This is a genomic window from Shewanella sp. WXL01 (assembly GCF_012263345.1).
GTDB lineage: Bacteria > Pseudomonadota > Gammaproteobacteria > Enterobacterales > Shewanellaceae > Shewanella > Shewanella maritima.
In genome coordinates, this window is record NZ_JAAIKQ010000006.1 from 1 (window position 1) to 57,671 (window position 57,671).

General features: G+C 44.5%; 49 protein-coding genes (1 of these 49 running past the window's edge). 14 read left to right on the forward strand and 35 right to left on the reverse strand.

The window, feature by feature from the left end; all coding sequences use genetic code 11:
* Positions 1 to 170: 170 nt before the first annotated feature.
* From G3R49_RS13925 to G3R49_RS13945, 5 genes are all read right to left on the reverse strand, one after another.
* Entirely contained in the window at positions 171 to 533 is a 363-nt protein-coding gene (locus G3R49_RS13925; RefSeq protein WP_130602225.1) for a hypothetical protein, read from the reverse strand.
* Between the two features lie 126 nt (positions 534 to 659).
* Entirely contained in the window at positions 660 to 1,007 is a 348-nt protein-coding gene (locus G3R49_RS13930; RefSeq protein WP_245335376.1) for a hypothetical protein, read from the reverse strand.
* Positions 1,008 to 1,115: 108 nt separating this feature from the next.
* Positions 1,116 to 1,550, reverse strand: a complete 435-nt coding sequence (locus G3R49_RS13935; RefSeq protein WP_167870097.1) for a hypothetical protein — start codon at positions 1,548 to 1,550, stop codon at positions 1,116 to 1,118.
* Positions 1,551 to 1,691: 141 nt separating this feature from the next.
* Positions 1,692 to 1,886 carry a hypothetical protein gene (locus G3R49_RS13940; RefSeq protein WP_167870098.1) on the reverse strand — a complete coding sequence of 65 codons (195 nt, stop codon included), beginning with the start codon at positions 1,884 to 1,886 and terminating at the stop codon, positions 1,692 to 1,694.
* Between the two features lie 126 nt (positions 1,887 to 2,012).
* Positions 2,013 to 2,381, reverse strand: a complete 369-nt coding sequence (locus G3R49_RS13945; protein WP_167870099.1) for a hypothetical protein — start codon at positions 2,379 to 2,381, stop codon at positions 2,013 to 2,015.
* A gap of 369 nt (positions 2,382 to 2,750) precedes the next feature.
* Between G3R49_RS13945 and G3R49_RS13950 the strand changes: the two genes are divergently transcribed.
* Positions 2,751 to 3,764, forward strand: a complete 1,014-nt coding sequence (locus tag G3R49_RS13950) for an integron integrase (protein WP_167870100.1) — start codon at positions 2,751 to 2,753, stop codon at positions 3,762 to 3,764.
* Here G3R49_RS13950 and G3R49_RS13955 read toward each other — a convergent pair.
* The 10 genes from G3R49_RS13955 to metA all read right to left on the reverse strand — a co-directional run bounded on the left by G3R49_RS13955 (position 3,730) and on the right by metA (position 14,260).
* Positions 3,730 to 4,638 carry a M14 family metallocarboxypeptidase gene (locus tag G3R49_RS13955; protein ID WP_167870101.1) on the reverse strand — a complete coding sequence of 303 codons (909 nt, stop codon included), beginning with the start codon at positions 4,636 to 4,638 and terminating at the stop codon, positions 3,730 to 3,732. The genes G3R49_RS13950 and G3R49_RS13955 overlap by 35 nt on opposite strands.
* Positions 4,639 to 4,676: 38 nt before the next feature.
* Positions 4,677 to 4,904: a hypothetical protein gene (locus tag G3R49_RS13960; protein WP_165399044.1), complete on the reverse strand. Its 228-nt coding sequence runs from the start codon at positions 4,902 to 4,904 to the stop codon at positions 4,677 to 4,679.
* 158 nt (positions 4,905 to 5,062) lie between these two features.
* Complete coding sequence (locus G3R49_RS13965; protein ID WP_130602215.1) at positions 5,063 to 5,821, reverse strand: SDR family oxidoreductase; 759 nt, start codon at positions 5,819 to 5,821, stop codon at positions 5,063 to 5,065.
* 18 nt (positions 5,822 to 5,839) lie between these two features.
* Positions 5,840 to 6,796, reverse strand: a complete 957-nt coding sequence (gene mmsB / locus G3R49_RS13970) for a 3-hydroxyisobutyrate dehydrogenase (RefSeq protein WP_280954616.1) — start codon at positions 6,794 to 6,796, stop codon at positions 5,840 to 5,842.
* Positions 6,797 to 6,901: 105 nt separating this feature from the next.
* Entirely contained in the window at positions 6,902 to 8,017 is a 1,116-nt protein-coding gene (locus G3R49_RS13975) for an enoyl-CoA hydratase/isomerase family protein (protein WP_130602211.1), read from the reverse strand.
* The gene (locus G3R49_RS13980) at positions 8,017 to 8,808 is read right to left on the reverse strand and encodes an enoyl-CoA hydratase (protein WP_130602209.1); all 792 of its coding nucleotides are present in this window, start codon (positions 8,806 to 8,808) and stop codon (positions 8,017 to 8,019) included. The genes G3R49_RS13975 and G3R49_RS13980 overlap by 1 nt, the downstream gene beginning before the upstream one ends.
* A 30-nt stretch (positions 8,809 to 8,838) precedes the next feature.
* On the reverse strand, positions 8,839 to 9,996 hold the full coding sequence (locus tag G3R49_RS13985) for an acyl-CoA dehydrogenase family protein (RefSeq protein WP_167870103.1): 1,158 nt from the start codon (positions 9,994 to 9,996) through the stop codon (positions 8,839 to 8,841).
* A gap of 212 nt (positions 9,997 to 10,208) precedes the next feature.
* Positions 10,209 to 11,702 carry a CoA-acylating methylmalonate-semialdehyde dehydrogenase gene (locus tag G3R49_RS13990; protein ID WP_130602205.1) on the reverse strand — a complete coding sequence of 498 codons (1,494 nt, stop codon included), beginning with the start codon at positions 11,700 to 11,702 and terminating at the stop codon, positions 10,209 to 10,211.
* Positions 11,703 to 11,821: 119 nt separating this feature from the next.
* Positions 11,822 to 13,015, reverse strand: coding sequence for an acetyl-CoA C-acyltransferase (locus G3R49_RS13995; protein WP_167870104.1), 1,194 nt, complete (start codon positions 13,013 to 13,015; stop codon positions 11,822 to 11,824).
* Positions 13,016 to 13,315: 300 nt separating this feature from the next.
* The gene (gene metA / locus G3R49_RS14000) at positions 13,316 to 14,260 is read right to left on the reverse strand and encodes a homoserine O-succinyltransferase (protein ID WP_167870105.1); all 945 of its coding nucleotides are present in this window, start codon (positions 14,258 to 14,260) and stop codon (positions 13,316 to 13,318) included.
* Positions 14,261 to 14,717: 457 nt separating this feature from the next.
* Here metA and G3R49_RS14005 point away from each other — a divergent pair, with 457 nt between their 5' ends.
* A complete protein-coding gene (locus G3R49_RS14005) occupies positions 14,718 to 15,458 on the forward strand; it encodes an SDR family oxidoreductase (RefSeq protein WP_167870106.1) in 741 nt (246 codons plus the stop codon).
* Positions 15,459 to 15,597: 139 nt separating this feature from the next.
* Here the strand turns inward: G3R49_RS14005 and G3R49_RS14010 are convergent, their stop codons facing one another.
* The gene (locus G3R49_RS14010; protein ID WP_130602197.1) at positions 15,598 to 18,765 is read right to left on the reverse strand and encodes a TonB-dependent receptor; all 3,168 of its coding nucleotides are present in this window, start codon (positions 18,763 to 18,765) and stop codon (positions 15,598 to 15,600) included.
* A gap of 403 nt (positions 18,766 to 19,168) precedes the next feature.
* On the opposite strand from G3R49_RS14010, the gene G3R49_RS14015 reads away from it, so the two are divergent.
* Positions 19,169 to 19,963 carry a S1/P1 nuclease gene (locus tag G3R49_RS14015; protein ID WP_167870107.1) on the forward strand — a complete coding sequence of 265 codons (795 nt, stop codon included), beginning with the start codon at positions 19,169 to 19,171 and terminating at the stop codon, positions 19,961 to 19,963.
* A 415-nt stretch (positions 19,964 to 20,378) separates the two neighbouring features.
* Here G3R49_RS14015 and ompW read toward each other — a convergent pair whose 3' ends face one another.
* From ompW to phhA, 7 genes are all read right to left on the reverse strand, one after another.
* Entirely contained in the window at positions 20,379 to 21,056 is a 678-nt protein-coding gene (gene ompW, locus G3R49_RS14020; RefSeq protein ID WP_130602193.1) for an outer membrane protein OmpW, read from the reverse strand.
* A 416-nt stretch (positions 21,057 to 21,472) separates the two neighbouring features.
* Positions 21,473 to 22,144 carry a nucleotidyltransferase family protein gene (locus tag G3R49_RS14025; RefSeq protein WP_167870108.1) on the reverse strand — a complete coding sequence of 224 codons (672 nt, stop codon included), beginning with the start codon at positions 22,142 to 22,144 and terminating at the stop codon, positions 21,473 to 21,475.
* Positions 22,145 to 22,160: 16 nt separating this feature from the next.
* Entirely contained in the window at positions 22,161 to 22,811 is a 651-nt protein-coding gene (gene maiA, locus G3R49_RS14030; RefSeq protein ID WP_167870109.1) for a maleylacetoacetate isomerase, read from the reverse strand.
* Positions 22,812 to 22,878: 67 nt separating this feature from the next.
* Entirely contained in the window at positions 22,879 to 23,865 is a 987-nt protein-coding gene (locus tag G3R49_RS14035; protein WP_130602189.1) for a fumarylacetoacetate hydrolase family protein, read from the reverse strand.
* 321 nt (positions 23,866 to 24,186) lie between these two features.
* Positions 24,187 to 25,725 (reverse strand): transcriptional regulator TyrR, encoded by a 1,539-nt coding sequence (gene tyrR / locus G3R49_RS14040; RefSeq protein ID WP_130602187.1) that lies wholly within the window; start codon positions 25,723 to 25,725, stop codon positions 24,187 to 24,189.
* Between the two features lie 163 nt (positions 25,726 to 25,888).
* Positions 25,889 to 26,227 carry a 4a-hydroxytetrahydrobiopterin dehydratase gene (locus G3R49_RS14045; protein ID WP_130602185.1) on the reverse strand — a complete coding sequence of 113 codons (339 nt, stop codon included), beginning with the start codon at positions 26,225 to 26,227 and terminating at the stop codon, positions 25,889 to 25,891.
* A gap of 102 nt (positions 26,228 to 26,329) precedes the next feature.
* The gene (gene phhA, locus G3R49_RS14050; RefSeq protein ID WP_167870110.1) at positions 26,330 to 27,136 is read right to left on the reverse strand and encodes a phenylalanine 4-monooxygenase; all 807 of its coding nucleotides are present in this window, start codon (positions 27,134 to 27,136) and stop codon (positions 26,330 to 26,332) included.
* 312 nt (positions 27,137 to 27,448) lie between these two features.
* On the opposite strand from phhA, the gene napF reads away from it, so the two are divergent.
* On the forward strand, positions 27,449 to 27,949 hold the full coding sequence (gene napF / locus G3R49_RS14055) for a ferredoxin-type protein NapF (protein ID WP_130602181.1): 501 nt from the start codon (positions 27,449 to 27,451) through the stop codon (positions 27,947 to 27,949).
* A 156-nt stretch (positions 27,950 to 28,105) separates the two neighbouring features.
* Positions 28,106 to 28,498: a polymer-forming cytoskeletal protein gene (locus G3R49_RS14060; protein ID WP_130602179.1), complete on the forward strand. Its 393-nt coding sequence runs from the start codon at positions 28,106 to 28,108 to the stop codon at positions 28,496 to 28,498.
* 12 nt (positions 28,499 to 28,510) lie between these two features.
* Here G3R49_RS14060 and G3R49_RS14065 read toward each other — a convergent pair whose 3' ends face one another.
* The 8 genes from G3R49_RS14065 to fucP form a co-directional block, all read right to left on the reverse strand.
* On the reverse strand, positions 28,511 to 28,933 hold the full coding sequence (locus G3R49_RS14065) for a GFA family protein (protein WP_167870111.1): 423 nt from the start codon (positions 28,931 to 28,933) through the stop codon (positions 28,511 to 28,513).
* 29 nt (positions 28,934 to 28,962) lie between these two features.
* Positions 28,963 to 29,640 (reverse strand): DUF2982 domain-containing protein, encoded by a 678-nt coding sequence (locus G3R49_RS14070; RefSeq protein ID WP_130603587.1) that lies wholly within the window; start codon positions 29,638 to 29,640, stop codon positions 28,963 to 28,965.
* Between the two features lie 114 nt (positions 29,641 to 29,754).
* The gene (locus G3R49_RS14075) at positions 29,755 to 30,597 is read right to left on the reverse strand and encodes an ElyC/SanA/YdcF family protein (protein WP_130602175.1); all 843 of its coding nucleotides are present in this window, start codon (positions 30,595 to 30,597) and stop codon (positions 29,755 to 29,757) included.
* 338 nt (positions 30,598 to 30,935) lie between these two features.
* Entirely contained in the window at positions 30,936 to 33,734 is a 2,799-nt protein-coding gene (locus G3R49_RS14080) for a TonB-dependent siderophore receptor (protein WP_167870112.1), read from the reverse strand.
* Between the two features lie 376 nt (positions 33,735 to 34,110).
* Positions 34,111 to 35,013, reverse strand: coding sequence for a fructokinase (gene mak, locus G3R49_RS14085; RefSeq protein ID WP_167870113.1), 903 nt, complete (start codon positions 35,011 to 35,013; stop codon positions 34,111 to 34,113).
* 69 nt (positions 35,014 to 35,082) lie between these two features.
* Entirely contained in the window at positions 35,083 to 35,931 is an 849-nt protein-coding gene (gene cysQ / locus G3R49_RS14090) for a 3'(2'),5'-bisphosphate nucleotidase CysQ (protein WP_167870114.1), read from the reverse strand.
* Positions 35,932 to 36,460: 529 nt separating this feature from the next.
* Positions 36,461 to 39,106 (reverse strand): exo 1,3/1,4-beta-D-glucan glucohydrolase, encoded by a 2,646-nt coding sequence (locus G3R49_RS14095; protein ID WP_167870115.1) that lies wholly within the window; start codon positions 39,104 to 39,106, stop codon positions 36,461 to 36,463.
* Between the two features lie 80 nt (positions 39,107 to 39,186).
* Complete coding sequence (fucP, locus tag G3R49_RS14100) at positions 39,187 to 40,491, reverse strand: L-fucose:H+ symporter permease (protein ID WP_167870116.1); 1,305 nt, start codon at positions 40,489 to 40,491, stop codon at positions 39,187 to 39,189.
* A gap of 265 nt (positions 40,492 to 40,756) precedes the next feature.
* On the opposite strand from fucP, the gene G3R49_RS14105 reads away from it, so the two are divergent.
* The 9 genes from G3R49_RS14105 (at position 40,757) to G3R49_RS14145 (ending at position 54,680) form a co-directional block, all read left to right on the forward strand.
* On the forward strand, positions 40,757 to 42,085 hold the full coding sequence (locus G3R49_RS14105) for a GH1 family beta-glucosidase (RefSeq protein WP_210147231.1): 1,329 nt from the start codon (positions 40,757 to 40,759) through the stop codon (positions 42,083 to 42,085).
* Positions 42,086 to 42,159: 74 nt separating this feature from the next.
* A complete protein-coding gene (locus tag G3R49_RS14110; RefSeq protein WP_167870118.1) occupies positions 42,160 to 43,509 on the forward strand; it encodes a glycoside-pentoside-hexuronide (GPH):cation symporter in 1,350 nt (449 codons plus the stop codon).
* Positions 43,510 to 43,628: 119 nt separating this feature from the next.
* Positions 43,629 to 44,627, forward strand: a complete 999-nt coding sequence (locus G3R49_RS14115) for a LacI family DNA-binding transcriptional regulator (protein ID WP_167870119.1) — start codon at positions 43,629 to 43,631, stop codon at positions 44,625 to 44,627.
* A 675-nt stretch (positions 44,628 to 45,302) separates the two neighbouring features.
* Entirely contained in the window at positions 45,303 to 48,311 is a 3,009-nt protein-coding gene (locus G3R49_RS14120) for a TonB-dependent receptor (RefSeq protein ID WP_130602157.1), read from the forward strand.
* A gap of 354 nt (positions 48,312 to 48,665) precedes the next feature.
* A complete protein-coding gene (locus G3R49_RS14125; protein WP_167870120.1) occupies positions 48,666 to 50,252 on the forward strand; it encodes a tryptophan halogenase family protein in 1,587 nt (528 codons plus the stop codon).
* Positions 50,253 to 50,566: 314 nt separating this feature from the next.
* Positions 50,567 to 51,298: a SapC family protein gene (locus G3R49_RS14130; protein WP_167870121.1), complete on the forward strand. Its 732-nt coding sequence runs from the start codon at positions 50,567 to 50,569 to the stop codon at positions 51,296 to 51,298.
* 13 nt (positions 51,299 to 51,311) lie between these two features.
* Positions 51,312 to 52,355 (forward strand): cupin-like domain-containing protein, encoded by a 1,044-nt coding sequence (locus G3R49_RS14135; RefSeq protein WP_167870122.1) that lies wholly within the window; start codon positions 51,312 to 51,314, stop codon positions 52,353 to 52,355.
* A gap of 51 nt (positions 52,356 to 52,406) precedes the next feature.
* Entirely contained in the window at positions 52,407 to 53,897 is a 1,491-nt protein-coding gene (locus G3R49_RS14140) for a tryptophan halogenase family protein (protein ID WP_167870123.1), read from the forward strand.
* Between the two features lie 51 nt (positions 53,898 to 53,948).
* Complete coding sequence (locus G3R49_RS14145; protein ID WP_210147229.1) at positions 53,949 to 54,680, forward strand: DUF6445 family protein; 732 nt, start codon at positions 53,949 to 53,951, stop codon at positions 54,678 to 54,680.
* Here the strand turns inward: G3R49_RS14145 and G3R49_RS14150 are convergent.
* The 4 genes from G3R49_RS14150 to G3R49_RS14165 all read right to left on the reverse strand — a co-directional run.
* On the reverse strand, positions 54,666 to 55,514 hold the full coding sequence (locus G3R49_RS14150; RefSeq protein WP_167870124.1) for a CPBP family intramembrane glutamic endopeptidase: 849 nt from the start codon (positions 55,512 to 55,514) through the stop codon (positions 54,666 to 54,668). The genes G3R49_RS14145 and G3R49_RS14150 overlap by 15 nt on opposite strands.
* A 131-nt stretch (positions 55,515 to 55,645) precedes the next feature.
* Positions 55,646 to 56,662, reverse strand: a complete 1,017-nt coding sequence (locus G3R49_RS14155; protein WP_167870125.1) for a LytTR family DNA-binding domain-containing protein — start codon at positions 56,660 to 56,662, stop codon at positions 55,646 to 55,648.
* A 136-nt stretch (positions 56,663 to 56,798) separates the two neighbouring features.
* Entirely contained in the window at positions 56,799 to 57,362 is a 564-nt protein-coding gene (locus tag G3R49_RS14160) for a hypothetical protein (RefSeq protein WP_167870126.1), read from the reverse strand.
* A 55-nt stretch (positions 57,363 to 57,417) separates the two neighbouring features.
* Positions 57,418 to 57,671: the final stretch of a tRNA-uridine aminocarboxypropyltransferase gene (locus tag G3R49_RS14165; protein ID WP_167870127.1), read on the reverse strand. The gene runs 304 nt beyond the window's last position; only the last 254 of its 558 coding nucleotides appear in the window; its start codon lies off the right edge, out of view — the gene reads right to left on this strand; its stop codon occupies positions 57,418 to 57,420.

A 57,671-nucleotide genomic window follows, 5' to 3' on the forward strand; every position in this document is an offset into this window, starting at 1 on the left:
TTACTTTTACAGCACCGTACTGATCTAGGCCGATTTCAATGTGAGGCAATATTTTCTTCATAGCATATAACGCCCGCATAATGGGCGGATTAAGCTTGGCTAGATATAGCGAGGAACGAGCGCCAGCCAAGCTTTATGCGTCCATTCATTAATGCGCTTGTTATAAATACTTACTCAAATAGTGCGAAAACTCTTTTATTTGAATGAGATAAGCATGCGTACTTCAATTCTAATAAATGACCCGCTAAATCCATAGAGTTAACATTAGTATTAACCCATGAGTGTTCATCCGACCAATGAACTGCTGCATTTTTCAATTGCTCATCATCAATCGTAACTAGTTGTTCAGAAAAACTCGTAGGCAATAACCATAGATTATCGTTTAGAGTGGATGCAGAACAGTCAAAGCAACCAAGTAAATCACCAATTTGATCTTTGGTAAAACACCCGCCACCTAGAATTGAGCCTTCAGGGACTTCTTCGAAACTATTTAAATCACAATCTTCTTTTTCTGCGAAAAATGTAACGTCCATACTCAATCCTTTAGGTATTTATAACGCCCTGTTAAGGGGCTGATTAATGTTTGGCTAAAATGTGTAGCGAAGCGAAACCGAGCCAAACTTTAGCAGTCCCGCTTGAACAGCTTGTTAGCATGCAGATTAATCTGAGCTAAGTTTTGGTAAACCTAATTTTTTAATGAGATTAGTAAAACTAGCCTCAGTAAATGGACCATAAATGAACTCATTAGGTTCGGCAAACTGATGGTCTTTATTTTTATCTATGTAGTAAAAAGCGCAAGTTGAATAAGGGCAAGCATAAATAGAGATATAGTTGCTGTTAGAGCTTATTTTCATTGGCTCGCTAATACGCCTAATATAAGCTCCTTCGCCAACGCTATAGCCTAAGGCTTTTTCACCATCAATATAATAAACAGCATAAGGTTCTTCTTCCCAGCTTGGAGAGCAAGCCGATAGAAAAAATAACATTAAAATTAGAATTACTCTCAATTTTTGACCTGCATGCTAACGCCCGCCTAACAGGCGCAAAAGGCCTGGCTAAAATTAGGAACGAAGTGACGCAAGCCAAGCTTTTTGCGTCCTTTGTTGAGGCGTTTGTTAGGCATTTTTTGCACCCAAAAACTCCGCGACTAAATCCCAACGCTCTTCATAACTTGCAAGGTCTGGAATTGTTTTTAAATTTACTTTACCCCAATCAGCACTTCTTGGGGCATTTTGAATTACGCTAACAGGAAAAACATAATATTTAGGTGGTAATATTTCTTTTTTACCGCACTTAGAACCACGGTTTAGCAGAACTACAACAACAAAGTCACAATCAAAATTTTTAATAGGAAAACCATTGGCTCCAGTGCGCCAACGACTTTTAACCTGCACCATTGCTGATTTATTAGATTCTGGATTTGTTGCGACTAAATCATAACCTGGCATATTCGTGTATGTTTTATATGTCGCAATTTTATGTAAAAGCAACTGACCTAAAACTAAGAATTCAGCTCCCTCTGCTTCTAAACGAGTGTCTAATCTTGGCATGATTCTCCTAAATGCCTAACGCCCTGTTAAGGGGCTGATAATGTTTGGCTAAAATGTGTAGCGAAGCGAAACCGAGCCAAACTTTAGCAGTCCCGCTTGAACAGCTTGTTATGTGTACATCTATTAAATTACATATCCAAGCTATTTTTTAAAACCATTAGCTTTTAAAAATTTACTTTGTTGTTTATTTAAACGGGCTTCATTTTTAAGTGCGTTTTTTTGAGCTATTAGGTCAATATTATGATCAAATACATATTGAGAGAATTCAGCGCTTCCATAGTCATAGCCAGATTCTTTAACAACTTGTTTAATTGTCATGTGAATACTGTTAGACATAAGATTTCTTGAACTCCTACTTTGTACACATAACGCCCCAATAAGGGGCTGGTAAATGCTTGGCTAAACTTGTGTAGCGGAGCGGAACCGAGCCAAGCTTTAACAGTCCCGCACTTAATTGGCTTGTTATGTTTTTTTTACTCTCATGAAGAATAAAAAGAACAGGATTTGAACTAACATTATTGCACAATAAAAAGCTGCTATGTTTGCACTACCTAAGCCTGTAATAATTAAGAATATCAATAACAACACTGCAAAATAAACAACTTTATTGCCATTAAAAAATGACTCACTAAATTTAAAAGTTGGATAACCAATTAGCCACCAACCAGCTAGTGACGCAAGAGCGTAGAAGTATATAAAGAATGGGTTGACGATAAGCTGCAAAGTAAAGTTTGAAGAGTCTTCGAGTGCAGATACGACAAGGTAAAATGCTAATAAGCATATGTATGGGTAAAAAACTGCACGTAAAATAGCACTTCGATGATTAGGCATTTACATCCAGTCTCCAATGAAAACATAACAGCGTATTAGCGGGAATTCCGATTTAATCCATTAACATTTCGCCGAAACTCAAACTGTTATACGCTTTTTAATTAATAATTCCAGTAACTTACCAGTATCACTAACCAACAGCAATAGCCGCTAGCCCAAGAGAAACCGAGAATTTACTTAACCGAGAATTATCTGGTCTCGTTATGTATTTAACTAAAAGCATTCAAACCAAGTAAAATCAACATCTTAACTGCACCCCATTCTGTAAACCGAGAATTTTGTTGGTTACATAACGAGAAGCGATTCTTGAAAATATTGGATTTTAAATTATAACTGTATAAATATACAGCTGCAGTTGGAGAGTAAAAAATGCCATCCCCATTTTTAGAATCAGTTAGAACCGAGTTGCGCACTCGGCGCTACAGCATCAAAACAGAAAAAGTTTATCTCCATTGGATAAAGCAATTCATCATTTTCAATGATAAACGCCACCCACAGGAAATGGGCAACCCAGAAATTGAGCGATTTTTGAATCATTTAGCAGTAAATCGTCAGGTGAGTGCCGCCACACAAAATCAGGCTTTATGTGCGGTGATCTTTCTATATCGCTATATCATCCAGCGCGATATTTCCAACTTACGCTACTCGTTTACCAGCAGAGAAGTGCAAATACCTACTGTATTATCTCATTCTGAAGCAATAACCATTCTGGGAAATATGTCGGGGAAATACTGGCTTATCGCTTCATTACTTTATGGCTGTGGCATGAGAATTAATGAAGCGCTCAGACTAAGAATAAAAGACATTAACTTTGCTGATAGCACCGTATTTATTTTTCGCGGTAAGGGCCGAAAAGACAGGTATACGCTGCTCCCACAATCTCTACACGACGCGCTAGCCTCGCAATTTGATAGTGTTAAACTGCAGCATCAAAAAGATTTACAAGCGGGATATGGTTTAGCATCTTTGCCGCCTTCATTATTGAAAAAGTATGGCAACGCTGCAAAGGATTTTTCATGGCAATATGTCTTTCCATCTACAACTCGCTGCAATCACCCTTACGACGGTTATATTTGCCGTCACCATATTCATGAAACCGCTTTTCGCAAACAATTAAGAAAAGCAGTTTTAGCTTCAAATATCCCTAAGAGAGTAAAAGCGCATACCTTTAGACATAGCTTTGCTACTGAGCTACTAAAAAATGGTGCAGATATACGCACAGTGCAAGAGCTGCTTGGTCACACTGATGTAAAAACAACTGAACTATACACGCATGTTATAGGCTCACGATTTGGTTATACCGCGAGCCCGTTGGACAAAATTACTCTAACTGCGAATGACTCCCAAACTACAAGCCAAGTAAATAATCTAAACCGCCAATAATCGCGGCGACTTGCGCATCAATACATTGCTGCGGTGTTGCTTTAGGGCTATCTGGATATACTTCAGTAGTGGTGTTGAATTGATTGTTGGTCATGCCAGCACATAGCCCAAGTTTTTTAGTTGGGTAGTTAATAACCCCAAATTGCTCAATATCGACACCAATTAATTGCCCGTCATCATCAGGTGCAACGTGAGTGACTTTTGCAACCGAGTCATTAATTGCCTTTTGAAACGCGGGGTTAGGGTTATCGGTATCGCCTACCAAGTAGAATCCATCTGGAATGACGCCTTTAACATAATCTTTGCCGTCTCTCGCGGCTAATGCAGGGCGAAACTCTAGCTCGTCTGTATCAGTAGTTTCATGCAAGTCAAAGTGCACAAAAACCGTGTTATTGACTTGCTTTTGTAGTAGCGCCATTAAGGCTGCTGACTCTTCTGCCGGGCTGATCTCATAAAATGAGCGATTTGGATCTACCGCATTAGGGTTCCAGCGGTTAATGGTTTCATAACCCCAAGGGCTAACACATGGGGCGATGATAAAGTTAAAGTCGCTGTGGTAGCGGTTAGCTTCATTAAGCAAAAATGCGATAGCCCCTTGCACACCGCTAGTTTCGTAGCCATGCACACCACCAGTAACTAAGACTGTTTTCTTCGCGTCATCCCAATTGGCAGACTTAAAAGCAACAAGTGGGAATCGCTCAACATTGTATGACAGCGCGCCATATTGAACGCGTTCAAACTCATCGCTTACTGCCTCTAGCTTGGTAAGCACTTCTTGCTGATAACTACGCTTGACTGAAGTTTGCGCTAACCACTGGGCTTTGTGCTCGTCTGTCCATGGCTGACCTTGAACACCAATTGGGTAAAATGACATATCTGTACCTTTATAGTTTGAATTCTGGGTGGGTGAAACTACTTCTTACGGAACTTGGCCGCAAACCAGTCTATCACCGCGATTTGTTGAACGCGTGTTAGGCCGAAATACACACATATCCAGGGTGAGATGAGTAAAAACCAGGGAATGGCACTGGTGGGCTTGCCTGAAAATAACAGATACAAAAAGCCACCATAGATAACCAGCACGCCAGCAATACCAACGAGTAGCATGAGCTTTTTGTAAATGGCTTCGAGTTTCGACATCTTAAATTCACCGCAATATTATTGTTTTTATAAACGTGTATAAGTAGAGGCCACACAGTATACAGTGATCGGTGTTAATTAATGTAGTGCTCTAATCTAGCTGCCACACAAAAAAGCCGAGCTACACAAGCTCGGCTTTTAATATGTTGCAAGGCAACTTACATTCGAATACCGCCGTCGATTTCAAACACGCGGCCGTTAACGTAATCGTTCTCAATGATAAAGCGAACCGTTGATGCAATTTCTTGTGCTTCACCAAGGCGCCCTACTGGCACCATTTTTTCTAAGCGTTCCAGCATTTCAGGCTTCATTGCTGCCGTCATTTCGGTTGCTATAACACCCGGCGCGACCGCTGCTGAGCGAATATTGTAACGCGCAAGTTCTTTTGCCCAACCCACTGACATAGCAGCAACACCAGCTTTAGAAGCTGAGTAGTTAGACTGCCCCATGTTACCAGCTTTAGCTAGGCTCGAAATGTTAATGATAACGCCAGCGTTACCGCCCTCAATCATAGCGGCAGCGGCTTCGCGGCCACATAAGAAAGTACCAGTTAGGTTGACATTGATAACCGACTGAAACTGGTCAAAAGACATGCGGTTAGTCACTTGGCCGTCTTTCGCTTTAACCATCAGGCCATCACGTAAAATGCCCGCGTTGTTAATCAATACATCAACACGTCCCATATCTTCACGGATGTACTGAAAACCTGCCATTACGTCTTCTTCATCGGTAATGTCTAGAGCATAGCCTTGCACTTCGGTCTTAGCACCTAAGTTTGCACAGGCGTGCTCAAGCTTTTCTTGGTCAACATCAATTAGTGCTAGCTTAGCGCCTTGCTCAGCTAAATCATGAGCCATTGCCAACCCTAGACCACCAGCACCACCGGTAATGACGACAACTTTATCTTTCAACTCCATTATGGGTTCCTTTACTCGTTATTTTGATTTTTGATTGGCAAACTGCTCAAAAATACTTGAAAAATCTAACTTACCATTGCCTTGGCGGGCATGGTTTACATATAAACTGCGGGCTAAAGCGCCCATTGGCGTGCTTGAATTTGAGGCTAATGCTGCTTGTTGCGACAAACCTAAATCTTTCACCATTAAGTCGACCATAAAGCCGCCTTGATAGCTATTTGATGATGGCACTGACTCCATCACATCTGGACACGGGTTATATTTCTCTAACGTCCAGTTGCCGCCGCTGCTCACCTTCATAATGTCAGACAGCACTTTCGGGTCTAACCCGTTGTCGATGCCAAGTTGCAGCGACTCACTGGTACCCACCATCAGCACAGAAAGCAGCATGTTATTACAAATCTTAGCAATTTGTCCCGCGCCAACTGCGCCAGCATGGAAAATACTTGCGCCCATCACAGTTAGCACAGTTTGCGCCTTGTTATAGGCGGCATCGCTGCCACCACAAATAAAGGTTAAGGTGCCAGCAGCTGCGCCTGCGGTGCCGCCTGATACTGGCGCATCCATAAATGCAATGCCTTTCTCTTCTGCAGCTTTCCCCACTAACTGAGCTGTGCCTGCATCTATGGTTGAGCAATCAATTAATACCGCATCTTTACTCACTACATCGAGTAAACCTTGCTGTTCACCGCTGCCTAAATATAAGCCTTGAACATGTTTACTAGCTGGCAGCATAGTAATCACATAGTCAGCGCCAGCTGCCGCGCCGCAAGCAGTTTTGGCACTCAGCGCACCTTGGCTTGTTAATGCCTCAACAGCTTGTGGTACTAGGTCAAATACCGTGACCGTCATACCAGCTTTAACTAGGTTGGCTGCCATTGGGCCGCCCATATTGCCTAATCCAATAAATGCTACTGTTGCCATATCCAATTCCTTTGTTGTGGTGTTACTTGCTGTTTTTGTACTCTCCCCCAATAACTTAACCAGCTATTCTGATGGAGATAGGTAAGCAGCGAGTCTTGTTGATCTTCTTATATTTTTATTATTGCTTTAATACTATTCCGCGTTCCATACCGCTTATTACAGCGCGTTTAACGGATGCTCGCTATCACTCCACGGCGAGGTTAATAGCTGAGTTACCGCCTCAGGCGTAACATCAGCGGCGTGAGCAAACTTCCACTGTGGGTTACGGTCTTTATCAATCAGTAGTGCGCGCACACCTTCACAAAAATCGCCGTGCATACAGCAATTTACGCTGATACCAAGCTCCCACTTAAAGCATTCTGCTAGGGTTTTGTTGGTGCCTAAATTTGCCTGAGCAAAGATTAAGAACCAGCTTAGCGGGCTACCTGCCATGGCCGTTTTTTGTGCGCGGCTTAGCCATTCAAGCTCTGTCTCTAGGCTAGATAGCTGATGATGCACATCTTCGATTTCGCCATCCATTAACATGTCGATTTGGCTTTGGTACAGCTCAAGATTAGAGTTGCCCATTTGCGCCTGAGTTTTGTCTTGCCAACTATCAAGCAGTTGCGTCAATAACTCATGGTTTTGATTAGTGTCGCTAGTCCAGTTCACATCGGCTAGCGCATCAAATAGTGGCTCTTTGTCGCTGCTACCAACAAAGTGGTTACCTAGCCCAACAAAAGCAGCATCAGCGGCATTCATATTGTAAGCAGTTAACCCCAAAAACAGCCCAAGCTTGCCCGGCATACGGTTTAAGAAATAGCTGCCGCCAACATCTGGATACAAGCCGATAGTGACTTCTGGCATGGCAATACGGCTGCGCTCCGTCAGCACTCGGTGACTGCCACCAGCCATCAGGCCAAGGCCGCCGCCCATCACAATGCCATCGCCCCACACCATCACAGGCTTACCAAACTGATGCAGTAGGTAGTCAAGCTGATATTCCTCGGTGAAGAACTCACTGGCTTGAGTGGTCATTTCACCAGGGTTTGCCACCGATGCTTGATAAATAGCACGCACATCACCGCCAGCACAAAACGCTTTGTCGCCACTACCATCGAGCACAACAAACGCAATTGAGTCATCAGTTTGCCAGGCTTGAAGCTGGGTTGTCATCGCACGCACCATATCAAGGTTTAGCGCGTTGAGGGCTTTTTCAATATTGAGGGTAACAACACCAATAGACTGCCCTGATAAGGTGCCTAAGGTTTGAAAAATCACATCTTGAGTCATTATGCATTCTTCCAATCTGGTTTGCGTTTCTCTAAAAAGGCATTAACACCTTCAGCTTGATCTTCGGTATCAAACAGACCAACAAATAGCTCACGCTCTAGCGGTAAGGCTTGTGTGCGTGGCATAGTGCGGCCAGCCTGAATTAGCGTTTTACATACTGTCACGCTTGATGGCGATTGACGAGCAACTTTAGCAGCTAATTTTGTTGAAGCTTCAAGTGCTTGGCCTTGCTCTACCACCTCTTCTACTAGACCAATTTTTTCAGCTTTAGCAGCATCAAGGCGCTCACCACATAAAATCATCCGTTTTGCCCAACCTTCGCCAACAAGCGCTGTTAGGTTTTGGGTACCACCAGCACAAGGCAATAGGCCAACGGTTGCTTCAGGCAGTGCCATCTGGGCTTGTTGCTCTGCAATACGGATATCACAGGCGAGCGCGACTTCTAAACCGCCGCCCATAGCGTAGCCATTGATGGCTGCAATCGATACTCCGCGAAATGCACTTAAGGTTTCAAATGCTTCACCAAAGTGTTTTGCCATGGTCGCCGCATTACCCTTATCGCCATCTGCAAACAGGTTTAAATCAGCGCCAGCTGAGAAAAACTTTTCACCAAAGCCAGTGATAACTAATGCATAAATGTTTTTATCTTGGTTTAGCTCAAGCACCATAGATTTAAGCAGTTGCAGGCTATCTGCAGTCCAGGTATTCGCTGGCGGGTTGTTAAGCGTAAAAATGGCTGTGTTGCCTTCTACCTGCTTGATGATTGCCGTTGAGTTGTTTTGCTGTGTCATAAAACGTCCTTTAAAACTGTTGCCTGCCAATTACAGAATTGGGTGTGCGTTTTCATCTAAAATGCGACGGGCAATAATCAGACGCATGATCTCATTTGTCCCCTCAAGAATTTGATGTACACGCACATCACGGAAGTGACGTTCAAGCGGGTATTCGCGAATGTAACCATAGCCGCCATGCAGCTGCAGCGCGTTATCACACACCTGGAAGCCAATGTCGGTAGCAAAACGTTTTGCCATAGCGCAGTATGCGGTTGCTTCAGGATCTTTAGTATCTAATTTAAACGCTGCTAAACGCACCATTTGACGAGCAGCAACTAGCTCAGTTGCCATATCAGCAAGCTTGAACTGCAGCGCCTGGAACGCCGCAATTGGCTTACCAAATTGCTTACGCTCGTTCATGTATTGCGTTGCGCGCTCAAGGGCAGCTTGGGCAGTACCAACTGAGCAAGTGGCGATGTTAATACGCCCGCCGTCTAAACCTTTCATTGCAAAGGTAAAGCCCTGGCCTTCTTCACCCAGTAAGTTGGCAACTGGTACGCGCACATTTTCAAACGTAATTAAGCGTGTTGGCTGTGCATTCCAGCCCATTTTATCTTCGGCTTTACCATAGATTATGCCGTCAAGGTTTGCTGGTATGGCAATGGCTGAAATACCTTTAGGGCCAGGCTCACCCGTGCGGCACATCACCACTAATAGCTCAGTGTCGCCCGCGCCTGAAATAAACATTTTAGAGCCGTTAATTACATACTCATCACCTTCGCGCACAGCTTTGGTTTGCAGCGACGCAGCATCACTACCAGCCCCAGGCTCCGTTAAACAGTAAGACGCAAGTTGCTGACCGGTTGTAAGTGGCTCAGACCATTGCTGGCGCAGTGTTTCGCTGCCCCAGGTCGTCACCATCCAGGTCGCCATATTGTGAATGGTTAACATGGCTGTAGTTGCGGTGCAGCCTTGTGATAACTCTTCAAAGATAATTGATGAATCAAGACGTGATAAACCCATGCCGCCTTCAGATTCAGGCGAATATAGTGAGCAAAAGCCAAGCTCACCCGCTTTTTGGATTACGTCTTTTGGAAAGTGGTGCTCTTCATCCCATTTAGCTGCGTATGGCGCGAGCTCTTCTTGGGCAAATTGACGGGCAAGATCGGCAAATTGGCGTTGGTCTTCGTTTAAATTAAAATCCATGGAAATTTCCTCATAAGGTGATGACTCTGCGGTCATTTCTCTGAGTCAGCAGCGAAGCCATATATTGATAGCAAGCGCTTGTTGTTATTAATCTATTGTTGTTATTAGTTTTTAGCGCGAGTTGTCGCGTTGCTGCTCAGTTTTCAAACAGGTAATTAAAAAGCCTTGCTTATCCCTCTTTTGGTAATCGAGGTACAAGCAAGGCTTGATGACTATTTCAGGTTAATACTCATGTTCGGACCGCTTACGCTGCCTTCATCAAACCAGCGTGAAGTGATGGTTTTAGTCTCGGTGTAGAAGCGTACCGCTTGTTTACCATAAGCGTGTTGGTCACCATAGAAACTGCCCTTCCAACCTGTGAATGAGAAAAACGGTAGTGGTACAGGAATTGGCACGTTAATACCTACCTGACCTACTTCAATTTCATGTTGGTATTTACGCGCTGCGCCGCCAGATGCAGTAAAGATAGAAGTACCGTTACCATAAGGGCTGTTGTTTACAAGGGTAATCGCTTCATCTAATGAGTCAGCTTCCATACAACAAAGCACAGGGCCGAAGATTTCTTCTTTGTAGATGCTCATCTCTGTAGTCACGTTAGTGAACATGGTTGGGCCAACCCAGTTACCAGATTCATAACCTTCAACAGTAAAGTCACTGCCATCAAGCACACAGTCTGCGCCTTCTTGTTTACCTTGCTCAATAAGGCTGAGTACGCGCTGCTTTGCTGCAGGGCTGATAACAGGGCCATAAGCGGCATCTTTGTCATCCCAAAGGCCAGGGCGAACTTTAGCCAGCGCTTCTTTAATCTCTGGGATCCACTCTTTCGCTTCACCAACAAACACCGCAACTGAAATCGCCATGCAGCGCTGACCAGCAGCACCGACCGATGCGCCGACCATGTTGTTGATCACTTGCTGCTTGTTAGCATCAGGCATGATCACACAGTGGTTTTTAGCACCGGCAAAAGCTTGTACACGTTTAAGGTTGTCAGTACCGGTTTTGTAGATGTATTGACCCACACCCACAGAGCCGACAAATGAAATCGCCTTAATCGCTTCATCGCTAAGCAGTTTATCAACCGCAGTTTTATCACCATGAATAAGCTGCAACACGCCTTTTGGCGCGCCCGCTTCTTCAAACAGCTCAACCAGACGTTGCGGCGTCATTGGGTCTTGCTCTGATGGTTTAAGGATGAAAGTGTTACCACAAGCAATAGCTAACGGAAACATCCATAACGGGATCATCGCTGGGAAGTTAAATGGTGTGATACCAGCACAAACACCTAAAGGCTGAGTGTAAGAGTAAGTGTCAATGTTACGCGCCACGTTCTCAACGGTTTCGCCCATAAGCAGCGATGCAACATTACAAGCGTGTTCAGCGACTTCAATACCGCGCCATACGTCGCCCTTGGCATCTTCAAAGGTTTTACCGGTTTCTTTGGCAAGAATTGTAGCAATTTCATCGTGGTTTTCTTTAAGTAGGTGCTGGTAACGCAGCATAACGCGGGCACGCTCAGAAACCGGCACTTCCTTCCAAGTCTTAAAGGCTTCTTTAGCACTGGCGATAGCTTGGTCTACTTCAGCTTCGGTTGCCGCATTTACCTTGGCAATCACGCTGTTGTTAGCAGGGTTAGTGACTTCAATAACCTTGCTACCTGTACCTGTGGTGAACTCACCTGCAATATAGTGTTTTACTTGTGTGGTCATGTTATTCCCTTCCATCCGTGAGGATTGCTTTGCTAGGCCATTTTTAAGATTGTTATTCGCGCTAGCAATGCCGTCTTGTTGAGTTTTATACTTCGAAATCTGTTGTCGAATAGGCTTAACTATTCGACCTCGATTGCCATTGCCGTTGCTTCACCACCGCCAATACATAAAGTGGCCACACCGCGTTTTAGACCGCGTGCTTTAAGTGCGTGAATTAGCGTAACCAGCACACGAGCACCAGAGCAACCAATTGGGTGGCCTAATGCACATGCGCCGCCATTAACGTTAACCTTGCCTGCATCTAAGCCAAGTTCAGAAATGGCTAGCATGGTGACCATGGCAAACGCTTCGTTGATTTCAAATAAATCAACGTCATCTTTAGTCCAGTTAGTTAAACCAAATAGCTTGTTTACCGCTCCCACTGGCGCTGTGGTGAACATGGCAGGCTCTTGTGAGTGTGTTGTGTGGCCTTTAATGGTCGCGAGCACATCTAAACCTAAGTTGGCAGCAGTTTCGCGCTTCATTAGCATTAGCGCTGCGGCACCATCTGAAATTGAGCTTGAGTTTGCAGCGGTAATGGTGCCGTCTTTAGCAAATGCAGGGCGCAGCGTTGGAATTTTTTCTGGGCGCGCATTGCCTGGCTGCTCATCGGTGGTAACTGTGACGTCGCCGCGACGAGTGCTAAATGTAACAGGGGTAATCTCGGCATCAAATGCACCAGAGTTAATCGCAGCGTTAGCTTTTTCAAGTGAGCTTAGGGCGAACTCGTCCATCGCTTCGCGAGTTAGGTTAAAGTCATCTGCCGTTTTTTGAGCAAAGGTGCCCATTGCGCCGCCAGTGTAGGCATCTTCTAAACCGTCAAGGAACATGTGGTCCATTACCTTGCCATGGCCCATACGCATACCGCCGCGGGCTTTATCAAGTAAGTAAGGCGCTTGGCTCATGCTTTCCATACCACCTGCAACCACCACATCGTTACTACCAGCTTTAATTGAATCGTGCGCTAGCATGACAGTTTTCATGCCTGAGCCGCATACCTTGTTTACCGTTGTCGCGCCTGCTGTAAGTGGTAAGCCTGCACCTAGTGCAGCTTGACGCGCCGGCGCTTGACCAAGACCAGCTGGCAATACACAACCCATTAATACTTCATCTACCGCGTCAGACGATACACCCGACTGCGCCAGTAAGCCTTTAATGGCTGTCGCCGCCAGCGTTGGTGAAGTGACTTGTGATAGTTCACCTTGAAAACCGCCCATTGGTGTGCGGGTTGCCGCCACAATTACAATATCTTGGCCTGACTGTTGTGCGCTCATAACGTCTCCGAAATCTATTTCTTGGATACTTTTTCAAAAATCTACCATCACTTTGACGTTTACGCGAACGTAAAGCAATAGCCAATTTTGTGATCAAGGTGGAAATTTATTCGGGGATTGTCAGTCAAAATTTACACTTTGTTTGACCAGGGTCCCAGATAACAAGCAGGGATGCACAAGCAGGGAATGGCCGAAGGTTAGTTGGGATGACACCTCTAATATGACGAAAACTAAAACAGCCCTTAACCACAATGGCTAAGGGCTGCTATTAAATGTCTCGATTGAAGCCAAAACTTCAGATTAAACCTCAGACTCCCACGGAGTGATGCCGCTCATGTCGGTCAAATCATACGGGGTTAACTGGTAAACATAGTAATTAAGCCAGTTACTAATGAGCAAGCTGCCGTGGCTATGCCAGCGGGCGACCGGCTTTTGTTGTGGGTCGTTATCTCTAAAATAATTGCGTGGAATTTCTGGGTCTAAGCCCTGGTCAATGTCACGCAAATATTCATCTTTTAAAGTATTACGATGATATTCAGGGTGACCGATGACAAACAGGTTACGGTTAGTTTTACTTAATACTAAATACGCCCCAGCTTCATCAGAATGCGCCAACACTTCAAGATCTGGATGTTGTTGTAACTCGTTGATATCCATCTCAGAAAAGCGTGAATGAGGCGCGTAGAACTCTTCATCAAACCCGCGTAACAATGGGTGCGGCGTATCGGTGCGTTGGTGACAATATACGCCAGAGCGCTTGGTGCTTAACAGCTTGCGCTGCAAGTTATAAAGGTGGAACAAGCCTGCATGCGCGGCCCAGCATAAGAATAGCACTGAGGTAACATGCTGCTGCGACCAATCGATGATTTCGCGAATATGGTCCCAATAGGTAACGTCTTCAAAATCAATCTGCCCAAGTGGCGCGCCAGTGATAATCAGACCATCGTAGTTTTTGTGTTTTACGTCATTAAAGTCACGATAAAAAGCATTCATATGGTCGATTGAAGTGTGCTTAGATTCTTTATCGTGAATACGCAGTAAATCGACATCCACTTGCAAAGGCGTATTACCTAGCAATCTAAGGAGCTGGGTTTCGGTTTCAATCTTGTTGGGCATCAGGTTTAAGATAAGCACACGCATGGGACGGATGTCTTGATTGGCGGCGCGGCTTTCTGACATCACGAAGATGTTTTCTGATTCTAAAATTCCTGCTGCTGGCAGGTTATCTGGAATTCTTACTGGCATATACAAGCCCTAGTTTGTAGTGACTATCTTTGGTCATTATTTGAGATTGTTACTTTTAGCTGCTCATTGTGATTACTGTTATTAGTTGCAACGTTTAATTCAGCCTTTGTTCTTAGCCAAAGCCTTAACCCACTTATAAGGGAATACGTTAAATTGAAGATGCACTAGTGAATGCAGATCACAATTTGATAAATAAATAAAAACCAAGTACTTAAGTGGTGAGTTACCGAATAACACCACATAAAAATTTTTGCTTTATTAGCAAATACAATTAAAACAGCAACTAACAATCAGTTACTTAACAAACACCTGCTAAATTGAGCGTCAATCTCATCATACACAAGGACATCTAGAAGTCTATACATCCAACATTGAATTTTTTCGAACTTGTTATCAATATCGGTAATTTCTATTATAAGTGACCAAATCAAGTCAGCCATTGAAGATAAACGCCCTTATGACTCAAGCTACCGCCATGATAATTGGCGCCAGTTCGCAACTTAGCCAAACCCTTGCAAAACAATTCTCTGAGCAAAATGTTGAGTTAGTTCTGTTTGTGCAAAACCCTGAATCAATTAAGCCATTAACTGAAAGCTTAACTACACCAGTGACGGTTTACCCATTGGCAATCGAGCAGCCAAAACAATTGATTGAGCAAATTGAATCGGCTTGGCAAACCCACAATGGCGCGCATTTAGTTATCATCAATACTGGCCTCAATGGCTACGACCCAGCCCTGCCTTGGCAACTTGATGAAGACATTATTGATGTTAACGTGAAGGGCTTTGCAGCAGTGGCAAACAGCGTATTTAAACTCTTGTGTGAGCAAGGTTATGGACAACTTGCTGCAATCAACTCAATTGCAGGTTTGCGTGGAGGCCCTAATGTGGCTTATCACGCATCTAAAGCGTTTGCCCAAAGCTACCTTGAAGGTTTAAGCATGCATGCCCAGCGCTTAAAACTACCGGTGACAATTTCAGATATTCAGTTAGGACTACTTGATAAAGCGGCTATGCAAGGCAACAAATTCTGGTTACCACCGATTGATAAGGTCGCCGGTCAAATCATCACAGGTTTAAAGAAGGGTAAGCGCAAGTTTTACGTGACCAAACGCTGGCGTTTGGTTGCTTGGTTAACCGTTGGATTGCCAGAGTTTATCTACAATACTCGTCACTGGAAACCAAAGAAGAAGCGTTAGCTTTTGGTGATTTAGCTTAGTTATTTGAGTTGATAGCTTGCTGTGTAATTAAGCAGCGAAATCCAATACTTTTCAAAGCATAAAAAAAACCGCACTAAGTAGTGCGGTTTTGTTTTGCAATTTAGCTTATTAAGTCAAATTAGAACTTGTACTTAACACCAACTTTTAACTGCCATACTGATTTTTGAATGTCGTATGTGTTGTAGTTATCAGTTTCTAAGCCATCTTGACCGTAAGGTACTGAGTAAGTGTATACACCAGTATCTGGGTTATAGTTATGGTCAACTAACTTCTTACTACCGTAAGACTGATAAGTCACACGACCCCAGTCGTCATTAAGCAGGTTAAGTACGTTCTTAACGTCAAAGTAGAAGATACCCTTATGCTCTTTAGTAAAGCCCGGTAGCTCTTGACTAAAGCGGAAGTCTAACGTGTGGATCCAAGGCTGGTTATCCGTACCTTTAGGTGCAATACCACCTGCGTACTGACTTAAACCAACTTCATCAAGTACCTTCTTGAACTCTTCGTAAGTTAGACCACCTGAATATTCAACGTTGGCATCATCCGCGCCTGTTGGAATGTATGGCAGGTAGTATGAAGAGTTACCAAATGTGCTTTGGTCACCAAAGCCGTAGTCTCTATATGAGCCAAGTACCCAAGTTAATGGACGACCTTCACGTGCTTCGTAGAACATATTGAAGTTAGATGCATAACCTTCAACAAACTCTGTCTCGTAACCTAAAGTCAACGTGAAACGGTGTGGCGTTTCGTATTGACCAGTGCCCATAGTCGTGCCATTTCGGTCATACTGAACAGGCGTGTATTGGTAGTTAGAGGTTGCTGTAGACGAAGAACCTTGGTTACCTTCTTCAACCGAGTTGTAGGTGTAGGTTGCACGCATGCTCATCCCCATATCCCACTCTTTAGCAAGTGTTAGGGCGAGTGTTGTGCTCTTACCATCTTCTTCAGCATTGGTTAGCATTAGGTCATAGCGCTCAGTATTACCACCTGCACCATCGTTAGCTAATGGGTCCCAAGTCTCGTAGATAACACGACCAGTGTCGTCTGTCTTTACGTAACGACGTGCTAAGTCTTTCCATGCAACATCGTTTTCACGTTGGATGTATAGGAACTCACCACCAACAAACCAGTCTTCACCTAATGCACCAAAGTCCCAAGTAGAGTCAAAACCGATACTTGCGCGCCAGTCTGAAGGTAGCTCAAAGTTAGGATCCAATGAGTTAGTATTACCGTCACCACCTACTAAGCCGTCTTGTGCTTCGCTTGGTACGTTACCAAAATCAGGTGTTCCCCAAGAATCTTGCCAACCGCCGTTGTAACTTAGCAGACGAGTACCGTCGTTTGAGTAGCTGTTTGACATCCAAACTGTTGGGCTGCCGCCACTGTAGCGACCTACACCACCGTGCAGTTTCACATCATCAGTTAACTGATAAGTTACACCTACACGTGGTAACCAAATATCTTTACCGTCAAATGTGCCGTTGTTAGCAAAACCATAGCGGTCATAGAAATTTTGGTTGAATGTTGGTGCATCAGGCATGCTAATGGTTTCGTAACGCATACCATAGTTAAGTTGCAGGTCATCGGTGATGTACCAGTTATCTTCAACAAACAGCGCTAGGGTGTTCATGCTAAATGAAGCCGCAACGTCTTGTGTGTTACCAGATAGTGCATTCGAGTAATAGAAAGAACCAGGCTCACCGTTTTCGAACTCTTCAATAGAGTCAAACGCCCAAGTGCCCATTACGTTTTGCGCGAACAGGTTAAATACTTCAACGTTGTTGTATTGCGCACCAAAGCCGATTTCATGATCGCCTAGGTAGTAATCACCAACAAAACGTAACTCTAGGTTTTGGTTATTTAACTGGTTAGCTTGGCGAGATTTATCTGTACCGAATACGATATCACCGCTATCAGTTCTTACTGACACTTCACCAATACCTAGGTCTTGAATGGTATTTGAATTAGTAGTGGTGTCTTTGTAAGCAACTTTAATTTCAGTAGTAAAGCTGTCAGTCCAGTCACTGTACAGTGTACCGGCATAGGCTTCTAGAATTTCTTCTTTATTGTACCAAGTACTTGCAAGCGTAAGTTCGTAAGGGTCTTCCGCAATATTGTTGGTTAGGTTACCAACGGTTTTTTGGTAGGTGAATGCTGCACGGTGACCATCAGTAATGTTCCAGTCAATCTTAGCTAGGACTTTCTCATCTTCTTCTTGAGGAGACAGGTCATAGTCACCAATAGTGTCTAGCCCATATACGTTGCTCGCGATGTCGCGAACTTTTTGCAAGTCTTCAGAAGTTACGTTTGACTCGTTACCAAAACCTGAGCCTTTAGGGCCGAATAATGCAGATTTAGGTGCGTCAAATTTCTCGTAAGAGCCGAAGAAGAATAACGTGTCTTCAATTAATGGGAAGCCAATGGTGCCACCAAAAGTCGTTTCTTCGAAATCGTTCTCTAGTTTTTCGCCTGATTTAGGATCTTTACCATCGCCAGCCATGCTGTCGTTAGTTGTTTCCCAAAATACGGTACCAGATAGTTCGTTAGTACCAGACTTGGTTACAGCGTTGATCTGTGCACCGGTAAAACCACCAATACGCGCTGAATATGGCGTTACGTTTAACGCAACACTTTCAACTGCATCAATTGAAATAGGTGAACGCTGAGTTGGGTAACCGTTCGAGTTAAGGCCGAAATCATCGTTTTGCGAAATACCATCAACAACGAAAGTGTTATAGCGAGGGTTTAGACCAGCAACACTTAATGACACGCCGTCCGTACCAAGTACGGCAAGCGGGTTTTGACGTACTACATCTTTAAGGTCACGGCTGATACCTGGAGAGTTTTCAATATCTTTAGAGCCAAAATCACTATTTGAACTACCACTGCGGTATAGTGCAGCATTACCAACTACGTTGATACGCTCAATATCTGCAGCTTCTGTAGTATTTAGTGAACGGTTGAAACTAAGTGTTTCACCCACGTTTAAGAATAAGCCTTGCTCAACTTCATCAGCAAATTTGTCAGAATCGACCTTGATAATGTAAGGACCGCCTACACGTAAACCACGTACGTGAAACTGGCCATTTTCGCCTACTTCAACTTCAGTTACCTTACCCGTAGGCTCGTGCATGATGGTAATTTTTGCATCAGTAACAGCATTACCTTGAGGACCGGTGATTTGACCGCGAATAGAAGACGCAGTATCGGCTGCCATGGCTGGTAGAGCAACACCCATGGCAAAGCAAGTCGCAAGTGCTATGCGACTTAGTTTTTTGTTCAACATTTTAGACCCCTGAATTTTACAAATTCAATATTATTTTTAATTGGAAATTGCTTAAGCTTGGCTCAATTTATAAGTAGTAATGGGCTCAAGTCCCTAATTAATAAGCTCAAACTCGAAAGCGAGTGTATACTGACTTTGTTGCACAAATATTTCAACTACTCACAAGAAATAAACACAAGCTCAACAATGTATCTTTCAATCAAGATAAGTGTGATCTAACGCTTATTTTTCAATCACTAACTGGTTATACCAGATGGATCACCTCCAAAACCCGTTGTTTTCGTAACGAAAAAGTTACAGCTTGGATAACAAAAAATTATTGAAATTCAATTCGTCAAACTGCAATCTTACGCCCGTAAAATAAAAACTAAAAAATAACCAATTATTTTAAATAGGATGAATAATGAAACTGCACAAGTTGTTGGCTGCGACTAGCTTTGGGTTAACGCTAGTTTTGCCAATGCATGATGCTATGGCTTGGGGTCAATTAGGTCATAGAGTCATTGGTGAGATAGCCCAGCAGAATCTCACCGACGAAGTAAATGAGAAGATCACTGACCTACTCGATGGTGCAAGTCTGGCTGAAGTCTCAACTTGGGGTGATGAAATTCGCTCCAGTGGCAGCTGGGATCACGCTGCGCCTTGGCACTATGTGTCGATAGATGATCATGAAACCTGGAAAACCGTTAAGCGCAATCCCCATGGCGATGTTATCGCAGCAATGGAACTGTTTGAAAAAGCGCTACGTAACCCTAACTCAACCATTGAGCAAAAGTGGCAAGCGTTAGCGTTTTACGTACATTTTGTCGGCGATATACACCAACCTTTACACGTTGGTTATGCTGACGACTGGGGCGGAAATAAAATCAAACTAAAATGGTTTGGCGAGAACACTAACCTACATAGTGTTTGGGACACTGAGCTAGTTGAACAACAAGGCTTAAGCTTTACTGAAATGACGCGCTTTATCGGCCGTATATCAGAAAAAGAACGTAACCAATGGCAAGGTAAAAACTATTACGAATGGGCGGATGAATCTAAAGCGCTGCGTAAAGCAACGTACACGCTTGAAAAAAACCGCGATGGCGAAGATGATTTACGCTACCAGTATGTTTATGACCACACACCCACTGTGAAACTGCGTTTACGCCAAGCTGGCGTGAGGCTAGCTGAAAAGCTCAATGATATCTTTAAGTAATCGTTACTAGAGCCTGCTGATCTTTCAAGATTATTTTTGCAGCTGCTTGTTGGAAATTTATACAAGGCAACGACTTTGATATGTGGTTGTTCCACATGATAAGTCGTTAACGCAGTAGAAATGACAACAAGCGCTGCCTGAAAGGTTCGTTTAAAAGCACTTTACTCTTTGTTGCGAGCGAGTTTGTGTAGGTGACTAGACGTCATCGCTCACGTCGCGATTAAAGTGCTTTTAATTCGAACAAATTCTAATCAGCAAAGATCAACAGGCCCTAGTGCCATAAGCACAAAAAACCAGCTGAAATTACAGCTGGTTTTTGCTTTTATGGTGTTAGTTTCATTGGTGAGTTGAACTAACTTTCACACTATCGTTTTCACGCTATGGTTTTCACGCTAGTTCAATACCAAAGAGTTGATTAGAAAGTATAACCAACGCTCACCATGTAAACCCATGGGTTAATGTCTGTTTCGATTGATACAGGAACTGAAGTTGCGCCACCATTAGGTGCATATTGGAAATTAGCGTCAGTTGAGATCTGTGCATACCAGATTGAACCATTCACTAGCCAGTTATCACTCACTTGGTAATCAACACCCACTTGCGCCGCTAATCCCCATGAATTAGTTAAGCTTAGGTTAGACAAACGACCATCAACATCATTGGTGATTTTTGTGTCAAAGAAGTTGGTAAAGTTAACACCGACTCCCACATACGGACGAAGTTTTGAATCAGCACTGCCGAAGTAATATTGGCCAACTAAGGTTGGTGGTAGGTGCTTGGTTTCCGCAACTTTCATTCCAGCAATTGAAATGTCGTGGCTAAAAGGCGTTGCTGCAAGTAATTCAACACCAAAGTTATCAGTCAGCATGTAACCGAAATTTAAACCAACCTGAGTGTTTGAACCTACTGAGAACTCACCTAGGTTGCCTAAATCTGGCGTTTCTACTTGCTGACTTGAATCATTTGGGCTGACCTGCACAGCACCGGCACGAACAATGATGTCACCTGCCTGGTGAGCAATCGCGCTACCTGAAAAGCTCGCAGCTAATAGACCTGCAGCAACTAGTGTTTTTGTCATTAATTTGGTTTTCATATTCATCCCCTTGAATTTGCTTAAAACCCGTGCGTTTTTCTTGTACGCACAAACAAACAATTCGATAACACCCTTAACAATTGGCGCTACACTGCCAGACAAAAACCTTAACAACATTGATACAGATCAATATCTATCACTATCACCAAAGAGGTAATCGTTTTATTGATCTAGATCACCTCTACACAAGCATTTAAGATTAAAAATCAACCACTTTTGGTTAATAAAGTATCTATATTCAACCTTTAGGATTAGACCTAAGCGCATCAAATTTTGACTGTAAATGGTGAGGTGCACTCGCTGCAGCAAGTGAGGAAACGCCTAAAAATCTAAAGTTATTGAATAAAAAACCGTTGGGGATAACACAGTTAAGCGAGACGAAATAGACTTTAAACTTGTCAGCCTTTACGACAGAACTATGTGGAAATTGCGAGCTTTGAATAGCGCTCAAGCCAACCTTTGGTGTTAACCCTTTGCGTAAACAACTCACGCTTTCGCTTCGGGTTATGAGTGATCGAAAAATCAAATAAGCGCGCCAGATCAAACGCGTGGATGATAGAAACATGTGCTTGTGTCTGCTGGCAATCGTCTAGTGAACAAGCGAGCTCAAGCTTTACACCAACTCCAGTTTGCAGCTCAGGCCAATAACTCATGGCATCGGTGCAGCTGGCGTAAGGCGCATCACCGTTTCTAATATGCATGCGCGCTTGGTTCTTGACCGAGAAAGGTAAATTACAAGTGCTCTCCCTAAGCAGTGTTTTAGTTAACGTGTTGCTTGGAGACTGCACTAATTCTTGGGCTAACTCTTGGTTTAATAATTGAGCTAGAGCTTGCTCAAGCCAACGATCACGCTCAGGGCTTATGTCTTGCTGGCAGTAATAAATCACATCAATGTCATTAAGCGCAGAGTTAGGTAACTGGTGCAGCTTGTCCCACACCATATCACGTACAAAACCAGCTGCAATACACCAGTCTTTAATACCCAGCTGGGCAAAAAGCTTCTCGCAAATCTCAAGTGCTTGCAGACGCGATTCATCTGCAAGCAGCCATTGACATATTTGCGTACGATATTGCTCGGTTTGTGTCATCGATTAATTGACTGCTTTAAGTCGCGTCATGCTGAGCTTCAGGTGCGGCTAGTTTAAATGCTTCCAGCTCATTTAAGGCGGCATCAACTCGCACGATATTTGGATATGCAGCTAAGTCGACATTAAAGCGTCTTGCATTGTACACCTGAGGCACTAAACACAAATCAGCTAAAGTGACACTATCGCCAAAACTATACTTGCCACCAAACTGGGCAATTTGCGCTTCAAGCGCTGCAAAACCTATATGGATCCAATGGTGATACCACTTCATTTTGTTGTCTTCGTTTACGTCCATTTCATTCACCAGATATTGCAACACGCGCAGGTTATCTAGAGGGTGGACTTCACAAGCAATAAGCTGCGCCATCGCGCGCACTACCGCTCTATCTTTTGCTTTTTGTGGCAACAAACCAGCTTGCACATAACGCTCATCAAGATATTCGATAATCGCCAGCGACTGGGTAATGCAAAACTCGCCATGTTCATCGCTATCAACTAACGCTGGAACTAAATGTTGTGGATTGAGCTTAACGAAATCTTCACTGTGTTGTTCACCGCCATTTTTCACTAGGTGAACTGAAATCTGTTCGGCATCTAACTGCTTTAAATTAAGCGCAATACGTACACGATAAGCAGCGCTTGAGCGCCAGTATCCATAGAGTTTCATTTTATACTCCTCATAAAAAAAGCAACAACGTTACCGCTGTTGCTTTTATTCAAACTCGGCGTGCTAATTAAGCCTTGTATTCAACAACTTTTTGGTCGATTGAACCAAATATTGAGTTGTCATTGTCATCAAACATTTCAATGCGAACTGTATCACCAAAGCGCATAAATGGTGTGCTAGCTTTACCATCTTCAATGATTTCTAACATACGCTTTTCAGCTAAGCAGCTTGAACCAGCACTGCGGTCATAGTTCGAAATTGTACCCGAGCCGATGATTGCACCTGCAGCCAGTGGGCGAGTTTTTGCTACGTGAGCAACAAGCTGACTAAAGTCGAAAGTCATGTCGACACCAGCATTTGGGCGACCAAACAACTCACCATTTAAGTGAGTAACCAGTGGTAGGTGTACTTTGCTGTCTTGCCACTTATCACCTAGCTCATCAGGTGTGATGGCAACTGGAGAGAAGGCACTAGATGGCTTAGATTGGAAGAAGCCAAAGCCTTTGGCTAGCTCACCAGGAATTAAGTTACGCAAAGACACATCGTTAACTAGCATGAGCAGTTTAATGTGCTTTTGTGCATTGCTGCTGTCTACGCCCATTGCCACATCGTCAGTGATCACTGCGATTTCAGACTCAAAGTCGATGCCGTATTCTTCGCTCGCCATTTGAATGTCTGCTTTTGGCGCGATAAAGCAATCTGAGCCACCTTGGTACACTAGTGGGTCTGTCCAGAAAGACTCTGGCATTTCTGCGCCGCGCGCTTTACGAACTAGCTCAACGTGGTTGACGTATGCACTACCGTCAGCCCATTGGTATGCGCGTGGCAGTGGTGATAAGCAACGTGACTCTTCAAAGTCTACCGCGTTATCCATTTGGCCTGCGTTAAGTGCTTCATATAGCTCTTGTAGCTGTGGGTTTAGTAAGTCCCATGCATCAAGCAACTGCTGCATAGTGTGGGCAATTGCTGGTACTGCCACCGCTTTGGTTAAATCCTTACTAACTAGCATTAATTGACCGTCACGGCGGCCATTGTCATATGTGGCAAGTTTCATTGTTGCTCCTAATTTTTATATTTGATGGCAAATTTTAAAGTGCTTAACAGCTGCGCTAGTGCACAGGTTCAACAAGCTAAGCCACCAAGCTATGCAGCAAAAGGCTGCATTGGAATTCATTGCTGGGCACGTTCATCTGCTGGCATAACAAATACCGCAAATTGCCTGAGATTAAAATGATGTGAACTAAATCACATTTATTCTGCATTCAAACCACAATGTAAACTATTTATTACACCAACTTGATTGTGGCAGATAATCGGCAATAGGCGGTTAAATCAAACGCTGCCGGCTCGTTGCTGCTGGCAGCTTTTCGTTACATCATTTCTTCTTGGCGATTTTATAATCACGCAGTTTATTAGCGATGGCGGTATGCGAAACCCCAAGCTTTTTCGCCAGTTGCCGCGTACTAGGGTACGCAGGATACAAGCGGCGCAATAAGCTAGCTTCATATTCCTTCATAGCTTGATCTAAGCTGCCTTCAAACTCTTCGTCAAAATAGCCAAAACCTTCGGCATAAGATGGCAGCTTCAACTGCTCTACGGTGAGTTCTGTCGCGCCGTCCCACATGGACACTGCTCTAAAAATCGCGTTTTTAAGCTGGCGTACGTTACCAGGCCAAGCGTAGCTAAATAGGTAATCGCGACAACTTGCTGAAATACGTCGAAGTGGGCTAGATAACTGCTGACTGTAATGTTCAAGGAACATTTCGGTCAACGGAATAACGTCCACCTTGCGCTCACGCAGCGATGGCATGTGATAACTAAGTACATGAATGCGGTAGTACAAGTCTTCACGGAACTCGCCAGCCTGACATAACTCTGCCAGATTTTTCTGCGTTGAACAGATAATGCGAACATCGGCGCGCACTTCTTCGTCGCCACCAATGCGTCTAAAGGTGCCATCTTGCAGTAAACGTAGCAGCTTAACCTGCGCAGCTTTCGACATTTCAGCAATTTCATCAAGAAATACCGTGCCGCCTTTAGCTTCTTCAAACAGCCCGCGTTTAACCACTTCACCGTTATTCACAAAGCCGAATAACTCTTCTTCTGCGACACTGTCTGGCAGTGCGGCGCAGTTAATCGCAATGAATGGTTTCTCACGGCGCATACTGGCATCGTGACTTGCGCGCGCCATCAACTCTTTACCAGTCCCCGTCTCACCTGTGATAAGTAGCGGCGCATCAAGCTGCGCCATACGCTTCGCTTGCTTGAGCACTTCTTTCATCTTGTCGCTATTAGCCAGCACATTGTCAAACCCAGTGGTTTGGTTTTGCAATGCATTGAACTGTTTGCCGACTCTAGCAGGAGATTTTAATGACACAACCGCACCCGCAAGAATGGTAGTGCCATCATCATCGGGTAGGTATATTGGCAGCATTTCAGCCAGATATTCATTATTGTTAATTTGCAGACGGCAAGCCTGCGCCAAAACTGGCGTTTCACTCATCCAGCGAGAGAAGTTAAACCCTTGAACCCAATGGTTTAATGGCTCGTCTAACACTTCATGCTCGCCCATACCTAACGTCAACAATGCCGACTCATTGGCAATACGGATCCTGCCTTTGGAGTCTAGGGAAAACACTGAATCTGGTAAGGTTTTAAGTAGGGTTTTAAGCGCGTAATGTTCTTGTTCAGATGGCATAAACGACACAGTTCTTACATCGTGTACGCTTTCAACTTTACGAATTTGCGGGAGGAGCTCTCTTAGGGTTTCGAAATCGACTTCTGCAAATTGCAGATAAAGAAAGCCTTGGTTGCTGGCATCAATGGCTATCAGGTTAATGCCGTGATGTTCGAGCACGGTTAAAATATCTTTCGCGAGGCCGACGCGATCGATACAGCTAACTTCTAAACGCATAATCAACCATTTCCTTTGTTTATAATATTTTCTTTTGGAAATCGTGCATACGTTAATGTTAAAAGTTTACGCTGGCAAGCGAAGTTTACAGCAATTTTGTAACAGCCAGAAACATTTAGCATGTTACGTTAACGTAACATGCTGAATTATTGTGTTTTAGTGACTAATCAAGCAACTGGTCGGTCTTGGCTGCCATAATGAAGTCGTTCTTATGTAAGCCTTTTATAGAGTGTGACCACCAAGTTACAGTTACCTTGCCCCACTCGGTCAAGATGCCAGGATGATGGAACTCTTCCTCTGAAAGATCTGCAAGCTTGTTGGTAAATTCCATGGCAAGTTTAAAGTTTTTAAACTTGTAAACACGCTCTAATTGCATGATGCCTTCACGTACTTCTACGCCCCAATCAGGGATCATTCGGATTAGCTCAGCTAATTCTGCTTCGGTTACTTTTGGCGCGTCAGCCTGGCAAGCTTCACACTTCATTTCAGTCAATGCGGTCATGGTTACAACTCCTGATTAATTGGGTACAGCAAAATTTGTTGTTGGTTAGCGCCTGCTGAGTATTCAACAGACACATTTAATAGATAACTCGTTAATTCGGGTTTAGTTGGCTTGTGCTATTGCTTTAGGCGCAAACTTTGGCTCAAATAATCCAAGCGCCTTTGCCTTTTGCACATGCGCCATAATGTCCATTTTGCCAATCTCGTCGAGATAATCGATATGCTCAATAACATAGTAAATAGGTTGCATAATATCGATACGATAAGGCGTTCGCAGCACATCCAGTAACTCAAAAGGTTTGCGCTCTGGCTCATCACCCAGTGCATACATGGTTTCACCCGGTGAGCTTAAAATGCCGCCACCATAAATGTTTAATGGCTCGTTTGCAGCGCTTTGCATCAAACCAAATTCAACGGTAAACCAGTACAGTCTAGCCAAGAATACGCGGTCTTCTTTTGAAGCCGCTAAGCCTAGCTGACCATAAAGGTGGGAGAAATTAGCAAACGCTGGATTGGTTAGCAGTGGGCAGTGACCGAAGATCTCGTGAAAGATATCCGGCTCTTGCAGATAATCGAACTCTTCTTTTGAGCGAATAAATGTCGCAACGGGAAAGCGCTTATTGGCTAGCAGCTCAAAAAACTTACCAAACGAAATAAGCGCCGGTACCGCAGCGGTTTCCCACCCCGTAGCTTGTTTTAGTACGCTATCGATTTCAGGTAATTGCGGAATGCGATCTACCGACATCCATAATGCATCAATACCATCTAGGTATGCCTTACACGCACGCCCTGGCAAATTAGTAATTTGCCTTGCGTACAATTGCTGCCAAATGTCATGTTCTTGTTCGGAGTAATCTATGTATCCATTGGCATCAATTTGATGGGACACATATTGTGTGCTCTTACTCATATTGCTTCACTTTACGTAAACTTCCTTGCCTTCATACTGTGACACCTGAGCAATTTTGTTAACTACCTCACAGTTTTTTGTGCAGCACTCGGGTCAGTAAAAACGTAAACTAAAAAATACAACGCAATTTTCTAGTCAAACAAGCCTTGCAAAAACAATAAGTTAATTCTGGCTGATTTGTTTGACAGTGTACCGCATGATTAAGCACGCTGTGATGAAGCAAGTGACATGGCTAGGTTGTTAAGCCTTGCTGCTTTACAATGTGAGCATTAGCGCATTTTTAGCACATTAGCCTGTTTATTAGAGGTATAAATGAGTCAAAGCCCAAAGCGTGACAGTATCAATCATGCTCGCCGTAATCTATTTAGGCGCAACAAAACCAATGCTTTAAGACCACCGTGGACGAAAACTGACATCGAGTTCACCGATGTATGCACCCGCTGCGATAAATGCATCAAGGCTTGTGAAACTGGCATTTTGTTCCGCGGTGATGGTGGCTTTGTTGAAGTTGATTTCAAAAAGGACGAATGTACCTTTTGTGAAAAATGCGTTGATGTATGTGAAGAGCCCATTTTTGATAAAACAGCTGAGCAGCCTTGGAGCTACCTGGCTAAAGTGCAGGATCATTGCCTCACCTTCTCTGGTGTGTGGTGCCAAAGCTGTAAAGATGCTTGCGAGCCTAGAGCGATTCGCTTTCAGCTGGCTGTTGGCGCCGTACCTAAGCCGGAAATCGATTTAGAAGCCTGCACTGGTTGTGGTGCTTGCGTTGCTCCTTGCCCAAACAACTCCATTCAGGTGGTTACGCCAAACTAGCCCTCACACTCACCTAGCCAAATTCGCGATTGAGTTAACAGATAATAGGCAAAATGTTTTATTGCTGTAATCAATCGCTTTTAAACTGGCGACTTAGACTATATATTTGAACTTCTGAGTAAGTGAAGTACACAAAAATAACAAATAGGCTAAGCCATGTTTCAAGCTAAACAATCAAATAACTCACTAAGTTTTATCGCGCAGTCTTGTCAGGTTAAAGGCAAGCTTAGCTTTTCTGGTGACATTCTTATCGCGGGTAGTGTGGAAGGCGATTTGACCACTGATGGCAATATCGTTATTGAATCAACCGGCAAGGTAACTGGTAATATTTACGCTAAGGACGTGACGGTTTCGGGCAAGGTTAACGGCGAAGCACACTGCCATAAAATCACCATTAGCAACTCAGGATTGTTTGAAGGCGACATTCGCAGTGAAAAGCTTGAGATTGCTGAAGATGGTCAATTCCTAGGTCAACGCCATTTACCTCAAGCCGAGCAGCAAATTGAACAAGCTGCAGAGGCTCAAGCACCTCAAGCTGTGAGCGCTTAATCGCGTATCCTGTTATTCTTTAGTTTGCCCCTGACGGTAGCGCTTGGCGTTATCGTCAATCTTAAGCCAGGGTAGCTGATCATCTGTGTAAATATGGTAGGTTGGCTGAACTTTACTGGCATCATCTAAACTTGTCACCGTCAAGGTAAAGTAGTCAGCATGGCGAGTATCACGAAAGGTTAGGCTTGAGCCGCAATGCTCGCAAAAACCACGGCGAACAAATTCTGAAGATTCATATTCTTTGACCTTACCTTTAAGCCAAGTTAACTGCTCAACTTTAAAGTCCATCCAAGCGCCAACCACGGAGCCTGTAGTTTGTTTGCAAATATCACAATGGCAATAATCTGAAGCAAATGGCATAGCGTTAACTTGATAGCGAATCGCGCCGCAGTGGCAACCGCCAGTTAGTACTATCTCTGACTCGGTCTCAGACATAACTTCTCCCTATGATTGACTTCAATATGTTATTGCTCAACGGCTTGCTTCCAATTGCGAACTAAAGTGACAAATTCTGCTTCGCTTCTGTCAAGCATATCAACTGGAATATAAAGGTGATAACCAAGGTTTTCATTAAGGGTTAAACACCTATGACCGAACATCGCCTGTACCCCTTGATAATCCTTATTCTCAATCGCCAGCGGCGTAAATTCAGCGCTAAGGTAATGCTCAAGGCTTTGTAAATCGCCATCATGCGTTGCCGCTGTCATCAAAAGTGGACGCTGCTCAGTGAGCAAACCTGTGGCAAGCCGAGGTGAAATAGTATCGATAATCGGGCTTAGCTTTTTCAGCTTTAAACCAATATAAGGCAAGTCCACCATCTGCATATTTTGATTCACCCTGAGTTGGTCAATGCGCTGAATATTACTCCAATCAATCGCCACTTCACCGCGGCGATGAAATATCGCTAAGCCCTGTTTTGCTAACAATACACTTACTGGAGGCTCTTTGAGCTTGGTGAAGCCCAAAACCGTGCCAACAATGCCTAGCGCAAATAGCAACAATGCCACGGCAAATGCACCTTTGACGAAGATGAATAGCATAATACTGATAACAAAGCTCAAACCGCCTGCTACAGACAAAGTGATGCCGTTGCGTTTTGAAAAAGGTCTAATGGCAACCGAATCTGGCAGTGTTTGACTCATTGCGTCTGATTCAGTTGATGTTGATAAAGGCTCTGACACAGCTTTTCCTTGTATACACAGTTATTATTAGTAGTGAGCACTTGGCTTTAAGTAATGTTAGTCACCGACTTGGGCTCATTGATTAGAACCACCATCGATTGGCTGTAAGCCTTTGATTTCAAGCCAGGCTCTACCCACATATTCATGAATCGCTTTTTGGCTATTCAATAAATTTTGCGCACTCAATCGCCACCAAGGGCCATGCGCAATAGCATAGTCAGCAGGCGCGGCTTGCGGCGATAAGCCAAGGCTTGTAAAAATAGTCATGGAGCGCGGCATATGGGTCGCTGATGTCACTAGGCGAAATGGTTTGTCACCAATCATCTGATAAGCAAAATAAGCCTCTTCAATAGTATCCATTGGCGTATCAAAGGTGGTTATTAGCTGCTCTGGCACACCTAGCTCTATCGCAGCTTGTTTCATCATCTGCGCATGTGAGTGCCTAGCCCCCTGCCCGCCCCAGCCGCTTACAATTAACTGGCAAGTTTGACTAAACCCAATCTGAACCTGCCCACTTTGGTCACCCTGTTCTCCCTGTTTGCCCAAGCGCAGCTGCTTTAGCCCTTCAGTTAGCCTTGCTAGTGAGGTTGTTGAAAGTTGCTGAGTCGCACTTAAGCCAGCTTGCTCCTGATTACCTGAGCCTAATACCATCACCACACACTCAGTGGTTATGGGATTAGTATTGGCGGGATAACTTTGCTCTAAAGGTTTTACCAGAGCATTGCTCACATTGGCCTGACTAAATAGCGCCAGCACGGCAACACCAAGCACGCAGCACGCCTTACCTAAACTTGCTGGCCAGTTTTGCTTTGCTCGGGTGTAACCATAACCAAGCAATAATACACCCGCCGTGATAAGTAGTAAGGACACAGGAATAGGCATCACAAACTGACTCAACACTTTTTTTACCCAGAACATTTAGCATTTCCATTTCACCCAATTTATCTGGCGCTAGTTTATCAGCTAATAACCAAATCACGACATAAAACGTATGCAGCATCTAAACGCTACCATCATCACGGTTCTCATCTAAGTTAAAGGTAACTGCACTATGGTGAACTCCGTTAACAGGGGGCTTAGCCTAACTAGGTAAAGTCAGAGCATATAGCTAATTAACAAGGCAGCAAGTTACAACAAAAAGCCGCTGTTTGCTTTACGCAACAAGCGGCTTGTTGAATTTTCTGTCGTTTACCTTGGTTGCTAACTTTTAGTTTCTAGCTGTCAGTTTCTAGCTTTAGGTTTCTATTACGATGACATTAAAAACTTTGATTAAGTTTTAGGTACAAGCTGCGGCCAATCACATCATAAAGATCGGTATTCACATCCTGATAGCTGGCAAAGTCATACCAATTAGGCGCATCAGCATTAAACACATTGTTAACCCCTAAAGTCACGCTGCCGTTAAATGGATGCATATAACCCACTTGCAGGTTGTGTTTAAAGTAATTTGGCGTATCGATAATCGATTCAAAGCCTGCATCTCGCCATGCTTGACCCGATTGCTTACCTATAAACACGGTTGACCAGCCTGCTGAGAATACATCGTATTGCCAAGCTAAACTAAAATTACCCCGCCACTGCGGGTAATCAGTGTCACCTGCATAATCGACAGCCTGTGAAGCTTCATCAGCACGGTATTTGTAATCAATCACATGAGCAATATCGAGTGTCAGGTTAAAGTCACCAACGCCAGTGGTCATGTTGTAGGCACTGACAATATCAAAGCCTGAGGTTTCAATACTAGCAATGTTGCGCACGGTACTTTCTACGTAACTAATTTGACCGTTTTCATCCCTGTGCACCGAATCTGAGCCGCCATTAATTTGCTCAAAGTACAGGATGTCATTGATATCAATTGCTTCGATTTTGTTGTCATACTCAATCGCATAGTAAGACAACTCTAGACTCCAATCGTCAGTGACATTCCAAACACCACCTAAAGTGAGAGTTTGGCCTTTTTCTGCTTGCAAGTCTGGGTTGCCACCAAACCAGGTAGCATGCTGCGCAAAATAAGAGCAATAGTAAGGATCATCATTGTTGGCACACCACACTGGATCATAGGCGTAATCAAAACTTAGCGAGTCTGACGAGAACATCTCAATCATATTAGGCGCTCTAAATGATTCACCAAAGCTCGCTCTAAGCAATAGTGAATCGGTAGCGCGCCATAATGCGCCAAGTTTGGGGACTACATCATCAAAGGTTGCCGACTCATTGGTAATTTGATCGCTCCCTGTGTTCATTACCCGACCGCTTTGGCTGTAGCGCTCATATCTAAGCGCGGCAGAAAGCTCTAGATCAGCGGGCAGACCAAATTTAAATTCCATAAAGCCAGCTAAACGCTTACGGTCTGCATCGGCATTATCGCCGCCGGCACCACCAGAGATCAGCCCAGCAGAAGACTCAGCATCATTTACCTGATAGAAATCAATCCATTCATGCTCAAAACCGGCAACAGCTGCAATGGTGTAATCGCCTTCGTCAAACATTAATGTCGACACTAAGCCATCAACTTGAGTGCTGGTTAACTCGCTGTCATACACGCTAGTATGCTCTGCCTGCTGATACATTTGCGCCATTTGCGCTTGCCAAGTATCAAAACTCATCCCTGAGACGTTAAAGATATCGTATAAGGCATCACCGTTTTCGTCGGTTGCCAATATCGCCTGTTGCAATTTGGCATCGTTAATCAGGTTATAGCCATACATCTTGGTGGTTGATTTTGAATGCTGTAGGTTAAGCTCCCAATCAAGGCCGCTAGCAATATCAGCGTAGCCTTGCAGACCAAGCAAGCCATCAATAGTTTGCGTCTCAACCCGCTCATCACGGTTCCCTAGTTGTGTTGAACGCAGTTGTAACTCAACTTCTTCACCAACTGGGTTGTAGGTATGATCCCAGGGCATATAAATATAGGCTGGATAAATGGGCGTTGGCGCTGTGGCACCTTCGGTGACCAAATCAGCAAACGATAGTCGACCTTTCAAAGTCACATCTTCAGTTAGCTCGTAGTCAAAATGGCTTAGCACACTGTTGCGGTCGAAATCGCCATATAACGTCGACACTTCACCATAATTGTATAAGCATAAACCTTGATTGTTGCCATCTGATGCATCAATACCTTGCGGCTGCTGCTGACATAACTCAGAGTTAGTTATTGCCACATAATCTTCTAAGTTGTAGTCATAATAATAACCGTTTGGCACCCCATTATAGGTGTCGTAATCCATATAACTGGGGTCATCTAAGCGCCAAACATCTCTGTCGTAGACTGCCTGACTAGAATAACGCTCATAGCTCACACTAATGTTGCCATTATCCCCCACATAGCCGCCGCTAACGGAAAATTGATGAGTATCGCCACCATTAATTTGAGGTAGCTCAGAGGAAATATTGAGCTCAACGCCGTCATACTGCTTCTTGGTAATAATGTTGATGACGCCAGCTACCGCATCTGAGCCATATATGGCTGAAGCACCATCACGTAAAATCTCAATACGCTCAACAATTGCCAAGGGTATTTGCGAGGTGTCAGCAATACCACCAGAGCTTGAAGTCGCGCCGGGCATGCGCCTGCCATCAAGTAAAATTAAAGTAGCTCCATCACCCAAGCCACGCATATTAACGCTACTTGAGGCTGAATCCCCTGACGCATAGCCAGTCACGCCGCGCCAGGAGCCAAAGCTGTTCACGCTAGTGTTGTTGAGTACATCAGCAATATTCGCTTCACCTGACAAGGCTATTTGCTGCGCGTCAATCACCGTTAACGGCGATGCGGTTTCAATATCGACCTGTTTAATACGGGTGCCGGTCACTTGAATGCGCTCTATGTTTTCGCTGTCGATAACCGCTTCATTGGCCAACACATTAAATGGCACAATTGCACAAAGCCCTAAGCACAGTGCTCCAGCAGCAATGCTTTGCTTACTATGCCGCGCACTACTGCGCCTATAGTTAACACCCGACTGTTCTAAAATGGATTCTTCGAAAATAAGTCGTTGCAAATCATCGCGATTAATAAAACCAACGTACTGAGCTAAAGCCGAAATCTTATGCATAAACAAAACCATCCAATGAATTGTAAACGACGGCAAGTGACCATATATGTATCGGTAACACCACTGACTGATACAATTTTATTACAGTTAAGCAAACTTTTACCGATTTTTTACGCACAAAACACACTTTGTATCAGGTGTTGCACACATGTATAGAAACGTATTGATAAGCATTCTTAGTACATAGTCCCGTTGCATAGTCCTTAAAGCATTTATTCACGCGTTGTTGGTGTTTTTGCGGACACAACAGATACAACTGATGCTCAGAAAGTTAGTAATCAATCAGCTATTACTCCAAGGGCCAACTTACAAAGTCCTAAACGCAAAAAAGCGCCATTAAGGCGCTTAATTGCAATCTTATCTGGGGAGATAATGATTAGTTTTCTTTAGTCCATAGCCATGCTGCACCGCGTACACCAGATGAAGCGCCAAACTGATTTTTCACCACTAAGGTTTCACACTCGCGGCCGACTACATACTTTGGCAATACCTTAGGCAGCTCAGTGTATATGGCATCAACGTTAGATACGCCGCCACCTAGCACGATGACATCTGGGTCAAGCATATTGATCAGGTGTGCAAGTGAGCGAGCAAGTCTATCGATATAGCGAACAAATGCTTGCGTCGCTAACGGGTCGCCCTCTGCCATCATCTGCGCAATTTGAATACCACTGTCAGCTTCACCACCTGCACGGCGAAAATCACGCACCCAACCAGTGCCCGAAATAAAGGTTTCGATACAATCTTTGTTACCGCAGAAACACGAAGTGGAGTTGAACTCGTCAGCTGTCATCCATGGCAACGGGTTATGTCCCCACTCACCACCAATTCCGTTGCCGCCGCCGTGTACCTTGCCATCAACTGACAAGCCGCCGCCACAACCTGTGCCGATAATCACGCCAAACACGACTTTTTTACCGGCTGCAGCGCCGTCGGTTGCTTCAGATACTGCAAAGCAATTTGCATCATTGGCAACGCGCACTTCACGATCAAGCAGCTCAGATAAATCCTTATCCAGCGGATGACCATTGATCCAGGTAGAATTGGAGTTTTTAACCAAGCCAGTCATTGGCGATACCACACCAGGAATGCCCACACCAACACTTCCGCGTTGATCGGTTGCCGCTTCAGCTTCAGCAACCAGCCCAGTAATCGCTTCTAGTGTGTCTGGGTAGTTTTTAGGGGTAGGAACACGTTTACGAAATAGCTCTGAGCCATCGTCGGCCAACGCAACTAACTCAATTTTGGTACCACCTAAGTCGACGCCCATGCGCATCATAGCTTGATTCTCCCTTTAACCTTCCTACATCCAACCTGCTATTGGTTTACCCGACAGTGGTTAGTTATTTTAGCTGTATCCAAGTGCGAACCATGCCGGCGATGCGGCAATAAAGTATGGATTCAACACACTCGGTTTTTGATTATATTGTAAAGCTTGTCCATTACTGTGGACCAAAACCTGCCCACCTGCGGCTTCAAGCACGGCTTGGGCTGCAGCAGTGTCCCACTCGCTAGTTGGCCCTAGGCGCGGATACACATCTGCTAAGCCTTCAGCCACCATGCAAAACTTAAGTGAGCTACCTACACTTTGCATTTCATGCTCACCCAGCTTGTCTACATATTTGGCGACATCTGGGCTGATATGCGAGCGACTGCCTACCACAATGGGTTTGCTGTTAAGCTTGCGCTTATCGATTGCAAGTTCAGTTCTATTTGCGCTGGCTTTGTCAGCACCTTGCTGGCTAAGCCAGGCGCCTTTACCCACAATGCCGCTGTAGCATTTATCTAATACGGGCGCATAAACCACACCTAAAACAGGGTTTCCCTGGTGTATCAGCGCGATATTTACCGTAAATTCGCCGTTTCGCTTTATAAATTCTTTAGTGCCGTCTAACGGGTCAATCAGCCAGTAGGTTTGCCATTGCTTACGCTCTTGCCAATCAATCTCAGTCGACTCTTCACTCAAGATTGGAAATCGGGGTAACTGAGACAACGACTCAGATAGCCCAGCGACAATCACTTGATGACTGGCAATATCAGCTTCGGTTACCGGGCTTTCATCAGCCTTGGTTTGCACCGCTAAGTCGCCGCTTTCACCGCGCTGATACATGCCCATAATGGCTTCACCTGCTGCGATTGCTATTTGTTCAACGCTTGATAACCAAGCTAGTGGCACATTTAAATCTTGTTGTTGCACTTAATCAGTCCTTGCTCAACCGTTTCATTAATAATGAGGTTTTCGTCAAAGTAAGATTATGCCACTGGTTCACAAGTAGATTTATAACCATTTGCGCCTATTTATATCAATCAAAGCAACTGAGCTTCGCTGCTGATTCACATCCTTAATCGGCTAACACCAATTAGTACAAGAATGTTAGTACCTTGTAACAGATTGAGCTTGATAGTAAGCCAAGCACCGCTGGCATAAAAGACAAATAGCGCTCACTGCATTCGTATTCAGTCATTTGCTCATCAAATTGCCATCGACTTAAGCGAGTATTGTTGGCAGTAGCGGATAAATGAAATAACGAATTAATACAGAAAGTTAAACTTAGCTTACTCACACTTGATTGCAGCAATACAACCAAGTGTGAGTGTGGTGCTCAAATCACTACTTTTATTGGTATCAAACGATTAAGCGCATTGTAGCTCTAGTCATTACATGCCTAATCATTACAAGCCTAGTTATTAAAAGCCTAATCGCTACAAACCTATTCATTGCAAGCCTAATCGTTACAAACGATAGCCGCCGACTCTGCGCTATTTGGCACCAGATGCAGGTCGCTAAAGCTAACCGTTACCGCTTGCTCTGTAGCGAGATAGAACGGCGTGTTAACTGTGGCAAAGTTAACCCCCTGCTCGGCAAAACAAGTAAGATCGACACTTACAGTTTGCCACTTGCCTAAGGCACTATTGAGCTGCTCGCTGATATCAACACCGCCGCGGCAATCACGATTACAACTCACACCTAAGGTTAACGGCTGAGTAAGCTTCTCATCTGCTTTTAGCTGCACAGTGAGACTTGCATTACCATTTGAATAAGCGCGTAAATCACGTGGGAAGTTACTAATTAATGCCACAAAGCCTTGCTTGCCACCTTGGTAAGTCACCACGCGAGCATCTTCTTGCACTTCTTTGTCCATCGACTTAATGCTCACCACACCTTGAGATTGCTCACTACTGACAACTGCGGCGCGGCCACTGTCATCACCAATGTTTAACACCCAAGGCGCTTTTACCGCGCGCTCAAATAAGGCAAGTGATTGCAGTTCGCTACTGTCAGCGAGATTATCTTCAGACAAGGTATCTAGGTTTTGCTGTTGGCCGTACTCAAGACCATAGCCGTATGCAAATAGCGGTTTCTCATCACTATACGTCTTACCATCTAAACCTACGTTGACCACAGACTGCAGCGGCGTATTTGGCCATGAGAATGACAGCTTGCCAGTAAATGGCACATTCACTTCGCCCGTTGGTTTAGCAAATAACACATCGCTCACGCCCTGACCTTCTGAGCCTGGAAGCCAAGCCGCTACAAAGGCATTTGATGCATTTAGCTCAGGATTAACCCACATAGCACGGCCACTAATAAACACCGACACCACAGGAATACCTTGTGCTTTGAGCGCCTTTAATAAGGCTAAATCACGCTTGTCACCGCGTTGATATTCAAGGTTATCAATATCACCATTACCCTCTGCATAAGGCTCCTCACCAAATACCACGATGGCTACATCAGGCTTAGCGGTGAAGTCACCATTAACGCTTAGCTGAACCTGACCACCGCCAGCTTCAACCGTTTGCTTAATGCCTTGGTAGATAGACGTTGCGCCTGGGAAGTCACTATTTTGGTTATCTGTGCCCTGCCAAGTGATGGTCCAGCCACCCGATTGCTTACCAATATTATCGGCGGCATCGCCCGCTACCAGTACATTAATGTCTGTCGCAAGCGGTAGAATATTTTGATTGTTTTTAAGTAACACAAGTGACTGCTGCACAGCTTGTCTTGCCACTTCGCGATGCTCAGCATGGCCAATCAGCTCCGTTTTACCTGATAGCGGACGATTCGCTGGGCTTGGCTTTTCAAACAAACCAGCACGCAACTTAACGCGCAAGATCCGACTTACTGCATCATCAATACGCGCTTGACTAATTTCACCACTTTTAACCTGAGCAATGGTGTTTTCAAGTAATGGTTTCCAAGCAGAAGTCGGCACCATGTAGACATCCAAACCCGCATTGGCTGCTTCTGGGCATGACTCATTGCTACAACCTAGGATTTGCCCATGGCCATTCCAATCACCCACAACTAGGCCATCAAAACCGAATCTGTCTTTTAATACGTCTGTCAGTAGATATTTGCTGCCATGATTTTTTACCCCATGCCAGCTATTAAACGACGCCATAACCGTTTGTGCACCTGCAGCTAAACCGCCAACATAGCCCTGAGCATGCACATCAAACAAGGTTTGCTCACTGGCGATATTGTTACCCTGATCAATGCCTTTGATTGTGCCGCCATCACCAAGGAAGTGCTTAACGGTTGAGATAACATGCTTGTCTGTTAAAAAGTCGCCATCAACCGCTCCTTGCAAGCCTTCAACTATGGCGTGAGAATATTCTCGAACAATGCGAGGGTCCTCTGAATAACCTTCGTAGGTACGACCCCAGCGATCGTCCTGAACAACAGCTACGGTTGGCGCAAATACCCAGTCGATACCCGTCACCATCACTTCTTTAGCCGTCACCGCAGCAATTTGTTTGATCAGCTCAGGGTTATTGGCAGCGCCTAAGCCAATATTGTGAGGGAATAACGTTGCGCCAATTACATTGTTATGACCATGGACCGCATCTGTGCCCCACATAGTCGGTATGTTTGAACCATCTAACGAGTCATCAATTGAAGCCTGATACATGTCTTCAGCTAATTGGATCCAATCTTGTGGCGTTGACTGCTTATTTGAAAATGGGAACGAACCGCCACCATTGAGATATGAGCCAAAACCATATCTACGCATATCTTCAACCGTAATATCACGAATTTCTGGCTGCATCATCTGCGCGACTTTTTGCTCTAAGGTCATTTGCGACAAAATATTAGCCACTCTCGCTTCAAGCTCTGCATCAACGGCTATTGGTACCGGTAGTTTTGGCCAAATGTTGATGTCGTGTTCTGGATAACTTGCATCAGCGTTATCTGCAATCGCCTTTGTTAGGTGTACTTGACTACTCAGTGCATTCTCAGCAGCGGTTGTAGTTACCGTTTCGCCGCTTGATTTAGCATCGTCACTGCTTTGCATACAGGCAGTTAACGCCAGAGACATTGCCAAAGCAGAGAGCACAAAAGCCGGCTTTGATGATTTGTTCAACATAAAAATGTCCTTGTTATTAGAGTCTGTTGATCTTTGCTGATTAGCGCTTGTTCCTGCTAAGCGAATTAAGTCTGTAACCGTTAGCTTAAACGTGGCTTACTGCCGCTTAAGCCATAAAAGCCAATATAGGCATAACATACCAAAGGCAAAATAAACGCCATTTGCACGCCCAAGTTATCGGCCATCACCCCTTGAAGCAATGGGACGATTGCCCCGCCGACAATGGCGAGGCACAAAATACCCGAGCCTTGACTGGTGTGTTGTTTCAAATTTTGCAGCGCTAGGCTGAAAATAGTTGGGAACATAATCGAGTTACATAAACCCACAAAAATTAGCGCCCACATTGCGGTATGCCCAGAGCTTGCAATCGCTATCGCCACTAACACACATGCGCTTACAGCATTAAATGCCAGCACTTTACCTGCCGCAATTTTTTGCATGACCAATGCACCAATAAAGCGCCCAACCATAGCGCCGCCAAAGTAATAAGCGATGTACTTAGCGGCTTCTGCCTCGGTATAACCACCAATGTCTGCCTGAGTTAAAAAGCTGATTAAAAAGCTACCAATGCCAACCTCAGCGCCGACATATACAAAAATGCCCACAGCCCCTAACACCAAGTGGCGTTGGCTCCACGCGCCGCCGCTAAATACTGATGTGGCTTGCGATTGAGCTTCCCCGTTATCCTTAATACCTAATAGCGGTAATTTTAAGAATAAAAACACTAATGCCAGAATCACCAAAGCAACAGCTAGCATCACATAGGGCATTTGCACAGCACTAGCTTGCTCTGCAGGTGAAAGCGCGGCTGCAGCAACTGCGGCGTCAGTTACATCATCGCCGTGAGGCATAGTCGATAAAATTAGCCAGCTACCAAAAAATGGCGCGACCGTCGTCCCTAAAGAATTAAATGCTTGGGTCATGGTCAGCCTTGATGAGGCCGTTTCAGCAGGCCCTAATGCACTGACATACGGGTTTGCCGAAACTTGTAAAATAGTGATCCCTGACGCCATCACAAATAACGCAAGTAAGAACATATTGTATGAAGCCAAACTGGCTGATGGGTAAAACAAAAAGCAACCAATACTGGCAATAATTAAGCCTGTAATGATGCCTTTTTGATAACCAATTTTACCAACTAGCGCCCCGGCCGGGATTGACACAATAAAGTAGGCACCAAAGAAACAAAACTGTACTAGCATCGCCTGGGTGTAACTAAGGTCAAATAGATTTTTTAAGTAAGGGATAAGAATATCGTTTAAACACGTAAGGAAGCCCCACATAAAAAACAGCGAGGTGAGTACCACTAACGGAAATCGAAAATCGCCTTGTGATTGATATGCTTGCGAAGCCTCAGCTTGCTCCATCGACGGTGCACCAGCCATAGTTTTACCTTTTGGTTATTTGGTCGCATCCGTTTCTTGCTAAATAGCGACTTCATGCCGCTCGACTAAAGCAAAGAAACAAATGTTGACCTTTTGTAAATTAATCTCTACTCTCAATGTAAGCGCTTTCATTTTTAACATACCGATAACCGATGTCAACGATTTTTAAACAGTATTTGGCACATCGGACAACTAAAATCGGGATTCATTAGCAAATAAAAGCCTTATAAAACAAAATCTAATTAATAGTCAGTGATTAATGAATATGAAGATTACCGTACCGACTGAATCGCCAATGGCGAGCAAAGCCTTTACTTTTGGTGTCGCCACCGCCTCGTTTCAAATTGAGGGCGCAGCCGACACTCGCTTACCTTGTATTTGGGATACTTTTTGTGCCACTAAAGGAAAAATTCGTGATGGTTCAGACGGCAAACAAGCCTGTGAACACGTCAAGCTATGGAAGCAAGACATTGATTTAATTGAGTCTCTTGGCGTGGACGCCTATCGCCTATCGATTTCATGGCCACGAGTGATCCACCAAGATGGTAGCCTCAATCAACAAGGTGTCGACTTTTATATTCAGCTGCTAGATGAGCTTAACCAGCGTGGCATTAAGCCATTTGTCACCTTATATCATTGGGATCTTCCACAGCATATAGAAGATAACGGTGGCTGGCTTAATCGTGAAACCGCTTACCTTTTTGCCGATTACGCCGGCAAAATCAGCCAAGCTCTTGGTGATCGAGTTTATTCTTACGCCACATTTAATGAGCCATTTTGCAGTGCTTATTTAGGTTATGAGGTAGGTATTCACGCACCAGGCAAAGCCAGCGTTAAAGATGGTCGTCAGGCTGCTCACCATATTTTGCTAGCTCACGGCTTAGCCATGAAAGTGTTACAAACCAATAGTCCAAATAGCAAAAACGGCATAGTACTCAACTTCACTCCGTGTTACGCCGCGACAGAAAGTGAAGCGGATATTCACGCAACCAAGCTTGCCGACGAATATATGAATCAATGGTATATCAAACCTTTATTTGACGGTTGCTACCCAGATAGCTTTGCATCACTCGGTGATAATACCCCAACAATTGAAGCCGGTGATTTTGACATTATTAAACAGCCGCTGGATTTCCTTGGCATTAACTTCTACACCCGCGCCGTCTATACCGCTTGTGATGACATGCAATATCAGCAAATTGATATGCCAGATAAACCTAAAACCGATATCGGCTGGGAGATTTACCCACAAGCGTTTACTGATTTACTGACTTCTTTAAATGAGCTTTATCCGTTGCCTGAGGTGTACATCACTGAAAATGGTGCAGCCATGGCGGATAAGCTTGAAAACGGTCAGGTAAACGACCAAGACAGGATTGATTATTACCAGCAGCACCTTAATGCCGTTGATGCCGCGATTAATCAAGGAGTCAATGTGGTGGGCTACTTTGCCTGGAGTTTAATGGACAACTTTGAATGGGCCGAGGGCTATTTAAAGCGGTTTGGTATTGTGTATGTAAACTATGAAACACAAGAGCGCACTATTAAAAACAGTGGCTTAGCATACCGAAACTTGCTTAACGCTCGTAGATAGTACAAAAATACAGCTTGCTTCTCATCAAAGATAAGCAAAGCACTTGCGCAAATAACAATCATAAGAGGCCAAGGATGATCAGCGTTAAAGAGAAAATAGCTTACGGCTTAGGTGACACTGCCAGCAATATTGTGTTCCAAACCGTAATGCTGTTTTTAACCTACTTTTATACCGATATTTTCGGCATTTCTCCGGCATTTGTCGGCACTATGTTTTTATCAGTACGGCTAATAGATGCGATTACCGATCCATTAATGGGTTCATTAGCAGACCGCACCCAAACTAAATGGGGCAAGTTCCGCCCTTATTTACTATGGTTTGCCCTGCCCTTTGGTTTCATTAGTGTACTGGCATTCACTACACCTGATCTTTCCGAAAATGGCAAAATGGTATACGCCTTTGTCACGTACACCGCGCTGATGATGGTCTATACCGCCATCAATATTCCTTATTGTGCCCTTGGTGGCGTGCTAACTGCAGACCCCAAAGAGCGAGTATCAGTGCAGTCTTACCGCTTTGTGTTTGCCATGCTGGGCGGTCTAATGGTGTCGAGCATGACCTTGCCACTGGTTGAGTACCTTGGACAAGGTGATGAAGCGAAAGGCTATCAGCTAACGATTACAGCCATGAGTATCTTAGGCGTAGCCATGTTTATCGCCTGTTTTTGGGGAACCAAAGAAAGGCTGCATCCACCAGTTGATCAGCGTTCTAACTTTAAACAAGACTTTGGCTTTTTATTCAAAAACGACCAGTGGCGCATACTGTCTATTGCGGCTATTTGCTTGATGTCTGGTATGGTGCTGAGAACTAGCCTGGCGATTTACTATGTTAAGTACTACCTCAACATGCCAGACTCAGTCACCTTATTTATCACCCTTGGTATGCTTGGCAATATTGCAGGCTGTGTTCTCGCCGAGCCATTGGCGAAACGGGTGTGTAAAGTAAAGGCTTATATCAGCTTGCAGGTAATCGCGGCTAGCTTGTGTATCGTGAGTTACTTTGTCCCACCAGAGCAAGTTCACCTTGCCTTTGGTTTGTTCATCTTATGGGGCTTTAGCTTTAATATGGCAACGCCATTACTGTGGGCAAAAATGGCAGATACCGTTGACTATGGTCAACACAAAACCGGTGTGCGGATCACCGGGATGATTTATTCATCGATCATTTTCTTCATTAAATTAGGTGTGGCGATTGGCGGTGCAGCAGCGGGTTGGTTATTGGCAGGCTATGGTTATGTTGCCGACAGCCCACAAACAGCGACTGCGCTTGACGGGATCTTGATTTCCTTTACGATATACCCTGCTTTTGGCTCCATCTTGGTGGCAATTGTGATGCGTTGGTACATCCTAAATGACCGCAAGGTAAGCGAGATTAACGAGCAGCTTACATTGCAAAACCAATCACTTGCCACTAAAGGCCAATAAATGAAGCTCGGTGATTAACCAAAAGCATATGAATGTAGTCAATCAAAGCAAAAGTTAATACTCAGGGGCAGATTAAGCTGAGTATGTAGTAACGTTACAGGGATAGAATCGAGTAATTTATGGCAACAATATATGATGTGTCAGTGTTAGCGGGCGTTTCATTAGCGACCGTTTCTCGAGTGATGAACAACAACACTAAGGTCAGTGAAAAGACTCGACAAAAAGTGCTCGATGCCATGGACTCACTGGGCTATAAACCTAATAACATTGCGCAGTCGTTGGCCTCTAATTGCTCCAACAGCGTTGGCGTGGTTGTGTCACAACTTGATGGTCCCTTCTATGGGCCAATGATGACCCAAATAGAAACCTCACTGCGTAGCGCCAACAAGCACGTAATCATTGCTGCGGGTCACAGTGACGAGCAACAAGAAAAAGAAGGCATCGATTTCTTAATGAGTCGCGGCTGTGATGCGCTCATTCTCGATGTTGAAGCCGTGTCAGATGACTACCTCATCAAACTAAGCAGAGGCACCACGCCAATCGTGCTAATTAACCGCTATATTGAGGCGATTAAAGAGCGCTGTGTTTATCTGGATAACGAGCTTGGCGGCTATATGGCAACCGACCACATGTTATCGCTAGGGCATACAAACATAGCCTACATCTCAGGCCCTATGTATAAACTCGATGCCAGAGACAGGCTACGCGGCCATCAAAAGGCCATTGCAGAACATAACCTGCTGTTTGACCCTGAGCTTTGGTACGAGGGTAACTTTAGAGAACAAGGCGGTGCAGATGCTATGACGCATTTGTTGTCGCTTAATAAGCCAATCACAGCTGTTGTGTGCGCCAGTGATCAGATGGCGTCGGGTGCAATTGCGGTGTGCATTGAGCGTGGACTAAAAGTACCTGACGATATCTCATTTATCGGCTACGACAACATTCCCTTCCCGGCTTACATCACACCAACGCTCAGCACCATAAGTAACCCCATTGATGATATGGGGCATATGGCTGCGCGCTGGGTGCTAAAGCAGGTTTACAACCATCAAGAAGTCGATGTTGAAAGCTGCTTTAAACCAGAGTTGTTTGTTAGAGGTTCAGCGAAACAAGCTTAAGCCTGCGTTAGCCATAACTAAACAAGTGCTTACTTGAGCTTATGCCCAAGCGATAAATTCTGAGCGCTCTTTTCATTTAGGTTTGCATTTTCCGTTTCATATGTCCTTTCAGATGGCTTAGCGCCCGCGCTGCTACGCGGGCGACTCTTTTACCATTGTTAATTGCATCACTTTTCTGACTGGTATGTTCAAATCAACCTCACAAGCCGAACAGTAAAAAACCTAGTTATTCATATACTTAACTTTAACCCTCTATCGATTCAAACTTATGGCGACGTAGAATGCATTAAGCACACCTCCCCCTAAAGCCACTAACCGAAATCCTTTTTCCTACCCACAAAAAAGAAAGCGCTTACATTTCCATTATTTTAACGAGTAGCAAACCTTGCTTGATAAAAGCCTTTATAAATCAATTGCTAATATAATACTCTTTACAAAAATATACACATGAAGTTAATTTTTTGTAATAAAATCGTTTTAATTTTATTGACTGCGGTCACAATTTAATCTAGGTTTTAAATGTAAGCGCTTACATTGAGTCTGAAAACAACACTTTATTAACACTAATGTGCTAAGTCAGATCGCGTAGGCGCTAAAGGAGAATTACAAATTTGTTTACGTTTGAGGCGTAAACAAAACCTACAAAAGAAAATCTAGTCAATGGGGATTTCCTAGATGAAAACAAGAGCATTTACCAAAACCAAGGTCGCGACAAGTTTGTCGTTAGTGCTTGGTCTCGGTTCAGTAGCGCCAGTACAAGCAGCAGATGACGCTTCCGAAAACGAAAACATAGAAGTAATCCAGGTCAGCGGTATTCGTGGCAGCTTGATTAAATCAATGGATTTAAAGCGCGGCTCAAGTGGGATTGTCGATGCGATTAACGCAGAAGACATAGGTAAGTTCCCAGACACTAACCTTGCAGAATCACTGCAACGTATCACGGGTGTATCGATCGATCGCAGTAACGGTGAAGGTTCTCGTGTATCTGTGCGTGGTTTCGGTGCAGACCAAAACCTGGTTTTATTAAACAACCGTCAAATGCCGGTCACTACAGGTTCACGCTCATTTGATTTTGCAAACATTGCTTCTGAAGCAGTTAGCGCAGTTGAAGTTGAAAAAACCGCTAAAGCGCAAAACCCTACCGGTGGCATAGGTGCAACGATTAATGTTCTGACGCACAGACCACTAAATAACCCGGGCATGAAAGCTACGTTTGGTGCTAAAGCGGTTGATGACACATCAACAGACAAAGGCTCAGTGACACCAGAGCTATCTGGCTTGTATTCCAACACATTTGCCGATGACAAGTTTGGTATTTCAATTTCGGCCAGTTACCAAGCCCGTGAAAGCGGCAACCAACAGGCACAAGTGGGTACAGGTTGGCGTTCGTTCCCTGGCAGTGTTGACCAAGACTGGAGCGGCGCTCCGGGTGCTAACCCTGAATGGGGTGGCGTACCAAAGGATGACAACCAAATTAACCGCCCTGGTGATGACGATGTTTACGGTGTACCACAAACTACGATTTACCGATTTGAAGAGGTTGAGCGTAAGCGTACTAATGGTCAATTAGTACTACAGTATGAGCCAACTGAATCAATTCGAACCACACTTGATTACACCTACATGCGTAACGATATTGAAACTCGTCACCATGATGTTTCAGCCTGGTTTAACTTTGTGCCGACCCAAGAAAGCACCTGGTCTGATGGCCCTGTTTCATCACCACTTGTTTACTCTGAAACTTACCCAGATGGTGGCGCTGACCTTTCAATGGCAGCTGGTATTTCTGGTACCCGCGATCAATCAGGTTCATTAGGTTTCAATGTTGAATGGGATGTATCAGAGCGTTTAGCACTTGAACTTGATTATCACAGCTCATACGCAGAGCAAACACCTAACAGCCCATATGGCAGCTCAGCAAACATGAGTACTGCAGCGTTTATTAGAAACAGTGCAGCGACTGATTTTACTGGTGACATCCCAGTATTAGCTGTCGGTACAGATAAACCTCTTACCCCTGAAGACATGCGCGTAACAGGCTCAGTATTTGGTAACTCGCAAAACCGCTCTGAAATCGACCAACTACAAATCAATGGTAACTTTGACTTGGAAGAAGCTGGCACCATTGATTTTGGTATCGCTCTAACAAACGTTAACAACCATTCACAATCGGTCAATGTACAACGTAATGACTGGGGCGGTGTAGGCCAAGCGGGAGACTTAGACCCAGCATGGTTCCCAGCTGACACAGTACAAGATAAGTTTGATGGCTCAAAAGGTAATTTCTCAGACTATCAAGGTAGTGCATCGACTGTGCCGCTAGATACTATCTTCTTCTGGGATTTTGAAGCTGTACGTGCTCGCGCTGCTGAGCTTTATGGCTCTACCGCTATCGGTGACTGTGGTAATGGCTTCTGCCCATCTACTGACTATGCCAGCGACACTGACCGTTACACTGAAGAAGAATCGCAATCAGCCTATATTCAGTACAACTATATTGGTGAAATCGGCGACATGCCATTTGATGTGCACCTAGGTTTGCGTTATGAAAAAACAGATGTAACCTCTAGATCAGCAGTAACTGCTTATGATACAGCGACTTGGATTGCTGAAACCGAGATTGCGCTAAGTAGCAATGCAGCTGACAACCGCGTATTCCAGACCCAAACTGGTGATTACGATTACTTCTTACCTAACTTCAATTTCAATATTGAAGTCATCGACAGCGTATATGTTCGTGCAGCGTATAGCCAAACTATAGGTCGCCCAGATTACACCTCAATTCAAGGTGGCACCACAGTCGGTACCCTAGCTAACCGTGGTGGTGGTAGTGGTACCGCGGGTAACCCAAGTCTGTTGCCGCTTGAATCTACCAACTATGACTTGTCAACTGAGTGGTACTATGACGATGCAAGCTATGTATCTGTGGGTTACTTCCGCAAAGATGTAACTAACTTTATTGACAGTAACGTAGTTGAGTCGAACATTTACAACATTGCTGACCCGTCAAACGGTGTGTACGTACAAGAAGCAATTGCCGCTGGTGCAACGACTGCAATTGAGCAACGTCAGTGGATTTATGATAACTATGGCGCAACCGATCCAAACGTGACGCTTAACCCAGATAACGGCAACATCGAAATCACGGGTAACCCTGGTGACCCTGACATGACATTCCTTATCACTACCCCATCGAATAGCAGCGATAGCTCAGTAATCGATGGTTGGGAATTTGCGGTGCAGCACTTCTTTGGTGATACGGGCTTTGGTATGCAAGCCAACTACACCTTGGTTGATGCTGGTGACAGTTATGATAATACCAACCTAGGTCGAGCGGGTGACCCCGAGCAAAACGTACTCACCAATATATCAGATACCGCGAACGTAATTGCTATTTATGAGAATTACGGATTTTCGGCTCGTTTAGCTTGGAACTGGCGTGACAAGTTCTTGAATCAAATCGGCGATGGTACAGGTGCCAACCCAACCTACACTGAAGCCTACTCACAGGTTGACTTTAGCGTTGGTTACGATATTCCAGCTGTTGAAGGACTCACAGTGTTCTTTGAAGGCCTGAATATTACTGATGAAAGCACACGTCAACATGGTCGTAGCGAGACTCAAGTACTTAACTACACCCAAACTGGTGCTCGTTACAGCCTAGGTGCACGTTACACCTTCTAACACTCTGTTAGAAAACCAAAGGTCTAGCTTAACCATTTATCGTTGTTTTACAGGTTAAGCTAGCCCTGTTCAAAGTTAGGTCGTTTGGGGTAACCCTGTTACCCCGCTTTTTTATAAGGAACATAAAATTTGGCGATAAGGATGTCGCCAATTTTGTTTAACCACTTTTTTGTACAAATGACTTTGTCAATGCAGGCCGTGGCGAAGCGAAAGCTCAAAACTGAGGCAATTCACTGAAGATTCAGCCGAAACAATTATTTAACACCCAAGGCTTGCAAGCGCTTACAATTTGTTGAATGCTAGAAATCATTCATGCAGAAATAAAAACAATAATAAAAAACCTAGGTATGAGCTATGCAAAAACCAATTAGCAAGATAGTCATTGTTGGTGGTGGCGCTGCGGGGTGGATCACCGCGGGGTTACTTGCGGCTCATCATAACGCAGACAAAGGTCAACTTGCTCCCTCGCCTAAGCTTGATATCACCTTAATTGAATCTCCCGATGTCGCCACTATTGGCGTTGGTGAAGGTACCTGGCCGTCAATGCGCAGCACGCTTGAGAAAATTGGTATCAATGAAACCCAATTTCTTCTGCATTGTGACGCCAGCTTTAAGCAAGGCTCAAAATTTATCAATTGGTGTACAGAAACAACTCACACCCCTCTGCAATCTCCAGCGAGTTACCTGCATCCATTTAGCTTACCTGCAGGGCAACCACAATTTGATATCAGTAATTATTGGCTACCGCATCATGAGCAAGTAGCTTTCGCGGCTGCAGTATCAAACCAAGAAGCAATCGCTAAAGCGTCACTTGCGCCAAAGCTTGGTTCGACTAAACAATTTGGCTTTATTAACAATTACGGCTATCACCTGGATGCGGGTAAATTCAGCGAGCTACTGCGTGAGCACTGCACGGGTAAGCTTGGCGTTAACCATATTCGCGATCATGTTGATGACATTCATCTAGCCGAGCTTGGGGATATCGAGTCGGTGAAATGTCGTGGAAAAGGCTTGATTAACGGCGATTTATTTATCGACTGCAGTGGCGTAAAAAGCTTACTGCTGGGCGGCGTATTAAACGTGCCGTTTATCTGCCAAAAACAGGTGTTGTTTAACGACTGCGCCCTGGCTGTACAAGTTCCTTACGATAACGATGACACGCCGATTGCGTCAAACACCCATTCTACCGCATTAGATAATGGCTGGGTTTGGGACATTGGCTTGCCTACGCGTCGCGGCGTAGGTCATGTTTATTCGTCAGATCATCAAAGTGATGACCAAGCCCTTGAGCAGCTAATCACCTACTTAACCCCTTCTATTGGTGATAAAGCTTCAGACATCAACCCACGCAAACTCAGTATCGCACCAGGTTACCGCGCGAGTTGTTGGCACAAAAACTGTGTAGCCATTGGCATGGCATCGGGTTTTATCGAGCCACTTGAAGCCTCGGCGTTAGCATTGGTTGAGTGGCTAGCCAGTCAGGTTGCTGAGCAGCTGCCGGCAAATCGACAGGTAATGGACACCATTTCTACGCGAGTAAATAAACAATTTGAGCAGCACTGGCAGCAAATCATTGAGTTTTTAAAGCTGCATTACGTATTAAGTGAGCGCCAAAGCGATTACTGGCAAGATCATAGACACGAAACAAGTAGCAGTGACGAGCTACGACATAAGCTTGCACTGTGGCGACACCATGTGCCAAGTGTCGCAGATATTAATCACCGCAACCCTTTATTTCCTGCAGCCAGTTACCAGTATGTACTTTATGGCATGCGTCCAAATTACACCGCGATGCCAGCCCAGCTTAAACCATCGCTAAAGCGTCAAGCGCAGCAATTATTTAATGAAAACCAGCAACGCACAATGCAACTCGCGAAAGCCTTACCGAGCAATAGAGACTTATTACAACAACTCGCGAGTCACCCGTTTCCATTAATTTAGGACTGACTACAGGTTTAATACCAATTAGGATAAATAAGTGTTCAAAGATTACGCAGAAAAAATCGCTTAGAACAAGGCGGAAATTGCAGCTAGCTAGTGGCTCTAAATACAAAATTTCTAACGAAGTTATAAGCGATTTTAGCCAGTAAGAATGATCACATTCTTGTGCTAATTGGTATAAGTAGCGCTCTAATTAAAACAGCGCTGAAGCTATAAATATATGGCAGCAAGCGAAACGGCAGATATAACAGATAACAATTAACAATTAACAATTAACAACTGCAACGAACAACAGCAATGAAAGGACGCCCACTATGAGCCAACATGTGTTACTGAACAGTGTCGAGCACCAAAACATAAAAATTGATACCCGCCATAGTGCCGAGCTAGGTGATAACGTGTGGTTCTCCGTAACCTTCCCGATAGAGTTTCGCTCTGTGCAAGCCCACTACCCTATTTTCTTCAACAAGGATACTAATGGTCAGTTTTATCCTGTGGCCTTATTTGGGTTTCAGCAGCAAGAAAACCTATTCTTAACCGAACAAGGTTGGGATGCGAGCTATGTGCCACTTACCGTGCGCAGGCAACCATTTTTAATTGGCCAACAAACCCTACAAGAAGATGGGATTGCCCAACAGCAGCGCGTTATTCACATCGACATGGCAAACCCAAGAGTTGGCCAAGATGGTGAGGCGCTATTCCATGAGTTTGGTGGTAATACCGACTATCTTGAGCAAGTCGCTGACATGCTAGAAACCATTCACCATGGTCTGCAAGACAATAATGCCTTTATTCAAACTCTTATCGAGTTGGAGCTGCTTGAGTCATTTACCTTAGACATTACCTTAGATAATGGCAGTCAAAACCAAATGATCGGCTTTTACACCATTAATGAAGATACCCTCGCAGAGCTGCCAGCCGATGCCATCACCAAGTTGCATCAACAAGGCTACCTGCAAGCCATATATATGGTGTTAGCGTCGCACTCAAACATGCGTAATCTAATCGACCGTAAAAATGTCCAGGTTGGCCGTGCATTTAACTAGTAGCCAAAACACTATGAAGCAAGCAAATACTAGCTCATCACACCCGTACCAGGCGGTTGAACACATCAAGCTCGGCGCTGATGATATGAATCAAGTATTGGCTATCATTCACGATGCGACCAAGCCATTGGTATTTGAAGGCTTGTGTGAGCATTTCCCGATTGTGCAAGCGGGCTTAGATAGCAGCGACAGTGCAATGGCTTATCTGCAACGCTTTAACGCGGACAAGCCCATCATAGGCTATAAGATAGCTAGCGAGCACCAAGGCAGAGTGTTTTACAACGCTGAGTTAACTGGCTTTAACTACTCAGCGGGTCAAGCACCGCTCGCTGTAGTACTTGATCATTTAAAGCAAGAGCAGCAAGCGCCAACTGGTACTGGCATTTATATGGGCTCTACCGATGTGCAGCAGTTTTTTCCGGGATTTGCCGAACAAAACACATTACAACTCGGTGGGCTTTCACCGCTAACTAACCTTTGGCTTGGCAATCAAACCAATGTTGCTGCGCACTTTGACTTTCCGCTAAATCTCGCTTGTAACCTGGTTGGCCGCCGCCGCTTTACCTTATTTCCGCCTGAGCAAATCGCTAACTTGTATATCGGCCCTATGGAGTTTGCTCCAGGTGGTCAACCAATCAGTATGGTTAATGTAGAGCAGCCGGACTTTGACAAATTCCCAAAATTTAAGCTGGCCCAGGCACAGGCTCAACAAGTAGAGCTTAACCCGGGTGATGTGTTGTTTATCCCAAGCATGTGGTGGCATCAGGTAACTGGAGTCGATGACTTCAATGTATTACTCACCCACTGGTGGCGCGACACGCCAGGCTTTATGGGTAGGCCGAACAATTCACTCATGCACGCTATGCTAAGCCTACGTTCATTGCCAAAAGCCCAGCGTCAGGCATGGAAAGCGATTTTTGACTACTACATCTTTAATGATGAGCTAGACGACAATCAACATATTCCCCAAGGCGCTCAAGGCATGTTGACCACACCGCTAGATGAGTTAAATGCCCGTAAGCTGCGGGCAGACCTTAGCAATAAGCTCAGACGTTAACCCAATTACAAACCCATAATACTAATAAGATACCTAAAGAAGGACCCCATTATGACAGCACAAGTAAAACGCGTAGTAATTGCTGGCGGTGGCACCGCTGGCTGGATGACAGCTGCTGCAATCACCAAATTAATGGGTAAAAACCTCGATGTGGTACTGGTTGAGTCTGACCAAATCGGCACGGTCGGCGTGGGCGAAGCGACAATTCCAACACTGCACCTGTTTCATCGATTACTGGGATTAAAAGAGCAAGATGTGATGGCAGCAACCAATGCCACCTTCAAACTTGGGATTAATTTTGAAAACTGGCGCGACATAGGCAAAGACTATCTGCACTCATTTGGTTTTTTAGGTAAAGACTGCTGGGCATGTGGCTTTGCGCATTTTTGGAATAAAGGACAAAAACTGGGTATCGCTAAACCCATTGGTGATTACTGCACCGAGCATTTAGCCGCACGTAATGGCCGTTTTGCGGTATTACCCAATCAAGACCAAAACCATGCATACCATATGGATGCCACTTTATACGCCCAGTTTTTACGTAAGATGGCTGAGAGCTTAGGCCTAAAGCGCATCGAGGGCAAAATTGCGCAGGTTTTGCAGCATGATAATGGCAATATAAAAGCGTTAGCGCTTGAAAACGGTGAGATGGTTGAAGGAGATTTGTTCATCGACTGCACCGGCTTCAGGGCGTTATTAATTGAGCAAACCCTAAATACCGGCTTTGAAGATTGGAGCCACTACCTACCCTGCGACAGCGCTATTGCGGTGCAAACTCGCTCAGTGGGTGAGCCAGTTGCCTATACTCGCTCAATTGCCCATCAATCTGGTTGGCAATGGCGCATCCCGTTGCAAACTCGTACTGGTAATGGTCTCGTTTATTGCAGCAAATTCTTAAGTGATGCCGATGCTACTGAGCTGCTGATGAGCAATATCGAGGGTGAGCCGCTAAACCAACCTCGCGTCATTAAATTCAAAACCGGCACTCGCAGAAAACACTGGAATAAAAACTGTGTTGCCATTGGTCTTTCAAGTGGTTTCTTAGAACCACTTGAGTCCACCAGCATTCACCTTATTCAGCGCAGCATTATTCGTTTATTGCAGCAATTCCCATCAACTGGGATCAATGAGTCGGATATCAACGAGTTTAACCAACAAACCCTACTGGAAATGGACTATGTTCGAGACTTCATTATCTTGCATTACAAGGTGACAGAGCGTAAAGACAGCCGCTTTTGGCGTCACTGTAAGAACATGGAAATACCACAATCCCTCGCCCATCGTATTGAGCTGTTCAAAGATTCGGGCAAGGTATACAAACAAGACAGCGATCTGTTTGGTGTAAGCTCATGGGTACAAGTGATGTTAGGCCAGGGCTTAACACCAAATAGCTATCATCCAATCGTCGACATGATGGAAGATGAAGAGCTCAACGCATTTTTAGAGAATATTCGTGGCAATGTAAAACGCAAAGTTGATGCGCTACCGGCACATTTTGATTTTGTAAAACACTATTGCCCGTCGAAAGTGGCTCTAGATTAACAGCACCAGTGAGTTAACAAGTGCTAAATCAAACAAGGAAAAGGAGCAAGCGTGCAAGCTGTCGAAAATAGGGTTATTGAAGTAAAACCATTTAAACCTATGCTAAAGCTGATTGGCCACAGCCGCACGCCTGTGATCATCATTGACGATTTTTGCCATGACTTAAGTTTGCTGCAACAAATAGCCGCAGATGCTCCGTTTGCACCCGACTCACATACTTTTTACCCAGGGCTGCGAGCACCGCTACCCAAAGATTACAGTATTGAAGTCATCAACTACCTGTTCCAAATGGTGTATGACGTTTATCGAATTCCGCACTCATTGCGCTTAACACCGCAAAACCTGGTGTTTTCATTGCTGACTAAAACAGCAGACCAGCTGGCTCCAGCCCAGTGTATGCCGCACTTTGACACACCAAGCCCTTATTACTTTGCCATTTTGCATTACCTAAACGACAGCTCACACGGCGCGACAGGTTTTTTCCGTCATAAATCAACAGGTTTAGAGCGAATCGACCAGCAGAATATGCAGCATTACTTTAACCAGTTAGACAAAGAAAATGCGCAGCAAGCCCAGCGCAATGATTGCGAGCCAACCCCAGCCTACTGCACTAACAGCAATCACAGCTTTGAGCTCTACGATCAAATCGAGTACAAGCAAAACCGCATTGCCATCTATCCCGGCAATTTGCTGCACTCAACATTGGTAGACCCACAAACAGACATTGATGCCAACCCTGAAACGGGCAGACTCACTGCTAATTTGTTCTTACATTTTAAGTAAATGAGATGACTGACAACTGGAAGGTTTTGGTGAGGTGGTAGCGTCACAGCGTAAATAAGCTTTGTTAACCCAAAGATTTCTTGTTGTTATTTCACGCGGTTTGCCTTTGCGAATAAGCCAGCCAACATAAATTAAGCTCATGATAATCGCAATTGCGCGATACAGGTTTGCATCTAACTGCCCTACCGCACCACCTGACATTACAAAGAAGTTGTACGCTGCATTCATAAAGAGGTGCATCCACATCGGAAACCAAATTCGATAATTACACTCACAATATAGCCACGCAAACCAAGTTCCTCCGACAGCAGTAATGGCGAAGGCCAATAATGCTGATATTGCATCGTTACCTTGATAAATATGCGCTAAACCAAATACGCTGGCGCTGACCAATGCCGCTGGCACAAACCCGAGGCCACAATAGCGAAATAGCACACCAAATAACGCTGCGCGAAATATCACTTCTTCAAAAAAGCCCGCATACACCGAGCCAATCATAAAATCGACAAATGACGAGTTAATCTCGTGGCTGAGGTACCAGTATCCGGCAAACATAGGCAAACAACAAACGATAGCGGCCAGGCCATAATTTAGCACCCCGCGAGGTTTAAGGCCTAATATCTCAAGCCAACCTGCACGCTTAAACATCCAGTAAGCACATAACAACATAGGCCCATAAATAAAGGTAAGGATTATGGGTTTACGTAAGAGGTTTGTTTGGCCATCAATATTCAGCAGATATTCAGACCAATTTTCTCCCCAAAGTTGCTTCATGAAAAAGTGGCACAGTGCGAATACCAAAATGAACAGAAGTGCTTTTGTATTTCTTGTCATAGCGAAAACCTTTTAACGTATATATTGAACACACGAAAAGGTTGTCACTTATATAGAGTGAGTTCGACAGCTAAGGGATAAACACTTAACTAAAGGGCTATTTGGCAGGTTTGAGGGACATATGACAAGACTCAAGGGCTGACTGACAATGCCGCTTTAATGTCATTAACATAACGCCGAGAGACTGGAACCGATAAATCACATGCATCTGTCTGCAATGATAAACCTGCAGCGTTACCTGAATATGCAGTCACTTGTTCAACATTAACTGCGTAAGAGCGATGACAGCGCATCACTTTAACATCTGCCGGAATTTGCTCGAGTAGTTTGGTCAACGAGGTTCTCAGTAATACACTTTGTTGCGATGCGGCTTTTTTCTCACTAACCTGGAGTTCGGGATTCTCGTCATATTGCAGTAAATAAACTACCTCACAATAATTTTCAGCTGCTTTGATATAAACAAGTTGCGATGCACTGATTTCTAGTCGCTCGGCTTTATTATCGCCAACGAGGGCGATTAGATCGCTTGACACAGACTTACTATGGGCCTGCTTAGCTAAATCAGAAACGGGATGGGTTGACTCATCGAGGTTCTCAGGCTGGACATCGTCAATACTCATTGAGCCTGCGTCAAGCTGTTGATTAGTTCGCTGATGCTTACTGTGATCAAGACTGCTGTAATCTAGGTGACTGTGCTCACGATTACCGACCTTATTCTTACTGTTGTTGACTACCAAAAACGCGACTGGGAAAATCGCGACCGCTCCAACATACAAAAAAAACAATAGCTGATTTTGCCAATGCCAGGCACCAAGCACAGAAACGGCAAAATACCCGTGATTAAATATTGCCGCGCACGTAACGTACAATAAAGGCACGATCCAGAAACGATGGCGCTTGTACTTCTCCAGTTGAGTAAACGTTTGAGGGTTAAGCAACATCAGTTCTAGCAGCCCAGCCAACACTATGGCGCAGAACGTTACTGCGCCATAACCAAATAGCTTCAAGTACTTATAGGAGATATCTGCCTCAAAAGTCCCGAAGGGCTGAAATACGAACAAAATCAGCAAAGTGATAGCGGCTACGAACAAGCCACTTTGAATAATGTCCTTATAAGGGTTGTTGCTCTTTTCTAATAACATCAACATAAGATAATACTAATCCATTAATATCTAATAATATTAGCATCTAGGTGTCAGCACGCAAATACTAGAGTGTGTACGGCAAGACGAACTTGAGCTTTAGCAGTAATTGACCGCGTTGTGCCTGTAGGCTTAATCTATTTTAAGCAGCAGTATTAACAGATAATTTAAAGCGTCTACCAAGCAATAAAACGATAATCAACGCGTACCCATCAAGCATCCAGCCTTGTGCTTGACTAAAATCCCCCACGCCGAAGGCGAGTGAAATTGGTGCACCTAGGTAGTCACCCCATAGCCATTGCGGACGAGCAACCAAAAATAGAAAACCAAGGCAGGACAAACCTAGCAACCAGCTGATATAGAAATGAGTGCAATGCCTCATGTTTTTTAAACCAGCGTTTTCTAGACTATTGTGTTCGTTAGAAGGGGCTTGTTGAACAGCAACAGCAATCATGCCTGCCCATGGCGTAAGACAATAACACAGCGCCATTAGACACAATAACCCAAGCTTGATATTACCTAGCGCCAAATAATCATCGATGGCACTAACAAGCATCAAAACACCTATGGCGCCATACAAACCAAGACACACTACCATCATCCATTTCCCCACAGTCTGCACTGCGGTTAATGCTGGTTTATGTTGCTTTAGCTGAGCGCTGTTTAGTTGAGAGCATTTTAACTGAGAGTGCTTTGACGCTTTCATGTTTTCCTGAACATTCACTGTAAATTCATCCTGAATATAAAATAACTGCTAGCTTCTAAGCATTGAGCGCTTGCTGCATCTTGGCAAGTTTAGCCAGTATGTAATCTGACGATTGTTGCTGGCCAACGATAGCCAGCAAGTGCGCGGCGCACTCAGCAGTGCACAACCCACCGTCAACCTGATTGCGCCTAAGTTGATATAACGACTCAGTTTCGCTTGCGATATATACGTGAGCTAAAGAATGTAAATAAGCGCTTTTATTGTAGATTTTTCTCGCTTCTTGCCAGGTGCTGTCAATAATCACCACGC

What these genes read in the sequence shown, in the direction of transcription:
- G3R49_RS13925 (WP_130602225.1), bottom strand. Translation starts at nt 533, where the DNA reads ATGGACGTTACATTTTTCGCAGAAAAAGAAGATTGTGATTTAAATAGT.
- G3R49_RS13935 (WP_167870097.1), bottom strand. Translation starts at nt 1,550, where the DNA reads ATGCCAAGATTAGACACTCGTTTAGAAGCAGAGGGAGCTGAATTCTTA.
- G3R49_RS13940 (WP_167870098.1), bottom strand. Translation starts at nt 1,886, where the DNA reads ATGTCTAACAGTATTCACATGACAATTAAACAAGTTGTTAAAGAATCT.
- G3R49_RS13945 (WP_167870099.1), bottom strand. Translation starts at nt 2,381, where the DNA reads ATGCCTAATCATCGAAGTGCTATTTTACGTGCAGTTTTTTACCCATAC.
- G3R49_RS13950 (WP_167870100.1), top strand. Translation starts at nt 2,751, where the DNA reads ATGCCATCCCCATTTTTAGAATCAGTTAGAACCGAGTTGCGCACTCGG.
- G3R49_RS13955 (WP_167870101.1), bottom strand. Translation starts at nt 4,638, where the DNA reads ATGTCATTTTACCCAATTGGTGTTCAAGGTCAGCCATGGACAGACGAG.
- G3R49_RS13960 (WP_165399044.1), bottom strand. Translation starts at nt 4,904, where the DNA reads ATGTCGAAACTCGAAGCCATTTACAAAAAGCTCATGCTACTCGTTGGT.
- G3R49_RS13965 (WP_130602215.1), bottom strand. Translation starts at nt 5,821, where the DNA reads ATGGAGTTGAAAGATAAAGTTGTCGTCATTACCGGTGGTGCTGGTGGT.
- G3R49_RS13975 (WP_130602211.1), bottom strand. Translation starts at nt 8,017, where the DNA reads ATGACTCAAGATGTGATTTTTCAAACCTTAGGCACCTTATCAGGGCAG.
- G3R49_RS13980 (WP_130602209.1), bottom strand. Translation starts at nt 8,808, where the DNA reads ATGACACAGCAAAACAACTCAACGGCAATCATCAAGCAGGTAGAAGGC.
- G3R49_RS13985 (WP_167870103.1), bottom strand. Translation starts at nt 9,996, where the DNA reads ATGGATTTTAATTTAAACGAAGACCAACGCCAATTTGCCGATCTTGCC.
- G3R49_RS13990 (WP_130602205.1), bottom strand. Translation starts at nt 11,702, where the DNA reads ATGACCACACAAGTAAAACACTATATTGCAGGTGAGTTCACCACAGGT.
- G3R49_RS13995 (WP_167870104.1), bottom strand. Translation starts at nt 13,015, where the DNA reads ATGAGCGCACAACAGTCAGGCCAAGATATTGTAATTGTGGCGGCAACC.
- metA (WP_167870105.1), bottom strand. Translation starts at nt 14,260, where the DNA reads ATGCCAGTAAGAATTCCAGATAACCTGCCAGCAGCAGGAATTTTAGAA.
- G3R49_RS14005 (WP_167870106.1), top strand. Translation starts at nt 14,718, where the DNA reads ATGACTCAAGCTACCGCCATGATAATTGGCGCCAGTTCGCAACTTAGC.
- G3R49_RS14010 (WP_130602197.1), bottom strand. Translation starts at nt 18,765, where the DNA reads ATGTTGAACAAAAAACTAAGTCGCATAGCACTTGCGACTTGCTTTGCC.
- G3R49_RS14015 (WP_167870107.1), top strand. Translation starts at nt 19,169, where the DNA reads ATGAAACTGCACAAGTTGTTGGCTGCGACTAGCTTTGGGTTAACGCTA.
- ompW (WP_130602193.1), bottom strand. Translation starts at nt 21,056, where the DNA reads ATGAAAACCAAATTAATGACAAAAACACTAGTTGCTGCAGGTCTATTA.
- G3R49_RS14025 (WP_167870108.1), bottom strand. Translation starts at nt 22,144, where the DNA reads ATGACACAAACCGAGCAATATCGTACGCAAATATGTCAATGGCTGCTT.
- maiA (WP_167870109.1), bottom strand. Translation starts at nt 22,811, where the DNA reads ATGAAACTCTATGGATACTGGCGCTCAAGCGCTGCTTATCGTGTACGT.
- G3R49_RS14035 (WP_130602189.1), bottom strand. Translation starts at nt 23,865, where the DNA reads ATGAAACTTGCCACATATGACAATGGCCGCCGTGACGGTCAATTAATG.
- tyrR (WP_130602187.1), bottom strand. Translation starts at nt 25,725, where the DNA reads ATGCGTTTAGAAGTTAGCTGTATCGATCGCGTCGGCCTCGCGAAAGAT.
- G3R49_RS14045 (WP_130602185.1), bottom strand. Translation starts at nt 26,227, where the DNA reads ATGACCGCATTGACTGAAATGAAGTGTGAAGCTTGCCAGGCTGACGCG.
- phhA (WP_167870110.1), bottom strand. Translation starts at nt 27,136, where the DNA reads ATGAGTAAGAGCACACAATATGTGTCCCATCAAATTGATGCCAATGGA.
- napF (WP_130602181.1), top strand. Translation starts at nt 27,449, where the DNA reads ATGAGTCAAAGCCCAAAGCGTGACAGTATCAATCATGCTCGCCGTAAT.
- G3R49_RS14060 (WP_130602179.1), top strand. Translation starts at nt 28,106, where the DNA reads ATGTTTCAAGCTAAACAATCAAATAACTCACTAAGTTTTATCGCGCAG.
- G3R49_RS14065 (WP_167870111.1), bottom strand. Translation starts at nt 28,933, where the DNA reads ATGTCTGAGACCGAGTCAGAGATAGTACTAACTGGCGGTTGCCACTGC.
- G3R49_RS14070 (WP_130603587.1), bottom strand. Translation starts at nt 29,640, where the DNA reads ATGAGTCAAACACTGCCAGATTCGGTTGCCATTAGACCTTTTTCAAAA.
- G3R49_RS14075 (WP_130602175.1), bottom strand. Translation starts at nt 30,597, where the DNA reads ATGTTCTGGGTAAAAAAAGTGTTGAGTCAGTTTGTGATGCCTATTCCT.
- G3R49_RS14080 (WP_167870112.1), bottom strand. Translation starts at nt 33,734, where the DNA reads ATGCATAAGATTTCGGCTTTAGCTCAGTACGTTGGTTTTATTAATCGC.
- mak (WP_167870113.1), bottom strand. Translation starts at nt 35,013, where the DNA reads ATGATGCGCATGGGCGTCGACTTAGGTGGTACCAAAATTGAGTTAGTT.
- G3R49_RS14095 (WP_167870115.1), bottom strand. Translation starts at nt 39,106, where the DNA reads ATGTTGAACAAATCATCAAAGCCGGCTTTTGTGCTCTCTGCTTTGGCA.
- fucP (WP_167870116.1), bottom strand. Translation starts at nt 40,491, where the DNA reads ATGGCTGGTGCACCGTCGATGGAGCAAGCTGAGGCTTCGCAAGCATAT.
- G3R49_RS14105 (WP_210147231.1), top strand. Translation starts at nt 40,757, where the DNA reads ATGAAGATTACCGTACCGACTGAATCGCCAATGGCGAGCAAAGCCTTT.
- G3R49_RS14110 (WP_167870118.1), top strand. Translation starts at nt 42,160, where the DNA reads ATGATCAGCGTTAAAGAGAAAATAGCTTACGGCTTAGGTGACACTGCC.
- G3R49_RS14115 (WP_167870119.1), top strand. Translation starts at nt 43,629, where the DNA reads ATGGCAACAATATATGATGTGTCAGTGTTAGCGGGCGTTTCATTAGCG.
- G3R49_RS14120 (WP_130602157.1), top strand. Translation starts at nt 45,303, where the DNA reads ATGAAAACAAGAGCATTTACCAAAACCAAGGTCGCGACAAGTTTGTCG.
- G3R49_RS14125 (WP_167870120.1), top strand. Translation starts at nt 48,666, where the DNA reads ATGCAAAAACCAATTAGCAAGATAGTCATTGTTGGTGGTGGCGCTGCG.
- G3R49_RS14130 (WP_167870121.1), top strand. Translation starts at nt 50,567, where the DNA reads ATGAGCCAACATGTGTTACTGAACAGTGTCGAGCACCAAAACATAAAA.
- G3R49_RS14135 (WP_167870122.1), top strand. Translation starts at nt 51,312, where the DNA reads ATGAAGCAAGCAAATACTAGCTCATCACACCCGTACCAGGCGGTTGAA.
- G3R49_RS14140 (WP_167870123.1), top strand. Translation starts at nt 52,407, where the DNA reads ATGACAGCACAAGTAAAACGCGTAGTAATTGCTGGCGGTGGCACCGCT.
- G3R49_RS14150 (WP_167870124.1), bottom strand. Translation starts at nt 55,514, where the DNA reads ATGACAAGAAATACAAAAGCACTTCTGTTCATTTTGGTATTCGCACTG.
- G3R49_RS14155 (WP_167870125.1), bottom strand. Translation starts at nt 56,662, where the DNA reads ATGTTGATGTTATTAGAAAAGAGCAACAACCCTTATAAGGACATTATT.
- G3R49_RS14160 (WP_167870126.1), bottom strand. Translation starts at nt 57,362, where the DNA reads ATGAAAGCGTCAAAGCACTCTCAGTTAAAATGCTCTCAACTAAACAGC.